This is a genomic window from Mesorhizobium sp. M2E.F.Ca.ET.219.01.1.1 (assembly GCF_004016445.2).
Lineage (GTDB): Bacteria > Pseudomonadota > Alphaproteobacteria > Rhizobiales > Rhizobiaceae > Mesorhizobium.
This window is the reverse complement of sequence record NZ_SADT02000005.1, coordinates 1-57,366: the sequence shown is the minus strand read 5'-3', so window position 1 is coordinate 57,366 and position 57,366 is coordinate 1. Positions and strand designations below refer to the sequence as shown.

Below are 57,366 nucleotides of genomic sequence, written 5' to 3'. Positions count from 1 at the left end.
GCCTGTTTTAACGGGAAAATTTTGAAGGACGGCGCAGAAATCCATAGACAGTTAAGCAACCGTGCGCACAATTCGACGTTGGGAGGAAGGAGAATCAACCAAGGAAACGCAATGCGCGACAATTCCGAAATGGACCTGATGCTCAGGGGATATGGGCTGACCACGGCCAAGATCCTTTACCACTACCCGGACCACCCGCACCTGCTGCAAAGCTTCGTCTGGCAGGATTACGACATAGCTCCGAAATTCCCGGTGCTGATCCGCTTCATCGAGTTCTGGAAGACCAAGCTCGACGGGCCGCTGCATTCGGTGACTTACACGCACCAGACTCTGATCGCGCCGAATGAGTGGCGGAAAGTGGATGGGGAGTTTGTCTTGCACTGAGTGGCGGTACAGCTGATCTCCCCCGCAAGGGGGGAGATTGGCAGCTTCAACGCTGGCACTCACACCGCCGGCGGGTTCAGCCGGGCGAAACCTTCCTGGCGGCGATAGGGGAAATACGGATAAGGCGCCGTCACCGCGCTCGCTTCGTCGAGCGCCTTGATTTGCTCGGGCGTCAATGCCCAGCCGACGGCGCCGAGGTTCTGGCGGAGCTGCTCTTCGTTGCGCGCGCCGATGATCACCGATGACACGGTCGGCCGCTGCAAGAGCCAGTTGATGGCGACCTGCGGTACGGTCTTGCCGGTCTCGGCCGCGACCGCCTCCAGCGCGTCGACCACCTTGAAAAGATGCTCGTCCTCGACCGGCGGCCCGAAATCGGCGGTGCCGTGCAGCCGGCTTTTTTCCGGCAAGGGCTGGCCGCGGCGGATCTTGCCGGTCAGTCGGCCCCAGCCGAGCGGGCTCCACACCAGGGCGCCGACGCCCTGGTCGAGGCCGAGCGGCATCAATTCCCACTCATAGTCGCGGCCGACCAGCGAGTAATAGACCTGATGCGCGACATAGCGCGGGTAGCCATGCTTGTCGGCCAGACCGAGCGATTTCATCACCTGCCAGCCGGAGAAATTGGAGACGCCGACATAGCGCAGCTTGCCCGAGCGCACGAGGTCGTCGAGCGTCGACAGCACCTCCTCGACCGGCGTCGAGGCATCGAAGGCGTGAAGCTGCAGCAGGTCGATGTAGTCGGTGCCGAGGCGCTTCAGCGCCGCGTCGACGGAGCGGATCAGGCGCGAGCGCGACGAGCCCCAGTCGGCCGGACTGTCGCCCATCGGCAGCGACGTCTTGGTCGAGATCAGCACCGCGTCGCGGCGGCCCTTGATCGCCTGGCCAAGCACCTCCTCCGACGCGCCGGCCGAATAGACATCGGCCGTGTCGAAAAGATTGACGCCAGCCTCCACGCAGATGTCGACCAGGCGGCGCGCTTCCTGGGCGTCGCTGTTGCCCCAATGGCCGAAGAGCGGGCCGGAGCCGCCAAAAGTTCCGGCGCCGAAGGAAAGCGCCGGCACCTTCAGGCCGGAGGCGCCGAGAGATCGATAGTCCATCTTTTTTCTCCTGATTGGATGTCGAAGGGATCAGCGATCAGCACTGCGCCGTGACGGGCTCGCCGATCGCTTGGCCGCGTTCGAGACGCAGCGCCATGAGCACCACGCCGAGCGCGGCGATCGGCACCAGGCCGGCGACGAGGGGGACGGCGCCGAGGCCGGGGCCGTGGTCGATGACGAAGCCGCCGAGCCAGGCGCCGATGGCGTTGCCGAGATTGAAGGCGGCGATGTTGAAGGAGGAGGCCAGGCCCTGGCCGGCGCCCTTGGCCTTCTCCAGCACCCACATCTGCAGCGGCGCGACAGTGGCGAAGGCGGCAGCACCAAGCAGGCCCACGGCAATGATCGCCGCGATCGGCTGATGGATCGCCGCGGTCATGACGAACAGCACCGCCGACAGCGCGACCAGCGTGCCGACGACCGTCGGCACCAGATGACGGTCGGCGAGGCGCCCGCCAAGCAGGTTGCCGACGACCAGCCCGCCGCCGAAGACGAGCAGGATCGGCGAGACGGCTCCCTCGGAAAAGCCGGCGACGCGGGTCAGGATCGGCGCCAGATAGGTGAAGGCGGCAAAGACGCCGACCCAGCTCAGCACCGTGGTCAGAAGGCCGAGCAGCACCGCCCGGCGGCCGAGCACGGCGAGCGTGCCTTCGGAGCTTTCCTCGTCGTCCGCTGCGGCCGGTTCGTCGCGCGGCACGAGAAGCGCGATCACCGCAAAGGCGATGACGCCGACCAGCGTGACGGCCAGAAAGGTCGAGCGCCAGCCATAGGCCTGGCCGAGCCAGGTGCCGAAGGGCACGCCGAGGATGTTGGCGACGGTGAGGCCGGTGAACATCAGCGCGATGGCCGAGGCCTTCCGGTTGGGCGCGACCAGGCTGGTGGCGACGACGGAGCCGACGCCGAAGAAGGAGGCGTGGGCGAAGGCGGTGAGCACACGCGCCGCCATCAGCGTCCAGTAGTCGGGCGCCAGCGCGCAGGCCAGGTTGCCCACGGTGAAGACCACCATGAGCGCAAGCAGCAAGGTCTTGCGCGGCAGGCGGCCGGTCAAGGCGCCAAGCAGCGGCGCGCCGACGACGACACCCAGCGCGTAGCCGGAAATGAGCAGGCCCGCGGCCGAGATCGAGACGCCGAGATCGGCGCTGACATCGAGCAGCAGGCCCATGATGACGAATTCGGTGACACCGATGCCGAAGGCGCCGGCGGTGAGGGCATAGAGAGCAAGGGGCATGGCTGCGGTCCGGTTGATCAGGAAAGGGACGCTTAATCCCGCGCCCCTGGACCGGAAGATCGTGATCCGTCGAGCTGTGAACCAGCCTTGCATAAGGCATATTTTCTGTGAAATAGATTCACGAATGGCGAGACCCGAAATCAACCGCTCCGGCGAAATCGAAGTGTTCGTCCGCGTCGCCGAGGCAGGCAGCTTCTCAGCGGCAGCGCGGGCCTTGCGCATGACGCCCTCGGCGGTGAGCAAGCTGATCGCGCGGCTGGAGGCACGGCTCGGCGCGCGGCTGGTCAGCCGCTCGACACGCAAGCTGCAGCTGACGCCCGAGGGTGCGGCTTTTCATGACAGCGGCTTGCGTATCCTTGCCGATCTCGATGCGGCGGAACGCGAGGCGGCAGCAGGCGCCACGCCTCGCGGCAGGCTGAGGGTCAACTCCTATGTGCCGTTCGGCCAGCACCGGCTGATGCCGCTGTTGCCGCGTTTCCTCGAGCGCTACCCGGAAATCTCGGTCGAGGCGGTGCTGACAGACAGCGTCATCAACCTGATGGAGGAGCGCGCCGACATTGCGATCCGCGCCGGGCCGCTGCGCGAATCACGGCTGGTGGCGCGCAAGCTCGGCCAGAGCCCGATGGTGGTGGTCGCGGCGCCCGCCTATCTGGAAGCGCGCGGCACGCCCCAGACACCGGCCGAATTGGCCCGCCACAATCTGCTGGCGTTCGGCTTCGTGCGTCATATCGACGGCATGCCGTTCGTGGATGCGAAAGGCACACCAGTCGTGGTTCCGATCGTTGGCAATTCGACGGTGAGCGACGGCGAGGCGATGCGGCTGACGACATTGGCCGGAGCAGGCATCGCAAGACTGGCGCGCTGGCATGTCGAGCCCGACATCGCCGCCGGGCGGCTCGTACCGTTGCTGGAGGCGTTCAATCCTGGCGACGAGGAGCCGACGCACGCCGTCTATGTCGGCCAGGGCAAGCACCTGCCGGCCCGGGTGCGGGCCTTTCTCGACTTTCTTGCGGAGAACGTGCGTCTCTGAAACGGAAAGCCGCGCGTTCAGGGACGCGCGGCTCCGAAAAGCCAGCCCATTTGAAGGCGGATCACGCTTTCGGCACGAAAGGCGCCGGGCGCCGGCCGGCACTCTGCCGCTCCAGCATCCAGCCGGGATATTCGGCGGGCAGCGCGCTCACCTCATCCAGCTTGGCGAGGTCATCAGCATCAAACTTCAGACCGGTCGCGGCTAGGTTCTGCTCGAGCTGATCCATGCGGCTGGCGCCGATGATGACGCTCATGACGAAAGGTTTTGCCAGCACATAGCCCAGCGCCACCGTGGCGACGCTGACATTATGTTTGTTCGCCACCTCGCGCATGATGGCGACCGCCGCCCAGGCACGATCCTCGTTGACCGGCGGGAAATTGAAGGAAGCGCGGCGGCCTTCGCCGTTACCCGGCGCGCCGGGACCGTATTTGCCGGAAAGCAGCCCACCGGCCATCGGCGACCAGACCATCAGGCCGAGCTTCTCTTCATTGATCAAAGGCACGATCTCGCGCTCGAGATCGCGGCCGGCGATCGAGTAGTAGGACTGGATGGTCTCGAAGCGGGCAAAACCCTTGCGCTCGGCAATGCCCAGCGCCTTGGCGATGCGCCAGGCCTGCCAGTTGGAGACGCCGACATAGCGCACCTTGCCGCCGGCGACGAGATCGTCGAGCGCGCGCAGCGTCTCGTCGATCGGCGTCACCGTATCGGTGCCGTGCAACTGATAGAGATCGATATGATCGAGCTGCAGCCGCTTCAGGCTGGCGTCGACCGAATCCATGATGTGGCCGCGCGAGGAGCCGCGTTCGTTTGGCCCGTTGCCCATGGCGCCATGCACCTTGGTGGCGATGATGACGTCCGAACGTTTTACACCGAGGTCCTTGAGCGACTGTCCCAGCAGCTGCTCGGACTGGCCGAAGGAATAGACATCCGCCGTGTCGAAGAAATTGACGCCGGCGGCGATCGAGCGGGCGACGATCTCGTTGACGCCCTTCTGGTCGAGGCTGGCGATCAGCCCCCATTGAGCATTCTCGCCGGCGGCGCCGAAGGTCATGGTGCCGAGGCAGAGTTCGGAAACGAACAGGCCGGTGTTGCCGAGCTGGTTGTAGCGCATGGTGAGATTTCCCGAGAGAAGGATTGAATGACAACAGGCAAATAGGAACGGACCGTTTCGTTTCAAGCGCTGGCACAACCACGGTGGTCAACTTGGCGTGAAGTTGCCCGCCGGCGGATCCCAGAACGGTCAGACTTCCCAGGGATTGAGGACTGTGACACCGACGCCCTCGAAGTCGGCGACGTTTCGCGTGACCAGGATCAGGTCGTGCACGAGGGCGGTCGCCGCAATAAGCGAGTCGGCGCTCCCCCGTGTGCGTCCCGCCGTTATGCGACCCCAGGCAAGGGCGACCTCCTCCGTGATCGCGAGAATGCGGTCCGTATTGTCTCTTCGAAGTTCTCGCAGCCAGATATCGAGCCGAGCCGCCCTTTCAGGGTCGATCTTGCGCTGTTTGACGATTCCTCGCTCGATCTCACCCAGTGTAATGACACTAAGGTTGATCGACGCCGGATCGATCGAAGCTATCCAGGCGGTCGGCTTTGGCAGCCGCCTTTGCGCGTCTGAAACAATGTTCGTATCGAGCAGATACATCAGAGGTCGACGTCCCGGATCATCGTATCCGAGCGCCGGGTGATTTCCTTATCAAACTCATCGTCCCATCCGGGACCGGTAAGAAGATATTCAGCGAGCGATTTCTTGTTCCCGGCCAGGCGGTCGTAATCCTCCACGGACAGCACGACTGCAGCCCGTTCGCCCCGAAGCGTCACGGTCTGCGGCCCCTCGGTTCGCGCGCGCTGGACCACTTTGGAAAAATTGTTCTTCGCGTCCTGAAGATGCCAGTTCATACGCAGCTCCTAGCTAGCTTGGCTAGATATAACGCGGCAGCAGCGGATTATCAATCAACTCCAGCGAAAGGCAGCGGGTGACGGCGTCACCGGCTGCCGAAGATCGCCGATCCGACCCTGACGCTGGTCGCGCCAAAGGCGATCGCGGTCTCGTAGTCGCCGGACATGCCCATCGAGAGCTTTTCGACGCCGGCCTCGCGGGCAAGCTTTTCCAGCAGCGCGAAATGCGGGCCGGGATTCTCATCGGCCGGCGGTATGCACATCAGACCTTCGATGGCGAGACCATGCGCCTCGCGGCAGCGCTCGACGAAGGCGACCGCCTCGCGCGGCTCGATGCCTGCCTTTTGCGGCTCGGAGCCGGTGTTGACCTGGACATAGAGTTTTGGCGCCCGGCCCTGCCGAGTCATTTCCTTTGAAAGCTCCGCGGCGATCTTCTCGCGGTCGACGGTCTCGATGACGTCGAACAGCGCCACCGCTTCCTTGGCCTTGTTGGACTGCAGCGGGCCGATCAGATGTAGCTCCAGATCGGGGAATGCCTCTCTCAGCGCCGGCCATTTTCCCTGGGCTTCCTGCACGCGGTTCTCGCCGAAGACGCGCTGGCCCGCTTCGATGACGGGACGGACATCCTCGGCCGCGAAGGTCTTCGACACCGCAACCAGCATCACAGTGCCGGGCTCGCGCCTTGCCTCGCGTTCGGCGCTTGCGATCCTCGCCTTGACCGCTTGAAGCTGCTCCACGGCGCTCGTCATGCCACTATCCTGCCTATAGTTTTCATGGCCGGGCCGGATCGCCACAGTTGACGGGTCCGGCAATCCATGGTGAACACCGCGACGACATTGTCTCGGCTGCCGGCCTGGGCGTGTCGATATTCAGGTGATGCCGGCCTGCAAATGCCGGTTTCCTGCGCTTCCGGTGCTCACGTACTTTAAGTACGCTCCGCTCCGGTTCTCGGAACCCGCCATTTTCGGCTCGGCCTGACCTGAATATCAACACGCCCTGATCCAGCACCGCGCACCTGCTTTTAAGTGAAAAACATCCGATGGCAACTGAACGATACAATCCGCGCACGTCAGAGCCCAAATGGCAGAAGGCCTGGGCCGAAAAGAAGCTATTCGAGGCTCGCAACGACGATCCGAAGCCGAAATACTACGTGCTCGAGATGTTCCCCTATCCGTCGGGCAAGATCCATATCGGCCATACCCGCAACTACACGATGGGCGACGTGGTGGCGCGCTACAAGCGCGCCAAGGGTTTTAACGTGCTGCATCCGATGGGCTGGGACGCCTTCGGCATGCCGGCCGAAAACGCCGCCATGCAAAACAAGGTCCATCCCAAGGACTGGACCTACGAAAACATCGCGGTGATGCGCGAGCAGCTGAAGATGATGGGCCTGTCGCTCGACTGGGCGCGCGAATTCGCGACCTGCGACGTCGACTACTATCACCGCCAGCAGATGCTGTTCCTCGACTTTGTCGAGAAGGGGCTGGTGACGCGCAAATCCTCCAAGGTCAACTGGGATCCGGAGGACATGACCGTGCTCGCCAACGAGCAGGTCATCGACGGCCGAGGCTGGCGCTCGGGCGCGCTGGTCGAACAGCGCGAGCTGACGCAGTGGTTCTTCAAGATCACCGACTTCGCGCAGGATCTGCTGGATTCGCTCAACCTGCTCGAAGAGTGGCCGGAGAAGGTCAAGCTGATGCAGCACAACTGGATCGGCCGCTCCGAAGGCCTGCTGATCCGCTGGCCGCTGGCAAAACCGGTTGGCGATGCGCATGAGCTGGAAGTCTACACGACCCGGCCCGACACCATCTTCGGCGCTTCCTTCATGGCGGTCGCCGCCGACCATCCGCTGGCCAGGAAGGCCGCCGAAAGCAATGTTGAGCTGGCCAAGTTCATCGAGGAGGTCCGCCATATGGGCACCTCGGTGGCGGCGCTGGAGACGGCCGAGAAGAAGGGTTTCGACACTGGCATCCGCGTCGTCCACCCGTTCGACGAGAATTGGACGCTGCCGGTCTATGTCGCCAATTTCGTGCTGATGGAATACGGCACCGGCGCCATTTTCGGCTGCCCGTCGGGCGACCAGCGCGACCTCGACTTCGCCAACAAATACGGCCTGCCGGTGATCCCGGTGGTGATGCCGGAAGACGGCGACGCCAAGACCTTCCAGGTCATCGAGGAGGCCTATGTCGACGATGGCGTGATGATCAATTCGCGCTTCCTCGACGGCATGAAGCCCGAAAAGGCCTTCAGCGAAGTGGCGAGGCTGCTGGAGCAGAAGACGATCGGCGGCCGGCCGATGGCGGAGCGCAAAGTGAATTTCCGCCTGCGCGACTGGGGCATTTCGCGCCAGCGCTACTGGGGCTGCCCGATCCCGATGATCCATTGCGAAGCCTGCGGCGTCGTGCCGGTGCCGAAAGCCGATCTGCCGGTGAGGCTGCCCGACGACATCGAGTTCGATCGTCCGGGCAATCCGCTCGACCGTCACCCGACCTGGCGGCATGTGAAGTGCCCGCAATGCGGCCGCGACGCGCGGCGCGAGACCGACACGATGGACACTTTCGTTGATTCGTCGTGGTATTTCGCGCGCTTCACCGCGCCCTGGGCGAATGAGCCGACCGAGCCGAAAGCGGCCGACGAATGGCTGGCCGTCGACCAGTATATCGGCGGCATCGAGCACGCGATCCTGCACCTGCTCTATTCGCGCTTCTTCACCCGCGCCATGCGCGAGACCGGGCACCTGAACCTCGCCGAGCCGTTCAAGGGCCTGTTCACGCAAGGCATGGTGGTGCACGAAACCTACCGTGTCGGCGGCCCGTCGAACAACGGACGCTGGCTGTCGCCGAGCGAGGTCAGGCTCGAGGACGTCAACGGCAAGCGCCGCGCCGTCGAGATCGCCACCGGCGAGGAGGCGACGGTCGGCGCGCTGGAGAAGATGTCGAAGTCGAAGAAGAACACGGTGAGCCCCGAAGAGATCACCGACGGTTACGGCGCCGACACGGCGCGCTGGTTCATGCTGTCGGACTCGCCGCCGGAACGCGACGTCGAATGGACCGACGATGGCGCCGCCGGCGCGCACCGTTTCGTCCAGCGCATCTGGCGCCTGGTGCAGATCGCCGCCGAATCTCTGCCCGGCGTGAAGCCGGCGGCGGCGAAGGACGGCGAGGCGGGTGCCATTTCCAAGGCGGCGCACAAGATCCTGAAGGCGGTCGGCGAGGACATCGAGAAGCTCGGCTTCAATCGTGCGATCGCCCGCATCTACGAGCTCGCCAATGCGCTAGCGACGCCGCTCAACGACGTTGCCGAGGGCAAGGCCGACGCGGCGCTGAAGGGCGCCTGCCGCGAGGCGGTGGAGATCCTGGTGCACATCATCGCGCCGGTCATGCCGCATCTGGCGGAGGAATGCTGGGAGGCGCTGGGCGGCACGGAGATGGTCGCCGAGCGGCCCTGGCCGGTCTACGATCCGGCGCTGGTCGTCGACAACGAGATCGTGCTGCCGGTGCAGGTGAACGGCAAGAAGCGCGGGGATTTGACAATTGCCCGCGACGCGGATCAAGGTGCCGTCGAAAAAGCGGTGCTGGCTCTCGACTTCGTGCAAAAAGCACTGGAAGGTAAGGCTCCGCGCAAGGTGATCATCGTCCCGCAGAGGATCGTCAATGTCGTTGCCTGATCCGGTGAAGTCACAAGCGCCCCGCCGGCGCGGCCGCTTGGCGATTTGCGGCATGGTCGCCGCTCTGGCGCTGGTCTCGGCCTGCACCGTGCGGCCGCTCTATTCCAACCAGCCGCTCTCGCCCGGATCGCAGCTCAGCGCGTCCGCCGAGCTGGCCTCGATCTCGATCAAGCCGGTCAAGACGCGCTACGCGCAGCAGGTGCGCAACAATCTGATCTTCGCTTTCGGGCAAGGCTCGGGCGAGCCGGCCTCGCCGTCCTACTCGCTCGACCTCGGCGTCACCGAGCTGGTCGAATCGGCGGCCATCGTGCAGGTGCAGACGCAGGAAGACGAGCCGACGGCGGGCACGGTCACGCTGACGGCCAATTACGTGCTGCGCGATACCGCGACCAACACGGTGATCGCCGTCGGCAAGCGCTCGATTCCCTCATCCTTCGACCGGCCGCGCCAGGAATTCGCGGCCTACCGGGCACAGATCGACGCCGAGAACCGCGCGGCGCGCGAGCTTGCCGACCTGCTGCGGCTGTCGATCGCGCAGGATCTGACCAGGCACGGCAAGAAAGCCTAGAGCCGTACCGATATTCAGGTGAGGCCGGCCTGCGAACGGCGGTTTTCTCCGCTTCCGGTGCTCAGGTACTTCAGTACGCTCCGCTCCGGTTCTCGAAAACCACCGTTCTCGGCTCGGCCTGACCTGAATCTCGGCACGCCTTCGCGCGCCGTTTGAAACAAAAAAGGCCGGTCGCCCGGCCTTTTTTGTTTCTGCTGAGAGTGTCGGCGTCAGCCGATCTTCTGGCCGGTCTTGGCCCAGTCGGCGAGGAAGGCGGCGAGGCCTTTGTCGGTCAGCGGATGGTTGACAAGCGCCTTCAGCGTCGCTGGCGGCGCGGTCACGACGTCGGCGCCGATCAACGCCGCCTGCTTGACGTGGTTCACCGTGCGCACCGAGGCGGTCAGGATCTCGGTCTTGAAATCGTAATTGTCGTAGATGGTGCGGATTTCCGAGATCAGCTCCATGCCGTCCGACCCGGTGTCGTCGATACGGCCGACGAAGGGCGAGATGAAGGAGGCGCCAGCTTTGGCGGCAAGCAGCGCCTGGTTGGCCGAGAAGCAGAGCGTGACGTTGACCATGCGCTTCATCTCGGTGCGGATCGTCTTGCAGGCCTTCAGGCCGTCCAGCGTCAGCGGCACCTTGATGCAGACATTCGGCGCGATCTTGGCCAGCACCTCGGCCTCGGCCATCATCTGATTGAATTCGGTCGCCACGACCTCGGCCGAGACCGGGCCTTCGACAATGTCGCAGATCTGCTTGGTGACTTCGGCGATCTTGCCGCCCGATTTCAGAATCAGCGACGGGTTGGTGGTGACGCCGTCGAGAAGCCCCAGATCGTGCAGCTCCTTAATTTCCTTGATGTCAGCGGTGTCGACAAAAAACTTCATGGCTGTCTCCTTGGGGATCCGCCCGGCGTCGGCCAGGCACATAAGAGGGTCCCCTTTGATCTAGAGCAAAGTCGGGGCAAGGTCACGCCTCATGATGGAAGATTCGCCCTTTGTCGCAGCCGCGCCCGTGCTGGTGCCGATGCCGGCCGAACGGCCCTACACCTATGCCGTGCCGCCCGGCATGCGCGTGGTGCCGGGCTCGATCGTGCGCGTGCCGCTCGGGCCGCGCCAGGTCGCGGGCATCGTCTGGGACGGCGCGGTCGAGACGGTCGATGCGAAGAAATTGCGGCCGATCGAGGAGGTGTTCGATTGTCCGCCGATCGACAAGGCAATGCGCCGCTTCGTCGACTGGATCGCGCAATACACACTGTCTGCCCCCGGCATGGTGGCCCGCATGCTGCTGCGCGCCCCGGAGGCTTTCGACCCGGAGCCTTGGATCGAGGGATTGCAGCGCACGCTGGCCGAGCCGGACCGGTTGACGGACGCGCGGCGGCGCGTGCTGGAGACGGCCGAAGGCGGGCTGGCCTGGACACGCTCGGGGCTGGCGCACGCGGCGGGCGTCTCCTCGACCGTGATCGATGGCCTGCGGGCGCAGGGCGTGTTCGAGACGGTGATGATCCCGCCGCGCCCGGTGGTGGCGGCGCCCGACCCCTCTCACGCATTGCCGGAATTGATGCCAGACCAGGAAGCTGCGGCGGAGAAGCTGCGCGCGGCAATCGCTGCCGAAGCCTTCAACGTCACCCTGCTCGACGGCGTCACCGGGTCGGGCAAGACGGAAGTCTATTTCGAAGCGGTTGCGGCGGCCCTCGACAAGGGCAAGCAAGTGCTGATCCTGCTACCGGAAATCGCGTTGACCCATGCCTTCCTCGAACGCTTCCAGGACCGGTTCGGCGCCAAGCCGGCGGAGTGGCATTCCGACCTGCCGCCGCGGATGCGCGAACGCGTCTGGCGGCAGGTGGCCGAAGGCGGCGTGCGCGTCGTCGCCGGCGCGCGTTCGGCGCTGTTCCTGCCGTTCAAGGAACTCGGCCTGATCGTCGTCGACGAGGAGCACGATCCCGCCTACAAGCAGGAGGATCGCGTCTTTTATAATGCGCGCGACATGGCGGTGGTGCGCGGCCTTATCGGCGGCTTTCCCGTCGTGCTCGCCTCGGCCACGCCGTCCGTGGAAAGCCGGGTCAACGCCAGCCAAGGCCGCTACGACCGGGCCGTGCTGTCGTCGCGCTTCGCGGAAGCCGCACTTCCCGGCCTGAAGTCGATCGACATGCGGCGTTCGCCGCCGGCTCGCGGCGGCTTCCTGTCGCCGCTCCTGCTTGAACAGATGCAGCGCACGCTGGAAAGACAAGAGCAGTCGCTGCTCTTCCTCAACCGGCGCGGCTACGCGCCGCTGACGCTCTGCCGGGTGTGCGGCCATCGCTTCGGCTGCCCGGTCTGTTCGGCCTGGCTGGTCGAGCATCGCTTTCGCGGCCAACTCGTCTGCCATCATTGCGGTCACAATGAGCGGCGGCCGGAGGCCTGTCCCGAATGCGGCACGCTCGACCACCTCGTGGCCTGCGGGCCGGGTGTCGAGCGCATTGCCGAGGAAGTGGTGGGGCATTTCCCGGATGCGCGCACCATCGTTTTGTCGTCGGATCTACTGGGTGGCGTGCGCCGGCTGCGGCTCGAACTCGAGGCCGTCGCCAATGGCGAGGCCGATATCGTCATCGGCACGCAGCTTGTCGCCAAGGGACATAATTTCCCGGGCATGACGCTGGTCGGCGTGGTCGACGCCGATCTCGGGCTTGCCAATGGCGATCCGCGCGCCGCCGAGCGCACCTTCCAGCTGCTCAGCCAGGTGACGGGCCGCGCCGGCCGCACCGGCAAGAAAAGCCTTGGCCTGCTCCAGACCTACCAGCCCGACCATCCGGTGATGCGGGCCATCGTCTCCGGCGATTCGGAAGCCTTTTACGAGCGCGAGATCGCCGAACGCGAGCGGGCAGGACTGCCGCCGTTCGGTAGGCTCGCCGGCATCATCGTGAGCGCCGCGACGCGAGGCGAAGCCGAGGGCCATGCGCGCGGCCTGCGGCGCGCAGCGCCCCAGGCTTCGGACTTGTTCGTGCTCGGCCCAGCCGAGGCGCCATTGTCGCTGATCGGCGGACGGCATCGCTTCCGCCTCCTGGTGCAGGGCGAGCGGCGCGCCGACATGCAGGGTTTTATCCGGGCCATGTTGGCCGAAGGGCCGAAGTTGCGCGGCTCGGTTCGCGTCCAGGTCGACATTGATCCACAGAGCTTTTTGTGAGGTGTGCTCTCGATTGCGGGTGAGGCGCGTCTAGCGCAGCTTAAAATTCGACATCTCGCGACGGCGCTTCATTTCGCTCAAATTCGATTCCGCCGGGATATTTAAGCAAAAGGTCCGCGAAGTTTTTCTGGCCGCCTTGCGGATAAAGCTTTCGCCCTTCATCAACCGGGACAACCATGGCAGTCGGCTTGCCGCGTCTTGTGATAATGGTTGGCTCGCCGTTTCCCGCGGCCTCGACGATTGCCGAGAGCCCTGCCTTGGCCAACCCAAGCTGAATGGTTCTCACGACGACCTCCTTGTGGTCTCATGTGCTCATAGTATCGGGAATCGCCCAGGAAAGGGAACAGTCGCTCATGAAAACCCTTGGCCTCATCGGCGGCATGAGCTGGGAATCGACGGCGATCTATTATCGCCTGCTCAACGAGATCGTGCGCGAGCGGCTGAGCGGGCTGCATTCTGCGAAGCTGTTGTTGTGGTCGTTCGATTTCGCCGAGATCGCCGAACGGCAGCATGCGGGCGACTGGGAGGGCGCCGGCGCGCTTCTGGTGGAAGCCGCGCGCAAGCTGGAGGCTGGAGGCGCCGAGGGCTTGGTGATTTGCACCAACACCATGCACAAGCTGGCCGACGCGGTGCAGGCTGCGGTATCGGTCCCGCTCATCCATATCGCCGACGCTACCGGGCGCGTCGTGGTTGAAGCCGGTGTGAAGCGGCCGGCGCTGCTCGCGACGCGCTTCACCATGGAGCAGGATTTCTATAAGGGGCGGCTTACTGACAAATATGGCCTGCAGCCGATCGTGCCCGATCAGGCCGGCCGCGATATGGTGCACAAGGTGATCTATGACGAGCTCTGCCAGGGCATCGTCAAACCCGATTCGAAATCCGCCTATCTCGACGAGGTCGGCCGGATGCGGCGCGCCGACCAGGTGGACGGTGTCATCATGGGCTGCACCGAGATCACCATGCTGATCGGCCAGGGCGATTTCGACATTCCGGTCTTCGACACGACGCGCATCCATGCCGAGGCCGCCATCGACTTCGCGCTGTCGTGACCGGCCGCTCGTCTGATGCTTCTTTTCTAATGTGCCGGCGGCCATCTGGCGTGCCCATTTTCCTCCGCTAGAATGCCGGCAATTTCAGAACAAGACTTTACGAGGGGGACCTTATGGACTTTGCGTTTCCGTGGCCCGCGAGCCAGGGCGAATGGCTGGCCTGGTCGAGCGCCGTCGTGACACTGGTCCTCGGCCTCTTCCTGTTCCTGGCGCCGGGGCTTGCGTTTCGCGTGCTGCGCCTGCAGCCAAGGCCGGAGAAAGCGGCGGCCATCGCCGAAGGGCGCGGCCGCATGTCGGGCTTCTATCTCGGCGTCAGCCTGTGCTGCATCCTGCTCGCGCAGCCGCTGCTCTACATGGCGCTGGGCTTCTCCTGGCTGTTCACCGCCTTCGGCCGGCTGCTGTCGATGATGTCGGACGGCGCCAACACCCCTTTCAACTGGGTTTCGATCGTGGTTGAATTGGCGCTGGCGGCGCTGCCGCTGGCCTTTGCCTTCGGCTTCGTGCCGTGAATTCGGCGCTTGAGCTTGGCCTTCACCGCCTGATGCGACAAAAGTGCCTGAAAACCATGCCGGACGATGCATTGCGGTCTTAAAAAGCCTGTGCTAGACGGCAATCGACTTTCGACCGGGGATAGCGGAAGCCGCGCCTCCGTGCTCGGAAAAATGCAGTAAGGTCAAAGATTTAGCCAGAGTTCTCGCTCGCGCCAACAATCTGCGGCCTGTCAGACAAGAGAAAAGACGGTCCGTGGCCCAATCGTCATCGCCAATCTCAGCTGTCGCAGAACGCTACGCAGGCTCGCTGTTCGAGCTTGCTCTGCAGGAAAATTCAGTCGCCAAGGTCGAGGCCGACCTCGCCGGCTTCGAGGCGATGCTCAACGACAGCGACGATCTCAAGCGGCTGATCAACAGCCCGGTGTTCTCCAGCGAGGACCAGGCCAAGGCCATCGCAGCCATCGTTGGCAAGGCAGGTATTACCGGTCTCGTCGGCAATTTCCTGCGCGTCGTCGCCAGGAACCGTCGCCTGTTCGCGGTGCCCGGCATGATCAAGGCATTTCGCCAGATCGCCGCCGACCATCGCGGCGAGGCGTCCGCCGAGGTCACCTCGGCGCATGCGCTGACGGCCGCGCAGCAGACTGAACTGAAGGCGACGCTGAAGAGCATCGCCGGCAAGGACGTGGCCATCGCCATGACCGTCGATCCGTCGCTGCTCGGCGGCCTGATCGTCAAGATGGGCTCGCGCCAGATCGATACGTCGCTCAAAACCAAACTCAATTCGCTCAAGCTTGCACTGAAAGAGGTCGGCTGATGGACATCCGCGCCGCGGAAATTTCCGCAATTCTGAAAGACCAGATCAAGAATTTCGGCAAGGAGGCCGAGGTCTCCGAAGTCGGTCAGGTTCTGTCCGTCGGTGACGGCATCGCCCGCGTCTACGGCCTCGACAATGTCCAGGCCGGCGAGATGGTCGAGTTCCCGGGCGGCATCCGCGGCATGGCGCTGAACCTCGAAGCCGACAATGTCGGCGTCGTCATCTTCGGCAACGACCGCGACATCAAGGAAGGCGACACCGTCAAGCGCACCGGCGCCATCGTCGACGTTCCGGTCGGCCCCGGCCTGCTTGGCCGCGTCGTCGACGCGCTCGGCAACCCGATCGACGGCAAGGGCCCGATCAAGGCGACTGAGCGCAAGCGCGTCGACGTCAAGGCGCCCGGCATCATTCCGCGCAAGTCGGTGCATGAGCCAATGTCGACCGGCCTCAAGGCCATCGACGCGTTGATCCCGGTCGGCCGCGGCCAGCGCGAGCTGGTCATCGGCGACCGCCAGACCGGCAAGACCGCCATCATCCTCGACACGATGCTGAACCAGAAGTCGGTGCACGACAACGGTCCGGAAAAGGAAAAGCTCTACTGCGTCTACGTCGCCGTCGGCCAGAAGCGCTCGACCGTCGCGCAGTTCGTGAAGGTGCTGGAAGAGCGCGGCGCGCTCGACTACTCCATCATCATTGCCGCCACCGCTTCCGATCCGGCGCCGATGCAGTTCCTGGCGCCGTTCGCCGGCTGCACCATGGGCGAGTATTTCCGCGACAACGGCATGCATGCGCTGATCAGCTATGACGACCTGTCGAAGCAGGCCGTCGCCTATCGCCAGATGTCGCTCTTGCTGCGCCGCCCGCCGGGCCGCGAAGCCTATCCGGGCGACGTCTTCTACCTGCACTCGCGCTTGCTGGAGCGCGCCGCCAAGCTCAATGACGACAACGGCGCCGGTTCGCTGACCGCGCTGCCGGTCATCGAGACGCAGGCCAACGACGTGTCGGCCTACATCCCGACCAACGTGATCTCGATCACCGACGGCCAGATCTTCCTCGAGACCAACCTGTTCTTCCAAGGCATCCGCCCGGCGGTGAATGTCGGCCTGTCGGTGTCGCGCGTCGGCTCGTCGGCGCAGGTCAAGGCGATGAAACAGGTCGCAGGCTCGATCAAGGGCGAGCTCGCGCAGTACCGCGAAATGGCGGCCTTCGCGCAGTTCGGCTCCGACCTCGACGCCGCCACGCAGCGCCTGCTCAACCGCGGTTCGCGCCTGACGGAGCTGCTCAAGCAGCCGCAGTTCTCGCCGCTCAAGACGGAAGAGCAGGTCGCGGTGATCTTCGCCGGCGTCAATGGCTATCTCGACAAGCTGCCGCTCAACCAGGTCGGCAAGTTCGAGCATGGCCTGCTCAGCCACATGCGCTCGGCCGGCAAGGACGTGCTCGACGGCATCCGCAAGGAGAAGGCGCTGTCGGACGATCTGCGCGCCAAGCTGAAGGCGGAAATCGACGCTTTCGCCAAGACCTTCGCCTAAGAAGAAGCCGGACGCACGGGATCAGGTTTGAAGCATGGCTTCGTTAAAAGACCTTCGTAATCGCATCGCCTCGGTCAAGGCGACGCAGAAGATCACCAAGGCGATGCAGATGGTCGCCGCGGCGAAGCTGCGTCGCGCGCAGGAAGCGGCGGAAGCAGCCAGGCCCTATTCCGAGCGCATGGGCGCGGTTCTGGCCAACATCACCCAGGCGATCGGCGGTGGCGGCGATGCCCCGGCGCTGATGACCGGCACCGGCAGGGACGATGTGCATCTGCTCATCGTCTGCACCGCCGAGCGCGGCCTGTGCGGCGGCTTCAACTCGCAGATCGCGCGCCTTGCCCGCGACCACATCCGCCGGCTGCTCGCCGACGGCAAGCAGGTCAAGATCATCTGCGTCGGCAAGAAGGGTTTCGACATACTGCGTCGCGACTACGGCTCGCTGATCCTCGAGCGCGTCGACCTGCGCGAGGTCAAGACGCTCGGCTTCGTCAACGCCGATGCGATCGCGCGCAAGGTCATCCACCTCTTCAACGAGGGTGGCTTCGACATCTGCACGCTGTTCTATTCGCAGTTCAAGTCGGTGATCAGCCAGATCCCGACAGCACAGCAGGTCATCCCGGCGGCTCAGGCCTCGGCCACTGCCGATGCCGGCAACGGCGCCACCGCCGTCTACGAATACGAGCCGGAGCCGGGCGAGATCCTCTCCGACCTCATCCCGCGCAACATCGCCGTGCAGATCTTCCGCGCGCTCTTGGAAAACGCGGCCGGCGAGATGGGCGCCAAGATGAGCGCGATGGACAATGCGACGCGCAATGCCGGCGACATGATCAACAGGCTGTCGATCACCTACAACCGCCAGCGGCAGGCGCAGATCACCAAGGAACTGATCGAAATCATTTCGGGCGCCGAGGCGCTCTAGGCGCGCGCGTGGGGACAATGTCCCAGCGGGCAGCGTGAACAACGGATAGACGAAAAGGGCAAAGACGATGGCGAAAGCAGCTACCCCGAAGACCGCGGCCAAGGAGGCATCGGCCCCGAAGGCGGCAAAGGCCCCGGCAGCAGCCGCGAAGGCCGCCGCTCCGGCGAAGAAGGCGGCCGCTCCGGCCAAGGCCGCGGCTTCGGCGGCCAGCGTCGCGGCCAAGCGCGTCGGCGCCGCCGGCAAGGTCCGCCAGGTCATCGGCGCCGTCGTCGACGTGCAGTTCGAAGATCATCTGCCGGCCATTCTGAACGCGCTGGAAACCGACAATGTCGGCAACCGCCTGGTGCTCGAGGTCGCACAGCATCTCGGCGAGAACACCGTGCGCTGCATCGCCATGGACTCGACCGAAGGCCTGGTCCGCGGCCAGGACGTCTATGATACCGGCGCGCCGATCTCGGTTCCGGTGGGTCCAGGCATGCTCGGCCGCATCATCAACGTCATCGGCGAGCCGGTGGACGAGGCCGGTCCGGTCGACGGCGTCGAGCTGCGCGCCATCCACCAGCCGGCCCCAGCCTATGTCGACCAGTCGACGGAAGCGCAGATCCTGGTCACCGGTATCAAGGTTCTCGACCTGCTCGCGCCTTACGCCCGCGGCGGCAAGATCGGCCTGTTCGGCGGCGCCGGTGTCGGCAAGACCGTGCTGATCCAGGAGTTGATCAACAACGTCGCCAAGGCTCACGGCGGCTTCTCGGTGTTCGCCGGTGTCGGCGAGCGCACCCGCGAAGGTAACGACCTTTATCACGAGTTCATCGAATCGGGCGTCAACAAGAAGGGCGGCGGCCAGGGCTCCAAGGCCGCGCTGGTCTACGGCCAGATGAACGAGCCGCCGGGCGCGCGTGCCCGCGTCGGCCTGACCGGCCTCACCGTCGCCGAATATTTCCGCGACCAGGGCCAGGACGTGCTGTTCTTCGTCGACAACATCTTCCGCTTCACGCAGGCTGGCTCGGAAGTGTCGGCGCTGCTCGGCCGTATTCCTTCCGCCGTGGGTTACCAGCCGACGCTGGCCACCGACATGGGCGCGCTGCAGGAGCGCATCACGACGACGACCAAGGGCTCGATAACCTCGGTGCAGGCGATCTACGTGCCGGCCGACGACTTGACCGACCCGGCGCCGGCGACCTCCTTCGCTCACCTTGACGCGACGACCGTGCTCAACCGCGCGATCTCGGAAAAGGGCATCTACCCGGCCGTCGATCCGCTCGACTCGACCTCGCGCATGCTCGACCCGATGGTCGTCGGCGAAGAGCACTACCAGGTCGCCCGGCAGGTGCAGTCGATCCTTCAGCGCTACAAGTCGCTGCAGGACATCATCGCCATCCTGGGCATGGACGAGCTGTCTGAAGAAGACAAGCAGACGGTTGCCCGCGCCCGCAAGATCGAGCGCTTCCTGTCGCAGCCGTTCTTCGTCGCCGAAGTGTTCACTGGATCGCCGGGCAAGCTGGTCGACCTCGCCGACACCATCAAGGGCTTCAAGGGCCTTTGCGCCGGTGACTACGACCACCTGCCGGAAGCCGCCTTCTACATGGTCGGCGGCATCGACGAGGCGGTCGAGAAGGCACAGCGCCTCGCGGCTGAAGCGGCGTAATTCAAGCGAATAGGGAGTAGGGAGTAGTGAGTAGGGAATAGCAGATGTGACCTGGACCGTTTGGGTCCTTCACTACTCGCTACTCGCTATTCCCTACTCGCTAGATTGGCATGGCTGAAGCTTTCAAGTTCGAACTGGTCTCGCCGGAGCGGCTGCTCGTTTCCGAGCAGGTCGAGTCCGTGGTCATTCCGGGCGCCGAAGGCGAGATGACGGTGATGGCGCAGCACGCGCCGGTCATGACCACCATCAAGCCCGGCGTCGTCACGGTGAAGGCCGCGGGCGGCAAGGAAGACCGTTATGTCGTGTTCGGCGGTTTCGCCGACATCCTGCCGTCCGGCTGCACGCTGCTCGCCGAATCGGCCGTGCATGTGAACGACATCGACCGCGCCGACCTCGCGCGTCGCATCCAGGACGCCAAGGAAGACGCCGCCGACGCCAAGGACGACGTGGCGCGCAGCCGCGCCGAGCAGTTCCTCGCCCAGCTCACCACGCTGGAAGGCGCGTTGCTGCCGGCCTGATCGTTGTTGAAAATGTGAGATTGAAAAAGCGGGCTTGCCCCGCTTTTTTGTTTGGTGTTGCGAGACCAGTTTCGCACTGCTTGGGGCCCAATCCCCGGCGGCTCGGCGGGCGAGTAGCTAATCGGCCAGCCTGGGTGGCTCGTCGCCAATGCCGAGTGCGGCAAGGGCCAGCTTCGGACCGCCCTGCTCGAAATGGACCAGATGCGTGGCGACAAACTCGATCAACCTTTGGCGCTCCGTGTGGCCTATGGCGAAGCCGGCGAGGTCGAACACGGCTTCGGCCATTGTCGCCGTCGGCAGATTGCGGCCGAACAGCTCGCCGAGGGCGGCATCGAGCGGATCAGTGAAATGACCTTCCGGCAAGCTGCTGCCGCGCGCGGCGCAGGCGGCGATCCAGGCAGCGACGACCAGCGACAGATGCTCCGGCAGCAGACCCGCCTCCAGCCTCGCAAGGGCGGAGGCGACGATGCGTTGCGGCAGCTTCTGGCTGCCGTCATTGGCGATCTGCGCGGTACGGTGGGCGAGCGCGGTGTTGGAGAACCGATCTGCGAGCTCGGCCGTGTAGGGGATCGGGTCGAGCCCCGCATCCTGCGGCAGCGTCGGAATGGCCTCGGCCCAAAGCCGGTCGACGAACTGCCTTATTGCCGGATCGGCAAAGGCACGATCGACGGTGGCATGGCCGCTGAGCAGGCCGAGATAGGCGATACCTGAATGGGCCCCGTTGAGCAGCCTCAGCTTCATATCCTCGAAGGGGCCGACATCCTCGACCATGGTGACGCCGAATCTCTCCCAGGCCGGTCGGCCCGCCGGGAAACGGTCCTCGACGACCCATTGCCGGAACGGCTCGGTCATCACCGGCCAGGCGTCCTCGACGCCGAGCTGTTGACCGATGCGCGCCCGGTCGGTATCCGTCGTCGCCGGCACGATGCGGTCGACCATGGAAGACGGGAAGGCGACGTCGTCGGCGACATGGCGGCCGAGATCGGCATCGCGCAGCTTCGCGAATTCGATGAGCAGCTGGTGCAGGGTGGCGCCGTTGGCCGGAAGGTTGTCGCAGCAGAGCACCGTGAAGGGCGGAGTCCCGGCGGCGCGACGACGCGCAAGCGATTCGGCGAGAAACCCATGCGCCGTTTTCGGCGATCCGGGATTGGCGAGGTCGTGGACGATATCGGGGTGCCCGCCGTCGAGATTGCCATCGGCTGCCCTGAGATAGGCCTTTTCGGTGATGGTGAGCGTCACGATACGGATGCGCGGGTCGGTCAGCGCGGCGAGCACCGCTCCAGGGTCTTCCGGGGCGACGAGCAAGGACTGGATCGAGCCGATCACCTGCAGCTGTTCGCCGGCGCTGTCCCTGATCGCCAGCGTATAGAGCCCATCCTGTGGCTTGAGCGCGTCGCGCGTGTCGGGGCTGCGCAGCGAGACGCCGACGATGCCCCAATTGCTCTCGCCATCCGCCAGGCAGGCGTCGACATAGGCCGCCTGGTGGGCGCGGTGGAAGGCGCCGACGCCAAGATGGACGATGCCGGGCGTGACAGAAATGGGGGCGTAGCGAGGAACCAGGACTTCGGCCGGCAGCTTCGCGATGGCGACGTTGGACAGGCGACCGTTCATGGGAAGCGAAGTCTCCGATCGGGTTGCCCGCCTGATGGTCGGGCGAAAAACGATGGCAGCGACGTAACATCCGAGGTCGGCGCGCACAATGGCTGCGTTGCTTTCGAGAGCCGCCATGCTACCGATCGTTTTTTATGTTGACATCGCTCTGACAGGTCAGAATGACGTCTCGTTGAATCGCCATTGCGATCTAACTCTTTGTCGGAGCATGATCTTTTCCGAAAACCGGTTCCCGCTTTTTGCGTTCGCCGACCTTCGGTTCGAGATCATGGTCCAACGCAATCCGGGAGGAGCCAAGTGGCCCCATTGACCGATCCCGATCTGCTGCTTGCGCCCGAGGCGAATTCGCGCGCGCTGGGCCGCGCCCTTTACACCGGCGTGAAAGACCTGCCCATCGTCAGCCCGCACGGTCATACCGACCCGCGCTGGTATGCGCTCAACGAGCCGTTTCCGGACCCCGCACAGCTGCTCATCGTGCCCGATCATTACATCCTTCGCATGTTGTTCAGCCAGAGCGTGCGGCTGGAAGAACTCGGCGTGCCGACGCTCGATGGCGCGCCGGTCGAGACTGACGGGCGGACGATCTGGCGGCGCTTCGCCGAGCATTACTATCTCTTCCGCGGCACGCCGACCCGGCTCTGGCTGGACCATGTGTTCGCGCATCTGTTCGGCATCGAGGAGCCACTCACGGCAGCCAGCGCCGACCGCACCTACGATAGGATCGCCGCGTTGCTTGAGCGCGACGACTATCGTCCGCGCGCGCTGTTCGAGCGCTTCAACATCGAGGTGATCGCCACGACCGAGGGCGCTCTCGACGATCTCAAATGGCACCGGATGATCCGCGACAGCGGCTGGAGCGGCCGCGTCGTCACGGCCTACCGGCCGGACGCGGTGGTCGATCCCGATTTCGAAGGGTTTTCGGCCAATCTCAATCGCCTCGGCGACATCACCGGCTGCGATACCGGCAGCTGGACCGGCTATCTCGATGCGCATCGGAAGCGCCGCGCTTATTTCAAGGAGTTCGGCGCTACCTCGTCCGACCATGGCCATCCGACCGCCGAGACCGCCAATCTCTCCGACGCGGCGGCCGAGGAGCTGTTCAACCGTATCCGCCGCGGCTCCGACGACGAGCGCGAGCGGCGGCTGTTCAGGGCGCAGATGCTGACCGAAATGGCCAAGATGAGCCGTGACGACGGCCTGGTGATGCAGATCCACCCCGGGTCATGGCGCAATCATTCACCTTCCGTCTTCCAGAAATTCGGCCGCGACAAGGGCTTCGATATCCCGACCCGCACGGATTATGTGACGGCGCTGAAGCCGCTGCTCGACTGCGTCGGGCTGGAACGCGACCTCACGGTCATCCTGTTCACGCTCGACGAGTCGAGCTATGCGCGCGAGCTGGCGCCGCTCGCCGGCGTCTATCCGGCGCTGAAGCTGGGGCCGGCCTGGTGGTTCCACGACAGCCCGGAAGGGATGCGACGCTTTCGCGAGATGACCACGGAGACGGCAGGCTTCTACAACACCGTCGGCTTCAACGACGACACGCGCGCCTTTCCGTCGATCCCAGCCAGGCACGACGTTGCCCGCCGCGTCGATTGCGCCTTCCTGGCGCGGCTGGTGGCCGAGCATCGGCTGCGCGAGGACGAGGCGCATGAGCTCGCCGCGGAGTTGGCCTATACACTTGCCAAGAAGGCGTATCGCCTGTGAAGGGGGCGAGCCACGGAACGACCAATCCTTCGAGCGGCGCGAAAGGCAGAACGAGCTTGAGCGATCTTTCCCCCTTCAGCCTCACGGGCAAGCGCATCCTCGTCACCGGCGCCAACACCGGCATCGGGCAAGGCATCGCCATGTCGGTCGCGCGCGCCGGCGGCCTGGTCGTCGGCGTCGGCCGCTCGGCGATGGACGACACGGCCGGCAAGGTCGCGGCCGCGGGCGGCAGCTTCGAAGCGGTGCAGGCCGATCTCGGCGATCCGGCCGGGGCCGCCGCGATGCTCGACCGGGTCTGGGACGGGAGCGGCCCGCTCGATGGGCTAGTCAACAATGCCGGCATCATCCGGCGTGCCGACGCGGTCGACCTGAGCGAGGCCGATTGGGACGAGGTGATGGACGTCAACCTGAAGACGGTCTTTCGGCTCAGCCAAGGTTTTGCGAGGCGCGTGCTTGCTGAACCGGGCCGGCGCGGCAAGATCGTCAACATAGCCTCGGTGCTGAGCTTCCAGGGCGGCATCCGCGTCGCCTCCTACACAGCCTCGAAGCACGGGGTGCTTGGCCTCACAAGGCTGCTCGCCTGCGAGTGGGCGGCGAAAGGCATCAACGTCAACGGCATCGCGCCGGGCTATATCGAGACCAACAACACCGAGGCGCTGCGCGCCGATCCCGAGCGAAGCGCGGCCATCCTCGGACGTATCCCCGCCGGACGCTGGGGACGGCCCGACGACATCGGCGACGCGGCCGTTTTCCTGCTGGCGCGGGCGTCGGACTATATGCATGGCGCGGTGGTACCGGTCGATGGCGGCTGGCTGGCGCGGTAATTTGTTTCCTGTCCGCTTAAAATTGGGCAAAAACAAAGATCTGGCCGGCTACTCAAAACGAAAAGCCCGCGCCGTGAAGCGCGGGCTTGTTGCCTGGGCGCTTGTGGCGCCGCCGCGGTACTCGAAACATCGCCGCAGGAGTGCAACCGTGCCGCCACAGGGTGAAGATTGGCTTAACGAAGAGGACTGGAACTTTGCCGGCATATCGGCCAAAGAGACGGCGGATCGGCGATGATCATTCGACCTCGCATGCCGGCGCCGGCAGCGGAAACATAGCCGGCGAGAGAGAGTCGGGAATGGACCTTGCACGCAAGTCAGAAGCGCTTTTGCGCGAGGCCGCCAGGCGACCGATCAGGGAGATACGGCGACTGGCGCTGGACTTGAAGCGGCTGTGGCGGCTGTGGGTGAAATCGGACACGGCGCGCTACAACAAGATATTCATCGCCGGCTGCGCGCGCAGCGGAACGACGCTTACACAGCGCCTGATGGGATGTTTCGAAGACACTTTCGTCCATCAAGCCGAAGCGAGATATGCCCAACTGGATATGCTGGACCGCCCGGAAGCCAACCTTGTGGTCAAGCGCTCCGAGCGGACTCATGCGCATCTGGCGAGATTGCCACGCGCGATAGGCCTGATCTATTGCGTCCGCCACCCTTTCGACGTGCTAACGAGTTCGCACCCCGAGAGTAGGGGGCAGCGCCGGTTCCACGTCACGCCCGAACGCTGGCTGGCGGAATATGACGCTTTCTTGCGGCTGAGGAAGGCACAGCCCAGCCGTGCGATCGTCTATGCCCGCTATGAAGACATGATCGCCCGGCCAGATGCGGTGCAGGAGCGGATCGCGCAGGCATTCGACCTCAAATCGCGTATCCGCTTCAGCGAGGATCCAAGCAATCCCATACGCGCGACCTCCCTGAAGAAATGGGAACGGAATGAAGAGTTCCGAACCTATCTGCACAGGCTGCCGCCAATATTTCTCGCACGCCTCAAAGGGTTCTGCGACGAGTTCGGCTATGATATGCCGGACTGGGCTCGCGGATGACGCCGGCTTTTGGCCTTTTGGCCAGACGACATGGGCCTTTGATCACGCCCGGCATGCTGCCTGGCGATGACGGCGCCAACATAAACGGGCCGTCGCTGGTCAGGATGCCCGATTGGGCGAAGGGTAGGCTCGGGGCCTACCATCTCTATTTCGCGCATCACAACGGCACCTACATCCGGCTTGCCTATTCCGATGCGATAGATGGTCCCTGGCGGATCCATCCAGGCGGCGCGCTTTCGCTTGCCGCGTGTCCGTTCCTCACGGGGCATATTGCGTCACCCGACGTGCATGTGGATGCGCAAAACCAGCGGATCGTCATGTATTTCCACGGTCCGGCCTCGAACGGCCAGGGGCAGACGACCTTCGCGGCCACGTCCGCCGACGGTCTGCGTTTCACAGCCAATCCCGAACCGCTTGGACCATTCTACGCGCGGATGTTTCGGCATGATGGCTGGTGGTATGGGCTCTTCGGCACGGCCAACGTGCAGCTCCGCCGGTCAAACGACGGCCTCTTCGGGTTCGAGGAGGGACCGGTCGTGCTGCCCGGCTCATGGCGGGTTCGGCCCAGGCATGTCGCGGTGCAGAAAAACGGCAGCTCATTGATCGTCTATTACACACGCAAGGGCGACGCGCCCGAACGTGTGCTTTACGGCAGTATCGATCTGTCCGACGACTGGCTGCGCTGGACGGTACGCGGCAGGACCGAGCTGCTTAGGCCCGGCACCGATTTCGAGGGCGCCGATCTGCCCCTCAGGCGTGGCCGGATGGGCGCTGCAAAGGGCAGGGAGAATGCGCTGCGCGATCCAGCCATTTTCGAGGAAGATGGGCGGACCTGGCTGCTTTATGCCGTAGCCGGCGAAAGCGGCATAGCGCTGGCCGAACTCTGCCCGGTTGAACCGAGGACGACGGGCCTGCGGAAACTAATCGCGGCGCTGTTGGGCCGTATCGGAGGCGATGCGACCTTGCTGGCGTAAGCCGCTCGTTCAGCGCTGCTGCAGCGCGAGCCGTATGCCGAGCGCGCAATAGATGCCGCCGACCACCTTGCCCTGCCATTTCAGCACCGCCGGATTGCGGCGCAGGAAGGAACCCAGGCCGCCGGCGCTGACGGCGAAGACGACCGTGCTGAAGAGGCCGAGCAGGACAAAGATGATGCCCAGCACCATCAGCTGCAGCACCACGAAACCGCTTTGCGGGTGGACGAATTGCGGCAGGAAGGCGAGGAAGAACAGAGCCGTCTTCGGGTTGAGCACTTCGGTCAGGATCGCCTACCGGAAGGCTCGGCCCGCTGAGATTGGCAGCGACCTGCCCGCCAGATCGGCCGGCGCCTTTTCGATAATGGCGAGGATACCGAGATAAACGAGATAGGCCGCGCCGATATATTTGATGATGCTGAACAGCACCGCCGAGGCGGCGATGATGGCCGAGATGCCGACAATGGCCATGATGGTGTGGATGACATCGCCCGCCGCGACACCGGCGCCGGTGGCGATGCCGACCTTCGTGCCCGAGCTCGTCGCGCGCGCAAAGGTGAGCAGCGTCGCCGGTCCCGGAATGAAGACGAAGCCGAACACGACCGCGATATAGGTGATGAGCGTGGCTTGGTCGATCATGCGAAGGCTCCTTTGCTTCGGTCGCCCCGACGGCGGACCTGACAGGACCATAGCATTGACGGAGTTCCGGATCCGATGTGACGGTTGATCCAGACAGCGGCGCCGGTCGAAGCTGGTTGCTGTCCCCAGTTGAACGCCTCCAGCCATTGGCGCGAATCCGGAAATGGACTTATCTGGCGGCTGTTCGTTTTCGGGAAACAGAGCTTGAACGACATCCAGCGGCACAAACGTCCCGGCGGCATCACGGCAAGGCGGCTCGGCGCGCTGATCACGCCGGACATGCTGCCCGGCGACGACGGCGCCAACATAAACGGTCCGTCGCTGATCAAGATGCCGGACTGGGTGCCCGGCAGGCTTGGCGCCTACTACCTCTATTTCGCGCATCACAACGGCACCTATATCCGGCTTGCCTATGCCGACGCTTTGGAAGGTCCTTGGCATATCCACCCGCGCGGCGTCCTGTCGCTTGCCGAATGTCCTTTTCTTAAAGAGCACATCGCTTCCCCCGACCTGCATGTCGACGAACAGAACCGACGCATCGTCCTCTATTTCCATGGTCCGACCGGGAATGGCGGCCGTGCGCAGACGACCTTCGTCGCCACATCCGCCGACGGGCTGCATTTCAGTCCCCGTGCAAACGCGCTTGGACCATCCTATGCGCGGATTTTCCGGCATGGCCATTGGTGGTACGGCCTCTTTGGTACGGACCTCGTCACGCTTTGCCGGTCGAGCGATGGCCTCTCCGGTTTCGAGACAGGGCCTGTCCTGCTGAAAGCTTCGCGGGGGCGATTGCCGCCAAGGCATGTCGCCGTTCAGCAACAAGGCCGCTGGCTGCGGGTCTTTTATACGCGCAAGGGCGACCAGCCGGAGCGGATCTTTTATGGGACGGTCGATCTCTCGCGCGGCTGGCGGCGCTGGACCGTGCGCGAAAGGATCGAGCTGCTGAGACCAGGGACTTACTTCGAAGGGGCGGATCTGCCGCTGCGCAGAAGCCGGACGGGTCCCGCCGAAGGCAGGGAGAACGCGCTGCGCGATCCCGCGATCTTCGAGGAAGACGGGCGGGTTTGGCTTCTCTACGCAGCCGCCGGCGAGAGCGGCATAGCGCTGGCCGAAATTTGCCCGCAGACAGCGCGACCGATGTCGGCATCGCGCGCCGTCGCCGCTCTCGAAGGCCAGACCGTTCGCCTGGCGCAGGCGATCGGCCGGGTTTTCGACCGAAAGAGGCCGAAGCAGCCAAACAGGATCTTCATCGCCGGCTGCGCGCGCAGCGGCACCACGCTGACCCGCGACCTGATGGCGTGCTTCGACGACACCTATGTCCTCGGCGGCGAAGCCCCGTTTCCGGTGCTGATCGACATGAAGCGCCGGGAAGCCAATGTCGTGGTCAAGCGCACCGCCGAAAGTCATGAACTGCTCAGCCATTTGCCGGCTGAAATCGGCCTGATCTACTGCGTGCGCCATCCTTTCGATGTGCTGACGAGCCAGCATCCCGAGACGATGCATGTGCGCCGCTTCCACGTCACGACCGGGCGCTGGGAAGCTGAGTATGACGGGCTGCTGCGACTGAGGCGGGCCCAGCCACGGCGCGCCATCCACTATCTGCGTTATGAGGACCTGATTGCCGGACCCGATGCGGCGCAGCAGGCAATTGCCGATGCATTCGGCCTTGCGGCAAGGCTTCGCTTCAGCTCCGATCCAAACAATCCGATTCGACGGAGCTCGCTGCGGAAATGGGAACGCAATGAGGAATTCCGCACCTATCTCCACACCTTGCCGAGGTCGTTTCTCGACCGCATCGAGGCTTTCTGCCGAGAATTCGGCTACGACCTTCCCCAAGCCTCATAACGCAAGAGATTGCCGTGACGCCGGTTTTGAAAACCCTGTTTGAAGATCCAAAGCGTCGCGTCCTGAAGGATGTCTTCGGCTACGACGATTTCCGTCCCGGACAGGCGACCGTGATCGAGGCGCTGCTGGCCGGGCGCCACGTGCTGGCGGTCATGCCGACGGGCGCCGGCAAGTCGCTCTGCTATCAGGTTCCGGCGCTGGTCAAGGGCGGGCTCACCATCGTGGTGTCGCCGCTGGTGGCGCTGATGCAGGATCAGGTCGCCGCCTTGCGTCTCGCCGGTGTGGCCGCCGACACGATCAACTCCTCGCTCGACCGCGACGCCAATGTCGCGGCGTGGCGCCGCGTGGCGTCGGGGCAGACGCGGCTGCTCTATCTGGCGCCGGAGCGGCTGATGACGGAGCGGATGCTGGACGCGCTGTCGCGGCTCGATGTCAGCCTGATCGCCATCGACGAGGCGCACTGCATCTCGCAATGGGGCCCGGCCTTCCGGCGCGAATATGAGGACCTGTCGCAACTGCGCGGCGTGTTTCCGCACGTGCCGATCATCGCGCTGACGGCGACCGCCGACGAGGCCACGCGCGGCGATATCGAGGCGCGGCTGTTTGCCGGGCGGGCCGAAACCCTGGTGCTGGGTTTCGACCGTCCCAACATCAAATTGGCGATGGAGACCAAGCAGGACAGCAAGCGCCAGCTGCTGCGCTTCGTCGAGCGGCACCAGGGCAAGAGCGGCATCATCTACTGCCTGTCGCGGCGCAAGACGGAGGAGATGGCGGCCTTCCTTGAGAAGAACGGCGTGCGCGCGCTTGCCTACCATGCCGGCATGAGCAAGGAGGCGCGGGAGGCGAACCAGAACGCCTTCATGAGCCTGTCGGGCGTCGTCATGGTGGCGACGATCGCCTTCGGCATGGGCATCGACAAGCCCGACGTCGCCTATGTCTTCCACACCGACCTGCCGGGCAGCCTGGAGGCCTATTACCAGGAGATCGGCCGCGCCGGGCGCGACGGCCGACCGGCGGAAGCGCATATGCTCTACGGCGCCGGTGACATCCGCACGCGCCGGATGTTCATCGACGAGGAGGATACCTCGCCCGAGCACAAAAGACGGGCGCATCGCCGGCTCGACACGCTGATCGGCTATTGCGAGACGGCGCAGTGCCGGCGCCAGGTGCTGCTCGGCTATTTCGGCGAGGAGGCGAAGGCCTGCGGCAATTGCGATAATTGTCTCAACCAGGCGCCGCGCGCCGACGGCAGCGCCGAGGCGCGCGTCATCCTTGCGGCCGTGGCGCAGAGCGGCGAGCGCTTCGGCGCCGCCCATGTCATCGACATCCTGCTCGGCCACGAGACCGAGAAGGTGCTGGCGAGAAGCCATCAGAAGCTCGCCAGCTTCAGGACCGGCATCATGCACAGAAAGCCGGTGTGGCTGTCGCTGATCCGGCAACTGGTCGCCGGCGGCTTCCTGGTGCCGGATCCGGACGGCCATGGCGGTCTTGTCATCTCGGAAAGCGGCCGCGCCCTTGGCCGCAGCGAGGTTGCCTTCGAGTATCGCGTCGAGGGGCGGGACCGCCTCGCGCGCGGCAGGAAGCGCGCCGCGCAAGGCGCCGGCACGGATGGTCAGAGCGTCGATGCGTCGCTTCTGGCGACGCTTAAGACGCTGCGGCTGAGGCTCGCCAAGGAACGCCAGGTACCGGCCTATGTGGTGTTCTCCGACCGCACGCTGATCGACATGGCCGAGCGCCGCCCGCAAGACCTCGACGAGTTCGCCGAGGTGAACGGCGTAGGCGCCGCCAAGCTTAAGGAGTTCGGCGAGGTTTTCCTGAGCGCGATCGCCGCGCATCAGGCGACCTAGGTCTCCCGCTGCCGCCAGTATCGAGAGACAACTACGGGGCCGCAAACGCCGGAAGCTGATCGGGACCAGCCGAGTTGCGCTAATATTTTCAAATTTGCCCGCCGCCACGGCGAAATTCCGACAAAGGCCGTGTTCGAGAAGCTTTAGGTACCACCCTGCCGCTGGGGACTTGTCGCAGGGCGCAAACTTTTTGACGGCTATCAGCCTGGGTGGGTTCGCAATGACAGTAATCATCGACAATGCCGCAAGCTGGCGCGACATCGCGCGTGTCGGCGACGGCGAAATGCTGGCCTTGGCGCCGGCCGGCTGGGATCGCATCGCGCTTGCCAACAAGATCGTCGCAAGCCTCGTCGAGAAGGGCATTCGCGCCTATGGCGTGAACACCGGGGTCGGGGCGCTGGCTAGCCAGGTCGTGGCGCCGGCCTTGCAGGAGAAGCTGTCGCGCAACATCATTCTCAGCCACGCTTGCGGCGTCGGTGAACTGGTGCCCGAGCGCAGCATCCGCGCCGTCATTGCCGCGCAGGTGGCGAATTTCGCGCATGGCCATTCGGGCGTGCGGCCGCAGATCGTGCGCAACCTGCTCACCTTGCTCGAGCGCGGCTGCGTTCCGGACGTTCCGTCGCGAGGATCGGCCGGATATCTCACGCACAACGCCCATATCGCGCTGGTGCTGATCGGCGAGGGCAGGGCGACGGTCGCCGGACGCAAGATGAGCGGCCGCGAGGCGCTGGCCGAGATCGGGCTGGAGCCGCTGGTGCTTGGCGCCAAGGAGGGCCTGAGCCTCGTCAACGGCACGGCATGCGCGACCGGCCTCACGAGCATCGCGCTGGTTCGCGCCGAGCGTCTGCTGTCCTGGGCCGATGCGGCGGCGGCACTGACGCTGGAGGCCGCCGGCGGGCAGATGGCTGCCTTCGACGAAACCGTGCTGGCCATGCGGCCGTCGCCAGGCATCGAGGCGGTGGGTGCGGCGTTGCGGCGCCTGCTCGACGGCAGCGGGCTGATCGCCGCAGCGCAAGGCAGCCGCACGCAGGACGCGCTCAGCCTTCGCGCCGTGCCGCATGTGCATGGCGCGGCGCGTGAGGTGCTGGAACGCTCGGCACTGCTGGTCGACCGTGAACTGGCCTCGGTGACCGACAATCCCGCCGTGGCCGGCACGCCCGACGAACCGAAAGTGTTTTCGCAGGCGCATCCGGTGGCGCCCGCGCTCGGGCAGACGGCCGACGGTCTGACGATCGCGCTGGCGCAGGTCGCGGCGATGAGCGAGCGCCGCATCGATCGCCTCGTCAATCCGCTGGTCAACAATCTGCCGGCCTTCCTCGCCGCCGAAGGCGGCTGCAACTCGGGCTTCATGATCGCCCAGTACACCGCCGCGTCGCTCAGCAACGTCAATCGGCGCCTCGCCGCGCCAGCGGCGACGGATGGTGGCGTCACGTCCGGCCTGCAGGAGGATTTCCTCGCCCATCCGACAGTGGCGGCCAACAAGCTCCTGGCCGTCATCGACAACGCCGAATACATCCTGGCGATCGAGCTGATGGCCGCCGCGCAGGCGCATGATTTCCTGTCCGGCAAGGCCGCGCGGGCACCTGGCACCGATGCGATCTACCAAGCCGTGCGCCGACGCATCCCGCACTACAGCGACGACCGGCCGCTGTCCTGGGACATGGAAATGCTGCGGGACTTTATACGCGGGGCGGATGTGGAGTCCGGCGAAGCCTGAGCGCGTCCGCGGCACAAGAATCGGGCGACTGACGCCGACGGGATCACTGAAGGCCCGAGACCTTTTCAGTGGTTGGCGTAGCCGCTCAAAGGACATCTCTGCGCTGCGGGGATTTCGAAGGTGCCGTCAATCCCGTTGCACATGTGGTATGCGGATTTCCGCGCTGGTGTTGCCTTCGGCCTCGGCGCCGGTCCTGGATTGGCAGCCTCGCGCTGCTCCTGGCGCCTCGGCCTGGCGCGGACGACCGGTTGCGGTTTCTGCGGCCTTTGCGGCACGACGCTTTCCTGTTTCTTTGCTTGCGCTTCGGACGCCCGCTCGGCGCGGTACGTCTTCAGCGCGTCGTCCGTGTCGAGCTTCAGGCGGGCATATTGCTTCGGGGTGAGGAAGGTGGTCGGGGGCAAGCCATTCGCCTCCTGCCACTGGCCGATTGCGCGGCGGGTCTTGGCGCCGAAGTCGCCGTCGGCCGCGTCCAGGTCGTAGCCGATCGCCAGAAGCCGTTCCTGCAAGTCGGCCTTGCCCTGGCGATCAAGCCCGATCGCGCTTTCCGTCAGTTCGGTCCCGGCGTCGGCTTCCGGCTTGGGCGCGGCGGCCGGAGATTCCACGGCGGTTGCCGACCGCGACGTCTCGCTTTGTGCATTCGCGACCACGGTGGTTGGCTGCTTCTTGAGCTGGTCGATGTTGAGACGCGCCAGATCGGCGAACGCCCCGTTGGGGAATTGCTGCAGATAGGCTTCATAATGCGCCAGCGTGTTGCGCTTCGAAGCCTCGTCCCACACCCGCTGCTCGATTTCCCATCCGCGCCCGTCGCTGCTGGCGGACTCCGCCGGCGTAGCGGTCGCAGATGGCTGCGGAGCCGGCTGGACCGGTGCCGGCGGCTGCGGCGTCTGCGGACCGATGAAGACCTCGCGGCCGAGCGATGCATTGTGCCAGGGCCGCTGCTTGCCGTTCGTCTCGGCCGTCACCTCGCCCCGCACGCGGGTCAGGGCGCTCTGGAGTTCCACGCCGGGCTCGGCGAGATGCTTGGCAAGGGATGCCGTATAGGGACTGTTGGCGCCGCCGCCGTCATAGGATATGGCGCCGGGGTCGGTGGCAAAGGCGATCAGCACGCCGCCGGTGCCGACGTCCGACCCGCTGACATCAATGGGCGCCAGGCCCGGAGCCGTGGTCGAGCGGCTTTTCGGCAAGGAGGCCGCCAAGGTCCTCGCCAGCGGATTGTCGCGGCAGGCGTCGAGAATGACGATGCCGACCGCCGGGTCCGGCGGGAGAGCGGCCAGCAACTCGTCCATCTGGACGGTGCGGGTCTTGAGATGCGCCGGCGCGGTAAGCTCGGCATCGACCGGGATGAGATAATTCTTGCCGTTCACCTGCATGCCGTGGCCGGCATAATAGATCAGCGCCGTATCCGCGTCGTAGGATGCCTCGGTAAACTTGTTCAGCCGATCCCGCATTCCGGCATAGTCGAGATCGACGCCTTCGATGACGTTGAACCCCACCTTGCGCAGCACGTCGGCCATCAGGCGGGCATCGCTCGCGGGATTGGGGAGAGCGGGCGCATAGACATATTTGCTGTTGCCGATGACCAGCGCGACCCGGTTGCCCTGGGCGGCAAGGGCGCCGGGCTGCAGCAGCAGATCTGCCGCGGTCAGGAGGAAGAAACCAACGATGGCGGCCCAGACCCTCATGGCGCGCACCCTCAACTCAAGTCGCGGCTCTGCTGCTAGTCCCCTTGGCAATTTCATTCAAAGACGTTCGCGTCTGTGAAATATAGCACATCCGCGGGCAGTAAGCGTGTGCCTTCTCACGGTCAAAAGCCTCGCCGTCGGGCCTCGGCGATACACCGCCGCGCATTCCATGATTTGAAGGATGGCGGCGACCGGCTTACTCGCCACCAATTCGATCTGCTTGGACTCACCCCCGCAATCGCCTTGAGCCGGTTAACGCCAAAGGCAGACCTTGACGTCCTTTCCGATATAGCAGGCGCCTTCGCGGCGAAGCTCTCCCCAATCGCCCACCTCGCCATGCGTCTCGCGAATGTCCCCGTTGGCATAGCCTGCCCAAGAATCTCCGTCCTTGTAGACGACGGCCCAGTAATCCTTCGACATTTCACCGGCCCCGCTATGCGTGTCGGGATAGTCGATACCTGCGAAAACCTGGTTGGGCCCCTGGATGTTGAAATCGCCGCCCTGCTCGATCTGATAGGAGCATTTTCCGGAGATGCGGGTCTCGCCGTGAACGACAAGCAGGCAGCGGCCCCATTTGTAACCGCTCGGCAGACGATGCTGTGCCGCGTGCGAAGGCGAGACGGAAAACGCAATTGCCAGGGCAGCCGCGATGGTTCGCGCCGTCAACAGTCGATCCGAAAGGCGACCGGACACCGTTGGATTCCGCCCAAAGCGCATGTCAAACGATCCTCCGCAGGATGATCCCTTGAGATCATACCATTATCGACGATGGTCGGATTTCTGTCACGCGTATGTGTGCCGCTTCACGACTTTCCAGAGCCTTGAGCCCTTTGATCTGGAACAAAACCCGGCTCACGTCTCTGGGATATGATTAACCCCAAGATGGCGTTCGCCGCCACTTGGAGGTTTAATTGTGGATTGGAAAGGCATCCGGACAAGGCTGGGCGTTCAAATGAAGCGCTGGTCAGGATTCGACGGTTCGCGTTGGCTCGCCGTCTGCTTCGCCTTGCTGATGGCGTTCACCACCGTCCTTTCCAGCCATGCCAATTCGGCCGCGGCTCCGCTTGGCGCCCAGTGGGCCGCAGAGCATAATCATGGCTCCGCAGCGATCCGACATAGTGGTTCCGCCCCGTGCAAGGATTTCGGCCATGCGCGCCATCAAGGCACATGCTGCATCGCGGCTTCAAGCTGCTCATTCTGCGTCCCGGTTGACGTCCATCTCTTCGTCGCGATTTCGGGAAGCCATCCCGTCGCGACGGCGCCGCCTTTCGTATCCTCCCCAAGTGACGTGCCTGTCGGGCTGCGCCCTCCAAAGCTCGTCGTGACCGCCTGAGCGCACGCGCGCCCTCGCGTTCGTGCGCTTCGCCGCCGGTCAATCCGGCCCTCGAGTCACGAACATGAGAGCTTTGCAATGCAATCCATATCCCGTCGCCAGGTCCTGGCATCCACGGTGGCTGCCGGCGCCGCGGGCGTCGTCCTGCCGCTGATCTATCCCCGCGCTGTACAGGCGGCCTCCGCGAGCGTCATCCGGGCAGATACCCGCGTCATCGAGGTGGCCGGCCGTGCCGCCAATGTTTTCGGTCTCGTCCAGCCCGACGGCACCCATGGGCTTGTCACCTCGGCCGCCAATGACTTCCAGGTCCGGCTCGAAAATGCGCTGAAAGCACCAACCTTGATCCATTGGCACGGCCTGACGCCGCCGCTCGGACAGGACGGCGTGCCCGACCTGCCGCAACCGTTGCTGCAGCCGGGCCAGTCCTATGACTACAACTTCCCCATCGCGACCCCGGGCACGCATTGGATGCATGCTCACACGCTGCAGGAACAGCAGTTGCTTGCCGCGCCGCTGGTCGTCACGGATCCTGCGGAGGCAAGCGCGGACGAGCAGCCCCTGGTGGTGCTGTTCCACGACTTCAGCTTCAAGACGCCTGAGGAACTGCTGGCGGGGCTGACCGGATCGGCGCCCGCATCGGCAAACGGTGGCATGGCCGGACACTCGATGTCGGGCATGTCAGGCATGGACATGCAAGGCATGTCCAGCGGGCAAGGCATGGCCATGCCGATGGACGTCAACGACATCCAATACGACGCCTATCTGGCGAACGACCGGACGCTCGACGATCCACAGCTGTTTGCTGTGGAACGCAACGGCGCGGTCCGGCTGCGCCTCATCAACGGCGCGACCGCCACGGCATTCTGGATCGACACCGGGTCGATCGAGGGCGAAGCGATCGCTGTCGATGGGAATCCCGTCACGCCAGTGCGCGGTCGCCGCTTTCCGCTCGCCATGGGCCAGCGCCTCGACATCCGGCTGCGTATTCCGGACGAGGCGGGAGCCTGGCCGATCCTGGCGCTGCGGGAGGGCAGTGTCGAGCGCACTGGTTTCGTGCTGGCGACCAGGGGCGGCGCGGTAAAGCGCATCGCGCCGGCTGGCGACCAGGTGACAGCCGCGTTCGACCTTGCATTCGAGTCCAGCCTCGTCGCCGCCAAGCCCCTGGCCCTGGCGTCCGCGGACCGGAACCAGGCCATCGAGATTGGCGGCACCATGCAGGGCTACTCCTGGACGCTCAACGGCAGGACATGGGGCGACCATAAGCCGATCGCCGTTCGAAAGGGTGAGCGCATCGAACTCGTCCTGCGCAACGCCAGCATGATGGGCCATCCCATGCACCTGCACGGCCATCATTTCCAGGTTGTCGCCATCGACGGCCGCCGCTTCGCGGGAGCCGTGCGCGACACCGTCTGGCTGCCGCCGATGCGCGAGGTGACGGTGGCGTTCGACGCCGCCAACCCAGGGACATGGGCGTTCCACTGCCATCACCTCTATCACATGGCGACTGGCATGATGACGGTCGTCGACTACGCCGCCTAACCGATTTCAAGGACAGGACCATGAGACAGAATGATATGAATACCCTCTTCGGGACCTTGGCGGTCGGAGCAGTCCTCGCTCTCTCGGCGCCCGTTCTCGCGAACGATGCCCATCATCCAGTCGGCAGCGGAGACGCCTCGCCGCTCCCTGCCAAGCGCCGGCTCGGCGACGCGCATGATGATGGGCGGTTCGATGTCTAACACCATGATGTCGAACGGCATGATGAAGCCCCCACGAGGGAGTCGATTGAATTGACGCACATCAAAGCGCATTTGGGCTGAAGGGGCGATCATGCACAAGGTGAACGGCTTGGAAGCCTTGCTGTGCTTGGACGATCTTGTCACATTTGGCAGCGAAACCATCGGACCGCAAGCGGTACCTTCGGTGCGATCATGGTTGCGTTCGGGCTTGCTCTTTTCCTCTTTCTGACGGGGTCGGCGCAAGCGCACGAGTTCGGCGCATCGCCAGACTTTTTGTCAGCCAAGGTCGTCCAGTCAATTGCTGATGGCAAGGCGGGCCGGCTGGCCTCGGCGGCCGTTCTGCCGGCATCAAATCCGGACGAGTCAGGTTGCCATGACGGCCACGCCAATTGCGGCCAGTGCAGGGGTGGACATTGCTTCGGTTGTTCGGCAGTTGCTCTAGCAGCCTCCCCTGTTGTCGCCTCCGCAGCTAGGCCCGGCGCCCCAGCTTTCTTCGATCAATCCGGTTTCGCGCTGACCAGGCCTGACGAAGCCTTTCGGCCTCCTCGTTCCGTTCTCTGAAGGCCTGCGCCGTGAGCGAGCCAGGAAACGATCCTGGCAAACGGCGGCTACTCGCCCGAAGAAACGCCGATCTTCCGACCGGTGAAACCGTCGCCGTCGAGTTGATCCCCAAGGAACAAGGCGAGTTCGGATTCGCATGCTCCAGAGGCATGTTCCGCGGCGGCCGCCTCATCGTCGAATAGGAGACCTAGATGTCAATGCATGACCATTCGGACCATGACCAGCCGCAAGGCTCCTTTCTGACGTCCCGGGCAGGCCTTGTCCTGCTTGGCTTCCTTGCGATCGGCGGGTTCCTGCTCTTCACCGAGCACCGCGCCCATGTGCTTGGCGCGCTGTTCTACCTGCTGCCGCTCGGCTGCGTCTTCATGCACTTCCTCATGCATGGAGGACACGGTCATGGAGGCCATGGGCATGGAGGACATGGGCATGGAGGCGGCCACCGCAACCGGTCAGACGAAAGGAATTCGTCATGAGCACCGACATGCAGGCCTACGGCCTCTGGAGCCTGGTGATTGTCAACTCCGCCGTCTTCATCCTGTTCGCCTACAGCTTCTTCAAGCCACAGACCGGGCGAGACTGGCGTTCGTTCAGTGCGTTCAGCGCCTTCCTGGTTGCGCTGTTTGCGGAGATGTACGGCTTTCCGCTCACCATCTACTTGCTCTCCGGCTGGCTGCAGTCCCGCTATCCGGGGATCGACTGGTTCTCGCACGATGCCGGGCACCTTCTGGAAATGATGTTCGGCTGGCGGATCAATCCGCATTTCGGCCCCTTCCATCTGCTGAGTTTTGTCCTGATCGGCGGTGGGTTCTGGCTGATCGCGGCCGCATGGAGGGTTCTCTACGACGCGCAGCAGCACCGCTCTCTCGCGGTAAGCGGACCGTACAGCTACGTGCGCCACCCGCAATATGCCGGCTTCATCCTGGTGATGCTGGGTTTCCTCGTTCAGTGGCCGACGCTGCTGACGCTGGCGATGTTCCCGGTGCTGGTCGTTATGTATGTGAGGCTGGCACGAGCCGAGGAGCGTGAAGCGATTGCCGAATTCGGCGACGTCTACCGCAAATACGTGACACAGGTTCCGGGGTTCATTCCAAGTTGGAACCGGTTGTCCGGCGGGTCGGTCGGCGGCCCTGGACGAGGCCTGGCGCCATGACGCAGCACCGCCGATCCTGGCCGTTCTCGGCGATCCTGCTCGTCGTCTTCGGTGTGGCGCTCGTCTGCATCGGCGCCTTCTTCATGTTCCTTCGGCCGCCGCTCCTGCCGGAGGACATGCGGTTCGTCGGCCTGTCGCTGCAACAGCTTCAGGCCGAACAGCCACGCATGGCATCATGGCTCGAACGCGTGTTTCAGGTGCTTGGCGGGTATGCCGTCGCCTCGGGCATTCTGACCGTCACGATCGCCGCGACGTCGTTCCGGCGGCATGAGCGGTGGGCTCTTCTGGGCGTGCTCGCCGCCGGCGTCGCCTCAATCGGATGGATGGTCGTTGTCAACTTCGTCATAGGATCCGATTTCCGGTGGGCCTTGCTGGCTATCGCGATCCTATGGGCCGCGGGCGTGGGTATGTTCCTGGTCGAGCTCAGGCAAGCTGCCATGCGGGCAGGCAGGGCGGAGTGATCGCATGTCCGACCTTGTCTTCACCGCGAAGGACCTCGCCAAGACCTACGTCTCGGGCGAGACGCAAGTGCACGCGTTGCGCGGCGTGAGCCTGGAGATTTCGGCAGGGGAAGTGGTCGTCCTGCTCGGGCCCTCGGGCAGCGGAAAATCGACCTTGCTCAACATCATGGGCGGGCTCGATCACGCGAGCAGCGGCGAGCTGTTCTTCAAGGATTTGCGGCTGACCGACCTCGACGACCGGGGGCTGACATCCTATCGCCGCCGCCACGTCGGCTTCGTGTTCCAGTTCTACAATCTGATCCCGAGCCTGACGGCTTACGAGAACGTCGCGCTGGTGACGGAGATTGCCGACGATCCGATGCGCCCCGAGGAAGCGCTCGCTCTCGTCGGGTTGGAGTCGCGCATGCATCATTTCCCGGCGCAGCTGTCGGGCGGCGAGCAGCAGCGCGTCGCCATCGCCCGCGCGATCGCGAAGCGTCCGGAGGTGCTGCTGTGCGACGAGCCGACAGGCGCGCTCGATTCCAGGACAGGCGTTCGGGTGATCGATGCGCTGATGAAGGTCAATGCCGAGCTCGGCACGACCACCGTCATCATCACCCACAACGCCATCATTCAGGAGGTCGCGCACCGGGTCCTGTTCTTCAGCGACGGCCAGATATCGAAGGCCGTCACCAACGAGGCCCGGCGCGCTGTCGCCGAGCTGCAGTGGTGACGCCATGCGCGCCCTGGACATAAAGCTGTTTCGCGATCTCGTTCGCCTTTGGGCGCAGGCAATGGCCATCGCGCTGGTGGTCGGCGGCGGCGTGGCAACGCTGCTGCTCGCCGTCGGCTCCTACCGTTCTCTCGATGAGACGAGGACGGCCTATTACGAGCGCTACCGCTTCGCCGATGTCTTCGCCACGGTGCGGCGGGCGCCGAAAGCTCTCCTCGGCCGGATCGCCGAGATTCCAGGTGTGGCGACCGTCGATGCACGCATCGCGCAGTTCGCACTGCTCGAAACACCGGGTCTGACGGCTCCGGCCACCGGCGTGGTCATCTCGCTGCCCGAGGTCGGCGAGGCGAAGCTCAATCGCCTCTATATGCGTGCGGGCCGCACACCAGATCCGAGCCGGGACGATGAGGTCGTCGTCAACGAGACCTTCGCCGAAGCGCATCGGTTCACCCTGGGCTCGGGCTTCGCGGCGACCCTCAACGGTCGCAGGCGCGATCTGACGATCGTCGGCATCGCGCTTTCTCCCGAGTACATCTATGCCGTCGGCCCCGGCGACATCATGCCCGACGGCCACCGCTTCGGCGTCATCTGGATGTCCGAACGGGCTCTGGCCAGCGCCTATGATCTGGAAGACGCTTTTTCGTCGGTGTCGCTGAAGCTGCTGCCGGGAACGTTGGAGCGCGAGGTGATGACGCGTCTCGACAGCCTGCTCGATCGCTATGGCGGGCACGCTGCCTACGGGCGCAAGGACCAGACGTCGCATGCCTGGCTCGACCACGAGCTCGACATGCTCAACAACATGAGCCGCACGCTGCCGCCGATCTTCCTGCTGGTTTCGGCGTTTCTTGTGAACCTCACCCTCAGCCGCCTCGTTTCGCTTGAGCGCGAACAGATCGGACTCCTGAAAGCGCTCGGCTACCGCAATGCCGGCATCGTCCTGCACTACCTGAAATTTGTAGGCGTCATCACGGCGGCCGGCATCGTCATCGGCAGCCTGATCGGCACCTGGCTCGGCAGCTATGTGACCGGAGTGTTCGCGGACTTTTTCCGCTTCCCGTTTCTCCTGTTCACCAAGAGCCCCGATCTCTACGTCGCGGCGGCGGGACTGAGCGCGCTTGCCGCGGCAATCGGCGCGCTGCGAGGCTTGCGCGAAGTCGTCAATCTGGCTCCCGCGGTTGCCATGCAGCCGCCGGCTCCGCCGGTTTTCCGGCGAACGCTGCCATTGAGCCTCAGCGCGGCCGGCCTTGTCTCGCAGCCGATGAGAATGATGCTGCGCAACATCGCGCATCATCCAGTTCGATCTTTTCTCACCGCATTTGGCATGTCGCTGGCGACGGCGATCCTGATCGTGTCGCTCTTCACGAAGGGCACGATGGAGCAGCTCGTCGACGTTACCTACTTCCTTGCGGATCGACAGGACGCCACTGTCAGCTTTTTCGAGAAGCGCCCTCGGGAAGTGGCCTTCCAGATTGCGAGGCTTCCCGGAGTGCTGAATGCGGAATCCTATCGAGAAGTCCAGGTCCGCATCCGGAATGGCCATGTCGAGCGCCGCATCATGATCCGCGCCAGGCCGCGCGGGGCGGAGCTCAACCGTATCATCGATGCGGACCTGCGGCCGGTGGTCTTGCCGGAATCGGGCCTCGCGATCTCGGCCATGCTGGCCAAGATACTGAAGGTGCGGGTTGGCGACACCGTCGAGGTCGATCTGCTCGACAGCGAGCGCCGGACGGTCTCGCTTCCGGTGGCGGCGCTGGTCGAGGACTATCTCGGCATGCGCGGGATGATGGATGAGGAAGCGCTCGCCAGGCTGCTGCGTGAAGCGCCGATGGCGAACGGGGTGAGCGTCAGCCTGGACAAGACCAGACAGGATGAGTTCTACGCGGCGGTCAAGGCCATGCCGGTGGTGAGCAGCCTAGCTCTGCAGACGGCGTCCCTCGCCACGTTCCGCGACGCCGTGGCACTTCTGGTCACGACGATGTCCAGCATCTACACGGGGCTCGCGGCCGTGATCGCGTTCGGCGTGGTGTACAACAACGCGCGTGTCTCCCTGTCCGAGCGAGCCAGGGAACTGGCAAGCCTGCGCGTGCTTGGCTTCACCCGCGGCGAAGTGCTCGGCATCCTTCTGCTTGAACTCGCGCTGTTGACCCTGATCGCGCAGCCGCCGGGCTGGGCCCTCGGCTATGGTCTTGCCTGGATCATGAAGACGAACCTGGCCGGCGAACTGATGCGTGTACGCCTGGTTGTCGAGCCTGCCACTTATGATTTCGCCAGCGCGATCGTCGTTACGGCGGCTGTGCTCTCCGCCCTGATCGTCCGCAGGCGGGTTAATCAACTCGACCTCGTTGCTGTTCTCAAGACGCGGGATTGAAGACCATGCGCACCAAATCGGTGACCAACTGGATGAAGAGAATCGGTGGCATTGCGGCCTTCGGCCTGATCGCGGCGGCCGCGGTCTGGTTCGCATGGCCGCAGCCGATTCCCGTCGACCTGGCGACGGTAACCAAGGGTCCGATGGAGGTGACCGTCGACGATGAAGCCAAGACCGAGGTGCGGCACGTCTATACGATGTCGGCGCCGATCGCCGGCAAGGTGCTCAGGATTTCGCCGCCGCATCATGTCGGAGACGAGGTGGCCAAGGACGAGACGGTGGTGGCGGTCATGCAGCCGACCATCCCCGGCCTTCACGATGTTCGCACGCACGAAGAGCTGCTGGCGGCGCTTGGCGCGGCAGAAGCGGCCGTGACGTTCGCGGAAGCGGAGCTGAAACGCCTCGAGGCGGCGCTTGCATATTCGCGCACCGAACTCGATCGCGCGGAAAGGTTGGCCAAGTCCGGAGCGATTTCGCAGAACGCCCTCGACAAGGCGAGGTTCGAAGTCGACACCAACGAGGCAGCCTCGGCGAGCGCGAAGGCGCAGGTCGAAGTCCGGCGCAATGAACAGGCGATGATGCAGGCGCGGCTCGGCCAGCCTGCCGGAGATGTTGCACAATCGGATCCGGCCTGCTGCATCCAACTTCGTGCGCCGGTGAGCGGCCGCATCCTGAAGATCGTTCAGGAGAGCGAGGGCATGGTCCAACCGGGCGCGCCGCTTGTCGAGATCGGCGATCCGCGCGATCTGCAGGTGGCGGCGGACCTGCTGTCGACCGATGCGGTCCAGATCAGGCCCGGTGCCTTCGTTCGTATCGATGGCTGGGGTGGGCCCTCGCTTCATGGCAGGGTGACGCGGATCGACCCGGCCGGGTTTCTCAAGGTCTCGGCGCTAGGGATCGAGGAGCAGCGCGTCCACACCGAGATCGATATCGTCGAACCCGCCGAAATGTGGTCGCAGCTTGGGCACGACTATCGCGTGATCGTGCACGTGACGAGCTGGCGCGGCGCCAATGTCCTTGGCGTCCCGGTAGCGGCGCTGTTCCGGCAGGGCGATGACTGGGCCGTGTATCTCGCCGAGGCCGGACGGGCGCGCACGGCCGTGGTCAGGATCGGCCACCGGGACAACAGGATGGCCGAGGTCGAATCCGGTCTGTCGGAAGGCGATCGGGTCGTGCTGCACCCGAGCGACCGGGTGGGCGACGGCGTGACCGTAAGCGAGCGGAGCGTTCAATAGCTCGGTTGGCCTGCAAGCTGTCCGGAGGACGTCCCGCTTCGCGTTGAGAAGAATTCGCGGACTTGTCCTGCGAAGCTCGGAGAGCGAAGCAGGATGGCGGAGAGGGAGGGATTCGGTTTCACGCCTATCCTGCTGAAAATGCTAATCTTTTCGCGCTTTTTGTTACGCAGTTTGTTACACTGCTACAACTGCGATTTACAATCGCTCTTTTGAGCTCGCCTGCCCAATCCATCTTATCTGTCGAAACCGACGCAATGGCGCGGCGGTGGATTGGGTCACTCTGTCATAGTATCCGCGCTTCATTAAGTTGACGATGCCGTTTAGACTCGGAGCTGATCCTTTCCGGTCGATCACCAGGATTTGGCGCGCGACCCGGCACCGGCGGTTCGTCTTTGTACGTTTGTGTCATCCAGGCCGGATCAACTCGGCCATCAGGCTTCTCACGACTTATGCATGCGTTTCCCACTTTTATTAGCATTCGGTGCGAACCCGCACCCTGCACCAAACCTGCGACGCCTAAGCTATCGTCCTCGACTTGAGCGTTCCCTGCTTCTCGTGGAAGACGCTAAATTCGCTCGTGCGTTATTGCCGGCCAGCAAAGGCTGCGGGTCGGCGGTGAGGGTGTCGAGGAGCGGCGGCCGTTCCCTTTCACTCAATAGTGCCGCCGGCGCCTGGATGGTTTCCACGACGCCGCCCCCGCAATCGTAGCCGTTGTGATGATCATCGTGCATGCGCTGAGCTGTTGGGGACATGCTGATGGCGGTGCCGGAAGCACCGGAGACATGTGATATCTCGGCAGCGGGCAGAGCGGCTTCTCTGTCGCTGCACAGGAAAGCGTAGAGTTCCTTCACGCAAATGCGGGCGTCCTTCTTGTCTTTTTGAAAGGGCGGGACGAGGGGCAACCTGATATCGGCCTTTTGGTAGAACGGACTGCGCTCTTCGTACAGCTGGTCAACCTTCTGCTCGATGTCGGCGCCTTGCAGCAGCGGCCGGCTGGTGTCCCTCTCGAGGCGCCTGCGGAGCTCTTTCAGCTCGGGTGTCGAGCCAGATCGACCTCGCCTTATTAAGAATCAGGGCTTGATTGGACTCCTTGCCAAAGCAGCCGCCGCCGGTTGCGATGACGATGGGGCCTCTCTCCAGCTGCTTGGCGAGCTCTTTGGTCTCCAGGTCCCTGAAGTGCGCCTCGCCACGGCCAGGGTCGGCGAACATCTCCATCAGATTGCCGTGATCGGCGACGATATGCTTATCGATGTCGACAAACTCCACCCCCAACTCCTTGGCAAGCTGGGCGCCGATGGTCGACTTGCCGCTCGCCGGCATGCCGACGAGCACGACCGGCCGCGTACCGAGGGCCGCGAGGATCTCGCCGGCTTGCGGCGAGCGAGCGACCGCAATCTGTTGTCTTGCGACGATGGGCGACCTGGAGGTCCCTGCCGCCCTCGACCTGCTTTCTCCTGACGAGTCCCAGTGTAATATCTCCCAGGCACCACGGGGAATGGGGACTAGCTGTGAGCTCTGCGCGCGGTGCGCGAGCTCGGCCCGATAACTGGCCGGTGTAGGGAACTCGACCTCGAAGCGATAGTTCTGCGCGGTTCTGAACGCCGTGTGAACGCCGCGTAACCGCGGCCTGTCCATCCTGATGACCCAGTTGGTGGTCTCGACCTCGCTGCAGTCCCGCTCCTCGAAGGCCAGTGCCGCCTTCCTGAAGGCGCGCGTAAAAGCCTCGTCCGGGATCTCGAAGACATGGCGCACGGCATTGGTGACCAGTTGGGCCTCCGGCGCCGTGCTCACGCTCTGGCCGGTCAACTCGTCGGCTATCCAGACCTGCCCGCCCGACCGTTGGTCAAGATGCGGCACCTTCACCTCGATGCCGTCCTGCCGCAAAAGCTCGGCAACCGCATGCACAATTTTTGGTAATCGCGCTTTCTTGCGCTTCGGCGGGGGCGGCTTCGAGCCTGGCCCGCTCAAGGGCCTGTTCGCTGCTCAGCGTTATCGTGCTGGCGCGGTCGTCTTCGGCCGAGATTGCTAAGGCGCTGAGCAGAATGCGCTTTTCGACGGCGAGTCTGATCGAGGCCTCCATGACCGATGCCGCCAGCGTGGGGTTGTCCTTCAGATCCGCCAGGCTGCCATCGACGTCGAACCGGCCCTGGTGGAGCTTTGCCGCCTGCGCCTTGACATATGGCGCCGACTTGAAGCCCGGCCTCTGCTCCAAGAGCCGCTGCAATTCGGTGGTTTTTTGCATGAACACCCGCGCACCGGTATCGGACTTGTAGGCGTCAGTGCCGACCTTGATGCCGACGCTCAACAGATTGATGGCGCTTTCATGCAGCTTGACTTCCGACTGCTCATGAGCCGGCTCGCTATTGAGCTGCAGGTTCCAGTCCTGGAGCTCGGCCACTAACAACGCGGCCAGTTCGCAGGCCACCGGATGCCTGGCGGCCTTGCTGTCTTCCCTCGCCCTGGCGATGAGCTCATGGAGGGCCTGGCCATCCGGCCGATCTTCCTGCAACAGTGCGCGGATGTCGGCCTTGAGCTCATTATGAATGCCCTCGTAGGTGCCGAAGATGGCACGCTCGGCAAACCAGCGTTGCGCCTCCAGCGGCTGCGCCAGCACGTTGCGCTGCAGGCAGCTGTAGGTCTCCAGCACCAGCCCGGTGGCCGACAGGATCTGCTTGGACCGGGTGAACTGGTAGCCGCTTTTCTCAATGGCCGGCGTGTGCGACTTCGGCGGCTTCATCGAGGCGATGCCGCGCGCCTGCAGCTGCGCGTCGAACTGGCGCACATGCTCGTAAAGGCGAGGCTGGTCGCCAATGATGACGACGGTGTCGCCATCAAAATCGCCGTCGAGCATTTTTTGTTCGACGCTTGGAACCGCAACCAAAGAGCCGGGCGCGAACACCTCCGTCGCCTGCAGGATGCCGACGCACTCGAGCGCGGTGTCGGCCTTGACCCGGTCCTTTTCCTCCAGCCAGTACGAATGGCACTTTACGTCCTCGGCAGACATCACGACCCCGCGCTCGGCGAAGTCCGCCGGCCACATTTCGTCGGGCACAACGATCAAGATGCCTTTGGCAAAGAAGGTCGGATCGTCGGCGGCAAGCCCAGCCCCCGACCTGTGCGCGAAGTTGAAGCTATATTGGAAGGCCACGCACCGATCCAGGAACGCCGCGGTCCGGTCGCCATCGCGCGCCGACCTGACCCGGTCGGCGGCGAACGGGCGCAGGTTGGGCTTGTCATAGGGGGAGCGTCCGACAAGCACGCCAGCGTCACGGGTCAAGGTCTTGCTCTTGCCCGTCGGCACATGCAGGCATTCGTCGCTGGACGGCACGGCGATAGCGCTCGAACCCTCGATATGCCCGCCCGTGACCGTCCGGAACAGCTCCTCGGCGGTGAGGCTTTGATGGGTTTCGAGCCAAGCCTGAGCCTTCTCGCGGGTCTCCTGTGCTACCTCGACGCTACGCGGATAATGTTGCAGCGCCGAGGGCGGTACCGCCGATTGCCTTTTATCGGCATAGGCAGGCATCCGCTCGGGAGCGTCGTGGCGAGCCCGGGCAATGGACGGCATGCGCTCGGCCAGTGAGGCCCTAATGAAGCCGCAGCCGTCATGCGGCCGCAAGGCGATCTCGCCGTCTCGCCCCTCGAACCGGAAGGGATGCACTGCGCCTGCGGGATGGTCGGGCAGAAGGGACAGCTTGAAGCACCCTTCCAGCGCATAATCATGGGGGCCAATGTCGGGGATGCCCGGCGGCGCGGCAAATCCGCGGCGCTGGGTATAGTAATAGGCTTCCTTGAACGGCGCCCAGGCCCGCGACAGCTGCTCAAAGGCCGTACCCGGAGCCGTCTCGGCATAGGGGATCGCCAAAAGCTTGCCGCTTGGGGCCTCTGCGGCCGTGAAAGGCAGGTGAGAGGCAAGCTGGTTCAGGCTCTTTTGCGGCGGCTTCAGTTTGCTGCCGCCGAACAGGTCCATGCGGTAGGGCACGCCCTCCACGGTGAACGTGCGTGTCAGCATGGCTCCAGTCGGAGTTCCCTTTAGCTGCACCGCCACCACCTTCACCGCGCCCGAGGTCAAGCGGTGGAAAATGGAATAGCGCAACTCGGCTTCGCTGGCCAGCGGCCGGCCTTGCATGTCGACCACCGGCAGCCGCATCAGTCCGGCATCGCCTTGCGGCGGTCTCGGCTCGTGGTCCATGGCCTGAAGGACCCGATGGACATCGAAGCTGGAGGCTGCATGCTGGGCCTGGATCATCGATGCGTTCTGCGCCATGAAGGTGTCGAGCGCTTCGAGCGGCTCCTTCGCCTCGATCTCGGCGATCACGCTCGAGTTCGCGCACCGCCTCGGCGCGCGCCGCGGCGCTCCTTCCTCGGCTGATGAACACTGCCGATCATAGATTCGACTGCCAGCCTCAAAGCCCCATCGTCGTGCATAATATGGGCTGGCCTCGCTACATTCGAAGGGGATCGAAGGCCGATCCCACGGTGCGGTGAAAGAAGCTGCAAGCGGCTTCCAAGACTAGGTGCGAGCACCTCGATCTCATTGTAGGCCCGTCATCGGATCATATGGAAATCGGTGAGCTTCATCCGCCGGCCTTTTACAACGTGGTTTGGTCGATCCTCTAGGGGATTACGCAGTCTTAAGCCAGCATTAATACCTTAGACGCGACACTAGGAATACTTTTACTATTCGCTAAAGCTCGATGCTATTTGACGAGGACTGGTCTTGCGTTTGCAGTTTTCTAGATGAGAGGGCTAAAGGACATTAGCGTCGGGACCAAGCTCTCGTTGGGCTTTGGGCTGGCGCTGCTGTGCGTCGTGGCCGTGGGAGTATTTGGGGTCGCGCAACTGCGATCACTCAACAAGGTCACGAGCGAGATCACCAGCGTTTGGTTGCCCCAGGTCCAGATCGTCGGCGAGATGAAGCGCAACCTCGCGGAACACCAGCTCTATGCGACGTTGCGCGTGCGCACTGCCGAGGCTGCGCAGATAGCCGGCATTGAGAAGGAGATGGCGAGGGAAAGCGACGAAATACTGCAAGGTCGGCGCGCCTATCGCCGGAGTGCCGGATCGCTGGCCGAGCAGCAGCTGTTCGACCAGTTCGTCAACCTATGGACGGCCTACGAAGATTCCCTGACATCGATTTTCCCGCTCCTCGAAACAGGAGGGCGAACAATGGCTGTCAAGGAGTTCGAGACGGTATCGCTCCCGACCGTTGCCGCCGCCACGCAGCGATTGGACGACCTGCTGGCCCTCACCAACGAGCGCAGCACGGCCGCGGCGGTGATGGCGGACAGGACCTACACCGTTGCGCAAAGATTGACTTGGCTGGCAGTTCTTTTTGCCGCCGGGTGTCTTGGTGGGCTTGTCGCCTGGATACGCCACAATGTCAGCAAGCCGATCCTCGCCGTGACCGAGGCGATGCGTTGCTTGGCGCAGGGCGAGCGCCGTTCGAGTCTCATTGCGCTGAAAAGGGATCGGCAGGACGAGGTTGGAGTGCTGTTCTCGGCCTTTGCCGGCTACCGGGCCAGCCTGGAGCGCAGCGATGCCTTGGCCCGAGAAGCCGAGCTGGAGCGGCAGCAATTGGCCGCGGCCGCCGCCAATATGCCCGTAGGGCTTTGCATGTTCGATGCGGAGAGGCGGCTGGTTCTGTGCAACCAAAGCTACGCCGATCTCTACCATGTGCCGGAGCCCCTGACTCGTCCCGGCACGCCGTGGATCGATTTGATGCGGTTCCGGATCGCGGCGGGCCTCTATGCCGGCCATGACCCGGAAAAGTATGTGCAGCAGCTGACGGAGACCATCGATCGCGCAGAGCGGACGGTGAGCCTGGTGGAACTCAGGGACGGACGCACCATCGACCTCATCCATCAGCCACTGCCGGGCGGCGGGTGGCTTGCCACTCACCATGACGTGACCGACTTGCGGCGGAGCGAAGCCAAGATTTCATACATGGCGCGCCACGACGGACTTACCGAGCTTCCAAATCGCATATTGTTCCGCGAACGCGCCGAGGAGGCTTTGGTCGAGATGCGGCGTGATGGTAGCAAGATTGCTTTCCACTGCCTCGATCTCGATCATTTCAAGATGGTCAACGACACGCTGGGGCACCCGGTTGGCGACGCCTTGCTGAAGGAGGTCGCCGCCAGACTGAAACAGGTGGCCCGTGAAGGCGACACCGTGGCAAGGCTCGGCGGCGATGAGTTCGTGATCATTCAAACCGCGGTTGATCAGCCGGTCGAGGCGACAGCTCTTGCCCAACGGGTCATTGATGGGCTGAGCGCACCTTATGTCGTCGATGGCCACGGGGTTATGATCAGCGCCAGCATCGGCATCTCGATCGCGCCGGACGATGGCATTGACGCCGACCAACTTCTCAAGACCGGCGACATGGCGCTCTACCGGGCGAAGGCGGAAGGCCGCGGAACCTACAGGTTCTTCGAACCGGAAATGGATGCGCGCATGCAGGCGCGGCGGTTTCTCGAACTCGACCTGCGCGAAGCGGTGGTGCGGCAGCAGTTCGAAATCTACTACCAACCGCTCCTCAATCTCGACCGCGGCGAGGTCAGCTGCTTCGAGGCGCTGCTGCGCTGGCATCACCCGACGCGCGGCATCGTATCCCCGGGAGAATTCATCCCGCTGGCCGAGGACATCGGCCTCATCGTCCCGATCGGTGAATGGGTTATCAAGCAAGCCTGTCTCGACGCGGCAAGCTGGCCCGGTAGCATCAAGGTCGCCGTCAATCTGTGCCCGGCGCAATTTCGCAACGCGCGCTTGCTCTCCACCATCGTCGAGGCATTGGATATCTCGGGACTGCCCCCCAGCCGGCTTGAGCTTGAGATCACCGAGACAGTGCTGCTGGCCAACAGCCAGGCGACTCTCTCGATGCTGCAACATATCCACATGCTCGGCGTTCATATCGCGATGGACGACTTCGGAACCGGATATTCGAGCTTGAGCTATCTGCGCTCGTTCCCATTCGACAAGATCAAGATCGATCAATCCTTCATCACGGACGCCGGAGATATCGACAGTTCCGTCGCCATCATTCGAGCGGTCACGAGCCTCGGCAACAGCCTCGGGATGCAGACCACCGCCGAGGGCGTCGAGACCGTGGAGCAGCTGGAACGGGTCCGAAGAGAAGGCTGCACCGAGGCGCAGGGCTTCCTGCTCAGCCGCCCGCTGCCCGCGCGGGACATCCCCGCGATGCTGGAGCGGACCCGCGCCGTGGTGGCGGGCGAGATCATTGAGACCGAACCCGAAACGTCAGGCGAGCGAGACACGGACAAGCCGGGCAGGCGTCGCAGTAGGGCGTCTGTCCCCGCCTAACCGGGATGCAAGCGAAAAACAGTGCCAACGAACATGAGTTTGCCGGCCTAGTTCAGGCCGCCACTCGGATCATGTCGATAGCGGGTGTGTAGGTCGGCGCGGCTCGAAATTAGGTGTGCTGAGCGCCGGTCAAAGTGGGATTAGCTTGTCATATCGATTATGGGATCCAGGTTGAACCCGACTTGCAGGACTCTGCTCGTAACCGAGCAGATCAACCTCACATTCGGTCGCTGCTCTTCACGGCTGCACCAACATCCCGCCTACGGCCGCTGGGCTCGGGCGACGAGACCATTCTGAGTGAGCGGCGTTTTATATACCCGTTCGGTCGTCAGTACCTTGCGTTCACGACAGATACGCCGGCGATCCTCCTGCTCCGGTGTTGGCTCTTTGACCATTGCACATATGCGCGGTTCGCCTCGCTTGAAGGCAAGGAGAGACGAGCGTTTCACCATCGATCTTATCGGTTTTGGCTCGGCGACTGCGACGAGACACTGCGATAGAAGCGGGATCAACGACGTAGCTCTCGATCCCCGCCTTGCTCAGAACCCGATGGATCCAGGAGCCATCGAGCCCGGCTTCCTGGATAGCGACGACGGGGAAGTCTGGCCCCATGCGTGCTCTTGCCTTCTCTCGCACGCTATCGAAGCGACGGAACAAGGCGGATAAATCACCACTGGGGACACTGTGTTTCGACAACTTCTCGCCGCCACCTGGCGACAACGACGAGATCAGCCAGGTTGAACGGCTGAGCTCCAGCGATACGAAGATTGCGCCCAGACCAGTCCGGATAGCAGTCAGAGTTTCGGATCGGTCGGCCACTACATGCATGGTGTTCCTCCGCGGGGTGTTTGTTAGCAGCGTCACTCTGCCAGAGCACGCGCCGCTATCCATCCGTCGCCATGGGATCTGGTGATTGTTCATGTCGCCGATTCCCGCGAAGGAACGCCACCATGACCAAGATTGAAAGTAAGACCGCCAGCGCTGCCGTCAAAGACATTCTGCTTTCAGACCCGGACGGACTTCACGAAATGATCCGTGCGGTGATGCAGGAGGTGCTCGAGGCCGAGATGGACGACGGTGGAGGAGACCATCGAGCGCACGCTGACCTTCTTTTGCCTGCCGCGCCAGCATCACAAGCATCTCAAGAGCACCAACATGCTTGAACGGCTCAATGAGGAAATCCGCCGGCGCACCTATGTCGTGCGCATCTTCCCCAACGCCGAAAGCTGCCTGCGCCTCGTCAGGGCGCCGGCTGTCGAAACCAACGAAAACTGGATGGAGGCCCTACATCAACATTGACGACCTGCGCGAGCACAAGAAGCTCGCTCTACGCCAAGCCGCATGACCAGCATCGTGGCCGCCCCATTTTGCAGAACTTGACGCACACAACCGCCACTTCGAGTTTACCGACCGCACCGAGTCATCCACGCAAAGACCTGCGCAGCGTCAGCTTCAGAGCTTGGTCCCACCGGCTGAACGCCAAAAAAGCGGATCTTGGCCATCGGAAGCGCCCTCAACCGACTGAGAGGTTTCGGCTTATGCGATGCGACTGGCAGTCCTGCGCTCCGGGGACAAGGCCGTGGCGGCAGAAGATCCCCTGGACATCAGGCGATGTCCGGAAGGCAGCATCGTAGTAACGGTTTTTACGCCGCTCGCGGCACGCGCGAGGTGAACGTCGCCCGGGTGACCGACACGCTGGTGCCGTCAATATCGCTGATAATCTCCACCCTGGCCTCCAGTTGTTTCACCAGTGCTTCGACGATGGCTGTTCCAAGTCCGGTAGCCGGTACGTCGTTGGCGATCTTGCCGACGCCATTGTCCGAAACCGTCAGTTTCCAGTCACTGCCCGCGGTCTCGTAGCTCACCTGGATGCGAGCGCCGGTTCTCTTCTTGGGGAAAGCATATTTGATGGCGTTGAGCACGAGTTCGGTGACAATTAGTCCCAGACTGACTGCCCTTTGCGAATCTATCCTGCCGCCTTCGGCCATTACGGTGACCGTGATCGGCTGGGCTTCGCCGACCATCGACGAGGCGAGGCTGCTGCACAATTTCGGTAGGTAAGAGCCGACATCGATCTCGTCGACGCCGGCGGAGGTGTGGAGATGGCGTTGCACCTCGGCCACGGACAGAACGCGCTGATGGGCGTCCTTGAGATGCTGGCGCGTCTCTTCCGACGTCACCGAGCGTGCCTTCAGCAACAGGATCGAGGCAATGATCTGCAGGCTGTTGGCAACCCGATGCTCCATCTCGCGCAGCAGGACGTCTTTCTGCCGAAGCAGGTCTTCGGTGCGACCGAGCAGTTCTTCCTTCTCCCGCTCGATGATACGACGGGCCGTTATGTCATTGAAGGCGAGAAGGATGGTGATGGCCGAACTATGGTCGTAAAGCACCTTGCGGGCATTGAGCAGCATGGTGCGACGGCCGATCCGCGTTCCTGAGCCATGCTTGCCTCCCTCTATCCCTTGATCTGGATCTTCTTCGGCCGATCCGCCTCCGGCCGGTGCAACTCGACTTCGAGCAGCCCGTTGGCGAAACGCGCCTCGACCCGTTCCGGGTCGACGCGGAATGGCAATTGCACTGTCCGGGAGAAGGTCCCATAGGCGCGCTCACGGCGGTGCCAGACGGATTTCTCGTCCTCCGTTCGAGGCTCGCGCGTTCCCTTCAATGTCAGAATGTTCTCGCGCACCGTGAGGCCGATTTCGTCAGGTGATATCCCCGGCAGTTCCGCGGCCACCGCCACGCTGTCCTCGCCAGTCCAAAGATTGATCGGCGGAAACTCCTGAGCGGCGCTGGCGGTCAGCCCGGCCAAACGCTGGTTTACTTCCTGTTGCATGCGCCGCATTTCCACAAACGGATCGAACCCGATGCGGCCGAAATCCGACAAAAGCATGTACATCCTCCTATGATTCACGACCTTGCATGATTGCCACGCGCGACACGTGCGTGCGCACCGGAAGCGGAATCGATCGATGGCAACAGGAGGGGCGATCAGCACAGAGACCGAGCGGCCCGATCGCGCAACCTCGCAGAATGCGAGAAAGAGGGGTTCGGGCAGACGCCGGAACACATCCTCCTTGCGAAGCGACATGAACCGAACTCGATCCACCGTAGGGCCGGACCGTCATTCCCGTGCCAGGACCCGATAGCGGCATCCGGCTTTATCATTAGGTGGCCCCAAATGGCCTTTCACGAGGTGATCTTTGACATTCCACCAGTCACCTCTTCGGCAACAGCGGGGTCCCTTCGAATCCGTAGCCACGTTGCCTCTAGTCGCTGATTTGGCTTCCCTTTGCGCAACTGTCGGGATCGACGAAGCGTCCCGAATTGCACCGCGGTTCGATCAACTGATCGCAGGCGACGCGCCGCATCGTCATGGTAGCTGACGAATGAATCGGCATGACACGTCGCAGTGACCGAGACATCAAGCCAGCACCTATGTCGGCTTGCCGCAAGTCAAAAGAATCCAGCCCTGCGTGCCGCGTTCGCTGACCTTCGCCAGTGACGCCATTTGCATTTCGGCCGGACAGATGGGCACAGACATGTGCAATTCCCGCATCGCCCATTATTGGAACTCACAAGGCGGCGTTCTTTCCGTCTTGGCGAGCAGCGGGCCAACGCGTTACCGGCGGTGATCTTCCTGCAGCTTTAAATCAGTCGCCACCAACGACGAAATCAGATTTGGCCAGCACGCCGGCAATCCTGGCAAATCCCACAATGCTTGCCGCGCCTGCTCGGGTGTCATCTGTCCGGCGATCGCTGCGTTGCTGCTTCTCACCGCGCAACTGAATACCGGTCCCCGACGCGCTTTTGGCCACTGATTCAGGAATACGAGCGCTTCGCGCACTGTGTTGATGTCGTGACGACGTCGTTGGTCTTAACCTGGACCGGCGATAGGAAAGCCAGACCGGTTATTCTTACCTCCCTGCGATCGCACGCTGGATCTTTCATTCGGTGGTTGGTTGCGTGACAGGTTTCGAACGTTAGGTCTTGTTTTCTCTGGAAGATCGGGCTGTACGACATAATCCAAATGTTGCGACGCAGCGAAGGCTTCTGCTGGTTCCCGAGTTGAAAAAGCCAGTTGCACCTGGATGAGTGTGTCGCCGCCACCCAATAGCCCATCAGATGTTCAATGGCAGGCGGCGTCCGACGCTCGAACAGCAAGCGCCACGGCCGGCGGGTAGCCGATGCCACAGCTTTGGAGCTGCCCCGGATACTATTATAAGACCGATTGACGCGGGGCTCGACGCGTTTGCGGCAAATAAGCTCGAGTGTGGACAGAGATGTGACGTTCTATTGAGTCGCTGACCCAATCGGTAGCGACCTGGTGATCCACGCAACCAATTCCGGTCGTTTCTGTCACTAAGAACTCGATATTCGCTATTTGCACCTCGAAAGTCGCATAATTGGCAGTGAGAAACTCAACGCGTTGTGAGGATGGCATAGAGAAGCAGTAGCCCCTTCTCTAGTCTCGCTACGGGAAAAATTCTGGAAAATGGGTCTGCTTGGCTGGACGCAGAACGCTGTGGTTATTCAGCCGGCATTTCTGAAGCCTCTCCAAGACAAACAGCTTGCCTTCGCGCACGCTGTCTTCGAGCGGCTTCGGCTTCGCCAGATGCGCCGCAATCGCGCTGGCCAGCATGCAACCTGTCCCGCGCATCGATGTGGCAAGGCGCGGTGCATCGAAGCGGATGGGTTCGTGCCCGGAGCGTAACAGAATATCGGTCGACCGGGTTCCCGACGCATGCCCACCCTTGATCAGCAGGGCTTGAGGGCCGGCGGCCAGCAGTCTTTTTCCTTGTTGGAGCGCTCCGTCCTCATCCACTGCCAGTTCGGAGCCACTAAGGAGCGCCAGTTCAGGGAGGTTGGGCGTGACAATGCAGCAAAGCGGCATAAGATCGCGCTTCATGGCAGCGATAGCGCCTGCTTGCAGAAGTGCGCGGCCTGAGGTGGAGGCCAGCACAGGGTCGAGTACTGCGGGGACATGCGGAAATTTGCGCAGCACTGCGGCAACGGCAACAATGATCTTGGCAGTCGCCAGCATGCCGATCTTGATTGTGGCCACGTCGTTGGCCTGCAGCGCGGCGCACATCTGATTGGCCACCAGGCTAGGTGGCGAATAATAGATTTCGATCACGGCGTCATGCGTTTGCACCGTTAGCGCTGTGACGGCGAGACAGGTGCGCACGCCAATGGCAGAGATCGTCTCGATATCGCGTGCAATTCCAGCACCGCCACTGGAGTCCGATCCACCGACGACAAGCACATGTGGTTCTCGCCTCAGCGCCATTGGTCCGTCTTTTCGATCCATTCTCGCGTGCGCGCCTCGGGGTCGTCGTTGAGCGTGATGTCGGTCACCACCGCCGCGCTGTCCGCGCCAGCCGCAAAGACACCGTCGAGCCGCTCAGGGTTGAGGCCACCAATGGCGACCAATTGAAACGGCGCGACCTGGCGCTTCCATTCGCTGATCCGTTCGACCCCTTGCGGCGCCCATTTCATCTTCTTCAGGATGGTCGGATAGATGGGTCCAAGCGCTATGTAGTCAGGCTCGGCGGCCATCGCCGTTTCCAGCTCCTGATGATCATGTGTGCTCAGTCCGAGCCTTACGCCGGCTGCCCGTATCGCCAAGAGGTCAGCGGTCTGCAAATCCTCCTGGCCGAGATGTATGAAGTCGCAGCCTTCCTCGATTGCCAGGCGCCAGTGGTCGTTGACGATGAGTTGGCACTGGTATCGAGCACACAAGGCCTTCGCGGTGCGGATCTCCGCGCGCAACCCAGCCTCATCCACGGTCTTGATGCGCAGTTGCAGAAGCCGGACTCCGAGTGGGACCAGCCGTTCGATCCAGGCAGCGCTGTCGACGATCAGATAAAAGGGATCGAGCTTCATGAAAAAACGGCCCTGCCGACCATCGGTGTCGATGGCACGGCGACGTCGCGCGGTTCGAGCATTCCCGAACTTAACGCCTCACGACCGGCGTCGACCGCCTTACCGAAAGCACGCGCCATGCCGACCGGATATGCCGCCTTGGCGACCGCTGTGTTCAGGAGCACGGCGTCAAAGCCGAGTTCCATGACGGTGGCCGCGTGCGACGGCCGTCCGAGCCCCGCATCCACAATCAGCGGGACGCCAGGGAAATATCCGCGCATCGAGCGCAGCGCCGTCATGTTGACCGGTCCCAAGGCGGAACCGATCGGTGCGCACCACGGCATCAGGACCTTGCAGCCCGTTTCCAGCAGCCGCTCGGCGACAACGAGATCGTCGGTGGTATAGGGGAATACCGCAAAGCCGTCCTCGCACAGGATGCGGGCGGCTTCAACCAGACCGAACACATCCGGCTGTAGCGTGTCGTGATTGCCGATCACTTCGAGCTTGATCCAGTTGGTGCCGAAGACCTCGCGCGCCATTTTCGCGGTGGTGACGGCTTCCTTGACGGAGAGGCAGCCGGCGGTATTGGGCAGGATTCTGGCGCCCAGCGAGCGGATCAACGACCAGAATTGTTCGCCGGCTCTACCGCCCGCCATCTCACGCCGCAACGAGACGGTCACCACCGACGTGCCCGACGCCTTGACTGCATCGGCAAGGATGGCCGGCGAAGGATATTGAGCGGTGCCGAGAAGCAGGCGCGACGAAAGCT

The 57,366-nt window shown here is 63.7% G+C and carries 51 protein-coding genes and 4 pseudogenes; 31 read left to right on the top strand and 24 right to left on the bottom strand.

Annotated features, from left to right (window positions below):
• Positions 1 to 111 precede the first annotated feature (111 nt).
• Positions 112 to 384 (top strand): usg protein, encoded by a 273-nt coding sequence (locus tag EN862_RS23230; RefSeq protein ID WP_127865893.1) that lies wholly within the window; start codon positions 112 to 114, stop codon positions 382 to 384.
• 59 nt (positions 385 to 443) lie between these two features.
• Here the strand turns inward: EN862_RS23230 and EN862_RS23225 are convergent, their stop codons facing one another.
• Both EN862_RS23225 and EN862_RS23220 read right to left on the bottom strand, forming a co-directional pair.
• Positions 444 to 1,478 carry an aldo/keto reductase gene (locus EN862_RS23225; RefSeq protein WP_127865892.1) on the bottom strand — a complete coding sequence of 345 codons (1,035 nt, stop codon included), beginning with the start codon at positions 1,476 to 1,478 and terminating at the stop codon, positions 444 to 446.
• A gap of 37 nt (positions 1,479 to 1,515) precedes the next feature.
• Entirely contained in the window at positions 1,516 to 2,703 is a 1,188-nt protein-coding gene (locus tag EN862_RS23220; RefSeq protein WP_127865891.1) for an MFS transporter, read from the bottom strand.
• 124 nt (positions 2,704 to 2,827) lie between these two features.
• Here EN862_RS23220 and EN862_RS23215 point away from each other — a divergent pair, with 124 nt between their 5' ends.
• Positions 2,828 to 3,733, top strand: a complete 906-nt coding sequence (locus EN862_RS23215; protein WP_127865890.1) for a LysR family transcriptional regulator — start codon at positions 2,828 to 2,830, stop codon at positions 3,731 to 3,733.
• A gap of 61 nt (positions 3,734 to 3,794) precedes the next feature.
• Here the strand turns inward: EN862_RS23215 and EN862_RS23210 are convergent, their stop codons facing one another.
• From EN862_RS23210 to EN862_RS23195, 4 genes are all read right to left on the bottom strand, one after another.
• Positions 3,795 to 4,844 carry an aldo/keto reductase gene (locus EN862_RS23210; RefSeq protein WP_127865889.1) on the bottom strand — a complete coding sequence of 350 codons (1,050 nt, stop codon included), beginning with the start codon at positions 4,842 to 4,844 and terminating at the stop codon, positions 3,795 to 3,797.
• Positions 4,845 to 4,973: 129 nt separating this feature from the next.
• On the bottom strand, positions 4,974 to 5,375 hold the full coding sequence (locus tag EN862_RS23205; RefSeq protein ID WP_127865888.1) for a type II toxin-antitoxin system VapC family toxin: 402 nt from the start codon (positions 5,373 to 5,375) through the stop codon (positions 4,974 to 4,976).
• On the bottom strand, positions 5,375 to 5,629 hold the full coding sequence (locus EN862_RS23200) for a type II toxin-antitoxin system Phd/YefM family antitoxin (RefSeq protein ID WP_127865887.1): 255 nt from the start codon (positions 5,627 to 5,629) through the stop codon (positions 5,375 to 5,377). Before EN862_RS23200 ends, EN862_RS23205 begins: the two co-directional genes overlap by 1 nt.
• Before the next feature lie 86 nt (positions 5,630 to 5,715).
• Positions 5,716 to 6,378, bottom strand: a complete 663-nt coding sequence (locus tag EN862_RS23195; RefSeq protein ID WP_127865886.1) for a YggS family pyridoxal phosphate-dependent enzyme — start codon at positions 6,376 to 6,378, stop codon at positions 5,716 to 5,718.
• Between the two features lie 290 nt (positions 6,379 to 6,668).
• Here EN862_RS23195 and leuS point away from each other — a divergent pair, with 290 nt between their 5' ends.
• Both leuS and lptE read left to right on the top strand, forming a co-directional pair.
• On the top strand, positions 6,669 to 9,296 hold the full coding sequence (leuS, locus tag EN862_RS23190; protein ID WP_127865885.1) for a leucine--tRNA ligase: 2,628 nt from the start codon (positions 6,669 to 6,671) through the stop codon (positions 9,294 to 9,296).
• Positions 9,283 to 9,864 carry an LPS assembly lipoprotein LptE gene (gene lptE, locus EN862_RS23185; protein WP_127865884.1) on the top strand — a complete coding sequence of 194 codons (582 nt, stop codon included), beginning with the start codon at positions 9,283 to 9,285 and terminating at the stop codon, positions 9,862 to 9,864. The genes leuS and lptE overlap by 14 nt, the downstream gene beginning before the upstream one ends.
• Before the next feature lie 209 nt (positions 9,865 to 10,073).
• Here the strand turns inward: lptE and fsa are convergent, their stop codons facing one another.
• Complete coding sequence (fsa, locus tag EN862_RS23180; protein WP_112128566.1) at positions 10,074 to 10,730, bottom strand: fructose-6-phosphate aldolase; 657 nt, start codon at positions 10,728 to 10,730, stop codon at positions 10,074 to 10,076.
• A 91-nt stretch (positions 10,731 to 10,821) separates the two neighbouring features.
• On the opposite strand from fsa, the gene EN862_RS23175 reads away from it, so the two are divergent.
• Positions 10,822 to 13,005 (top strand): primosomal protein N', encoded by a 2,184-nt coding sequence (locus EN862_RS23175; RefSeq protein WP_127865883.1) that lies wholly within the window; start codon positions 10,822 to 10,824, stop codon positions 13,003 to 13,005.
• 40 nt (positions 13,006 to 13,045) lie between these two features.
• On the opposite strand, the gene EN862_RS23170 is transcribed toward EN862_RS23175, so the two are convergent.
• Positions 13,046 to 13,291: a type II toxin-antitoxin system Phd/YefM family antitoxin gene (locus EN862_RS23170; RefSeq protein ID WP_127865882.1), complete on the bottom strand. Its 246-nt coding sequence runs from the start codon at positions 13,289 to 13,291 to the stop codon at positions 13,046 to 13,048.
• Positions 13,292 to 13,358: 67 nt separating this feature from the next.
• Between EN862_RS23170 and EN862_RS23165 the strand changes: the two genes are divergently transcribed.
• From EN862_RS23165 to EN862_RS23135, 7 genes are all read left to right on the top strand, one after another.
• A complete protein-coding gene (locus EN862_RS23165) occupies positions 13,359 to 14,054 on the top strand; it encodes an aspartate/glutamate racemase family protein (RefSeq protein ID WP_127865881.1) in 696 nt (231 codons plus the stop codon).
• Between the two features lie 113 nt (positions 14,055 to 14,167).
• Positions 14,168 to 14,563: a DUF4345 family protein gene (locus tag EN862_RS23160; protein WP_095816594.1), complete on the top strand. Its 396-nt coding sequence runs from the start codon at positions 14,168 to 14,170 to the stop codon at positions 14,561 to 14,563.
• A 235-nt stretch (positions 14,564 to 14,798) separates the two neighbouring features.
• Positions 14,799 to 15,359 (top strand): F0F1 ATP synthase subunit delta, encoded by a 561-nt coding sequence (locus tag EN862_RS23155; protein ID WP_127865880.1) that lies wholly within the window; start codon positions 14,799 to 14,801, stop codon positions 15,357 to 15,359.
• A complete protein-coding gene (gene atpA, locus EN862_RS23150) occupies positions 15,359 to 16,888 on the top strand; it encodes a F0F1 ATP synthase subunit alpha (protein WP_127865879.1) in 1,530 nt (509 codons plus the stop codon). Before EN862_RS23155 ends, atpA begins: the two co-directional genes overlap by 1 nt.
• A 34-nt stretch (positions 16,889 to 16,922) precedes the next feature.
• Positions 16,923 to 17,807 carry a F0F1 ATP synthase subunit gamma gene (locus EN862_RS23145; RefSeq protein ID WP_127865878.1) on the top strand — a complete coding sequence of 295 codons (885 nt, stop codon included), beginning with the start codon at positions 16,923 to 16,925 and terminating at the stop codon, positions 17,805 to 17,807.
• A gap of 67 nt (positions 17,808 to 17,874) precedes the next feature.
• On the top strand, positions 17,875 to 19,452 hold the full coding sequence (atpD, locus tag EN862_RS23140) for a F0F1 ATP synthase subunit beta (RefSeq protein ID WP_127865877.1): 1,578 nt from the start codon (positions 17,875 to 17,877) through the stop codon (positions 19,450 to 19,452).
• Between the two features lie 110 nt (positions 19,453 to 19,562).
• Positions 19,563 to 19,970 (top strand): F0F1 ATP synthase subunit epsilon, encoded by a 408-nt coding sequence (locus EN862_RS23135; RefSeq protein ID WP_112128560.1) that lies wholly within the window; start codon positions 19,563 to 19,565, stop codon positions 19,968 to 19,970.
• 117 nt (positions 19,971 to 20,087) lie between these two features.
• Here the strand turns inward: EN862_RS23135 and EN862_RS23130 are convergent, their stop codons facing one another.
• Positions 20,088 to 21,581, bottom strand: coding sequence for a mannitol dehydrogenase family protein (locus EN862_RS23130; RefSeq protein WP_127865876.1), 1,494 nt, complete (start codon positions 21,579 to 21,581; stop codon positions 20,088 to 20,090).
• A 297-nt stretch (positions 21,582 to 21,878) separates the two neighbouring features.
• On the opposite strand from EN862_RS23130, the gene uxaC reads away from it, so the two are divergent.
• The 5 genes from uxaC (at position 21,879) to EN862_RS23105 (ending at position 26,129) form a co-directional block, all read left to right on the top strand.
• Complete coding sequence (uxaC, locus tag EN862_RS23125) at positions 21,879 to 23,288, top strand: glucuronate isomerase (protein ID WP_127865875.1); 1,410 nt, start codon at positions 21,879 to 21,881, stop codon at positions 23,286 to 23,288.
• Positions 23,289 to 23,344: 56 nt separating this feature from the next.
• Positions 23,345 to 24,112 (top strand): 2-dehydro-3-deoxy-D-gluconate 5-dehydrogenase KduD, encoded by a 768-nt coding sequence (gene kduD, locus EN862_RS23120; RefSeq protein WP_127865874.1) that lies wholly within the window; start codon positions 23,345 to 23,347, stop codon positions 24,110 to 24,112.
• A complete protein-coding gene (locus EN862_RS23115) occupies positions 24,090 to 24,347 on the top strand; it encodes a hypothetical protein (RefSeq protein ID WP_127865873.1) in 258 nt (85 codons plus the stop codon). The genes kduD and EN862_RS23115 overlap by 23 nt, the downstream gene beginning before the upstream one ends.
• A 61-nt stretch (positions 24,348 to 24,408) precedes the next feature.
• Positions 24,409 to 25,155, top strand: a complete 747-nt coding sequence (locus EN862_RS23110) for a sulfotransferase domain-containing protein (protein ID WP_127865872.1) — start codon at positions 24,409 to 24,411, stop codon at positions 25,153 to 25,155.
• Between the two features lie 38 nt (positions 25,156 to 25,193).
• The gene (locus tag EN862_RS23105) at positions 25,194 to 26,129 is read left to right on the top strand and encodes a hypothetical protein (RefSeq protein WP_127865871.1); all 936 of its coding nucleotides are present in this window, start codon (positions 25,194 to 25,196) and stop codon (positions 26,127 to 26,129) included.
• A 9-nt stretch (positions 26,130 to 26,138) separates the two neighbouring features.
• Here the strand turns inward: EN862_RS23105 and EN862_RS23100 are convergent.
• Positions 26,139 to 26,765 (bottom strand): annotated as a pseudogene (locus tag EN862_RS23100) (LysE family translocator).
• A 204-nt stretch (positions 26,766 to 26,969) separates the two neighbouring features.
• Between EN862_RS23100 and EN862_RS36975 the strand changes: the two are divergent.
• The 3 genes from EN862_RS36975 (at position 26,970) to hutH (ending at position 32,174) form a co-directional block, all read left to right on the top strand.
• Positions 26,970 to 28,610, top strand: coding sequence for a sulfotransferase (locus tag EN862_RS36975; RefSeq protein WP_245519677.1), 1,641 nt, complete (start codon positions 26,970 to 26,972; stop codon positions 28,608 to 28,610).
• A 14-nt stretch (positions 28,611 to 28,624) separates the two neighbouring features.
• Positions 28,625 to 30,457, top strand: a complete 1,833-nt coding sequence (gene recQ / locus EN862_RS23090; protein WP_189401496.1) for a DNA helicase RecQ — start codon at positions 28,625 to 28,627, stop codon at positions 30,455 to 30,457.
• Between the two features lie 220 nt (positions 30,458 to 30,677).
• Entirely contained in the window at positions 30,678 to 32,174 is a 1,497-nt protein-coding gene (gene hutH / locus EN862_RS23085) for a histidine ammonia-lyase (protein WP_127865869.1), read from the top strand.
• A gap of 65 nt (positions 32,175 to 32,239) precedes the next feature.
• Here the strand turns inward: hutH and EN862_RS23080 are convergent, their stop codons facing one another.
• The gene (locus EN862_RS23080; protein ID WP_127865868.1) at positions 32,240 to 33,856 is read right to left on the bottom strand and encodes a caspase family protein; all 1,617 of its coding nucleotides are present in this window, start codon (positions 33,854 to 33,856) and stop codon (positions 32,240 to 32,242) included.
• Positions 33,857 to 34,108: 252 nt separating this feature from the next.
• Positions 34,109 to 34,522, bottom strand: a complete 414-nt coding sequence (locus EN862_RS23075; RefSeq protein WP_127865867.1) for a hypothetical protein — start codon at positions 34,520 to 34,522, stop codon at positions 34,109 to 34,111.
• A 286-nt stretch (positions 34,523 to 34,808) separates the two neighbouring features.
• Between EN862_RS23075 and EN862_RS23070 the strand changes: the two genes are divergently transcribed.
• Both EN862_RS23070 and EN862_RS23065 read left to right on the top strand, forming a co-directional pair.
• Complete coding sequence (locus EN862_RS23070) at positions 34,809 to 35,189, top strand: hypothetical protein (protein WP_127865866.1); 381 nt, start codon at positions 34,809 to 34,811, stop codon at positions 35,187 to 35,189.
• Positions 35,190 to 35,267: 78 nt separating this feature from the next.
• Positions 35,268 to 36,728 carry a multicopper oxidase family protein gene (locus tag EN862_RS23065; protein ID WP_127865865.1) on the top strand — a complete coding sequence of 487 codons (1,461 nt, stop codon included), beginning with the start codon at positions 35,268 to 35,270 and terminating at the stop codon, positions 36,726 to 36,728.
• On the opposite strand, the gene EN862_RS23060 is transcribed toward EN862_RS23065, so the two are convergent.
• Both EN862_RS23060 and EN862_RS37555 read right to left on the bottom strand, forming a co-directional pair.
• Complete coding sequence (locus EN862_RS23060; protein WP_127865864.1) at positions 36,725 to 36,949, bottom strand: hypothetical protein; 225 nt, start codon at positions 36,947 to 36,949, stop codon at positions 36,725 to 36,727. The genes EN862_RS23065 and EN862_RS23060 overlap by 4 nt on opposite strands.
• A gap of 734 nt (positions 36,950 to 37,683) precedes the next feature.
• Entirely contained in the window at positions 37,684 to 37,872 is a 189-nt protein-coding gene (locus EN862_RS37555; protein WP_348632089.1) for a hypothetical protein, read from the bottom strand.
• Between EN862_RS37555 and EN862_RS37550 the strand changes: the two genes are divergently transcribed.
• Genes EN862_RS37550 through EN862_RS23030 form a run of 6 tightly spaced genes read left to right on the top strand, consistent with a single transcriptional unit; the run spans position 37,810 to position 43,415 of the window.
• On the top strand, positions 37,810 to 37,962 hold the full coding sequence (locus tag EN862_RS37550) for a hypothetical protein (RefSeq protein WP_348632088.1): 153 nt from the start codon (positions 37,810 to 37,812) through the stop codon (positions 37,960 to 37,962). The genes EN862_RS37555 and EN862_RS37550 overlap by 63 nt on opposite strands.
• Complete coding sequence (locus EN862_RS23050) at positions 37,959 to 38,639, top strand: isoprenylcysteine carboxylmethyltransferase family protein (protein ID WP_127865862.1); 681 nt, start codon at positions 37,959 to 37,961, stop codon at positions 38,637 to 38,639. Before EN862_RS37550 ends, EN862_RS23050 begins: the two co-directional genes overlap by 4 nt.
• Positions 38,636 to 39,100 (top strand): hypothetical protein, encoded by a 465-nt coding sequence (locus EN862_RS23045; RefSeq protein ID WP_127865861.1) that lies wholly within the window; start codon positions 38,636 to 38,638, stop codon positions 39,098 to 39,100. The genes EN862_RS23050 and EN862_RS23045 overlap by 4 nt, the downstream gene beginning before the upstream one ends.
• Positions 39,101 to 39,104: 4 nt before the next feature.
• Positions 39,105 to 39,812, top strand: a complete 708-nt coding sequence (locus EN862_RS23040) for an ABC transporter ATP-binding protein (protein WP_127865860.1) — start codon at positions 39,105 to 39,107, stop codon at positions 39,810 to 39,812.
• A gap of 4 nt (positions 39,813 to 39,816) precedes the next feature.
• A complete protein-coding gene (locus EN862_RS23035; RefSeq protein ID WP_127865859.1) occupies positions 39,817 to 42,180 on the top strand; it encodes an ABC transporter permease in 2,364 nt (787 codons plus the stop codon).
• Positions 42,181 to 42,185: 5 nt separating this feature from the next.
• A complete protein-coding gene (locus tag EN862_RS23030) occupies positions 42,186 to 43,415 on the top strand; it encodes an HlyD family efflux transporter periplasmic adaptor subunit (protein WP_127865858.1) in 1,230 nt (409 codons plus the stop codon).
• Positions 43,416 to 43,936: 521 nt separating this feature from the next.
• On the opposite strand, the gene EN862_RS36970 is transcribed toward EN862_RS23030, so the two are convergent.
• From EN862_RS36970 to EN862_RS23025, 3 genes are read right to left on the bottom strand one after another with little or no spacing between them, the layout of a single operon-like run.
• Positions 43,937 to 44,398 (bottom strand): hypothetical protein, encoded by a 462-nt coding sequence (locus tag EN862_RS36970; protein ID WP_245454879.1) that lies wholly within the window; start codon positions 44,396 to 44,398, stop codon positions 43,937 to 43,939.
• Complete coding sequence (locus EN862_RS37435) at positions 44,367 to 45,299, bottom strand: shikimate kinase (RefSeq protein ID WP_245455306.1); 933 nt, start codon at positions 45,297 to 45,299, stop codon at positions 44,367 to 44,369. Before EN862_RS37435 ends, EN862_RS36970 begins: the two co-directional genes overlap by 32 nt.
• Complete coding sequence (locus tag EN862_RS23025; RefSeq protein WP_245455307.1) at positions 45,259 to 47,730, bottom strand: hypothetical protein; 2,472 nt, start codon at positions 47,728 to 47,730, stop codon at positions 45,259 to 45,261. The genes EN862_RS37435 and EN862_RS23025 overlap by 41 nt, the downstream gene beginning before the upstream one ends.
• Before the next feature lie 422 nt (positions 47,731 to 48,152).
• Between EN862_RS23025 and EN862_RS23020 the strand changes: the two genes are divergently transcribed.
• Positions 48,153 to 50,735 (top strand): EAL domain-containing protein, encoded by a 2,583-nt coding sequence (locus EN862_RS23020; protein WP_126057614.1) that lies wholly within the window; start codon positions 48,153 to 48,155, stop codon positions 50,733 to 50,735.
• 314 nt (positions 50,736 to 51,049) lie between these two features.
• On the opposite strand, the pseudogene EN862_RS36305 reads toward EN862_RS23020, so the two are convergent.
• Positions 51,050 to 51,563, bottom strand: a pseudogene (locus tag EN862_RS36305) (transposase); the annotation flags it as partial.
• 122 nt (positions 51,564 to 51,685) lie between these two features.
• On the opposite strand from EN862_RS36305, the gene EN862_RS23010 reads away from it, so the two are divergent.
• Both EN862_RS23010 and EN862_RS23005 read left to right on the top strand, forming a co-directional pair.
• Entirely contained in the window at positions 51,686 to 51,898 is a 213-nt protein-coding gene (locus EN862_RS23010; protein ID WP_126057615.1) for a hypothetical protein, read from the top strand.
• A pseudogene (locus tag EN862_RS23005) lies at positions 51,798 to 52,080 on the top strand (transposase); the annotation flags it as partial. The gene EN862_RS23010 and the pseudogene EN862_RS23005, both read left to right, overlap by 101 nt.
• Positions 52,081 to 52,378: 298 nt before the next feature.
• Here the strand turns inward: EN862_RS23005 and EN862_RS23000 are convergent.
• The 6 genes and pseudogenes from EN862_RS23000 to EN862_RS22970 all read right to left on the bottom strand — a co-directional run.
• A pseudogene (locus EN862_RS23000) lies at positions 52,379 to 53,161 on the bottom strand (sensor histidine kinase); the annotation flags it as partial.
• Positions 53,162 to 53,190: 29 nt separating this feature from the next.
• Entirely contained in the window at positions 53,191 to 53,823 is a 633-nt protein-coding gene (locus tag EN862_RS22995; RefSeq protein ID WP_126057616.1) for an Hsp20/alpha crystallin family protein, read from the bottom strand.
• A 531-nt stretch (positions 53,824 to 54,354) separates the two neighbouring features.
• Positions 54,355 to 54,579, bottom strand: coding sequence for a DUF982 domain-containing protein (locus EN862_RS22990; protein WP_245454712.1), 225 nt, complete (start codon positions 54,577 to 54,579; stop codon positions 54,355 to 54,357).
• A 627-nt stretch (positions 54,580 to 55,206) separates the two neighbouring features.
• Positions 55,207 to 56,022, bottom strand: coding sequence for a hydroxymethylpyrimidine/phosphomethylpyrimidine kinase (locus EN862_RS22980; RefSeq protein WP_126057617.1), 816 nt, complete (start codon positions 56,020 to 56,022; stop codon positions 55,207 to 55,209).
• Entirely contained in the window at positions 56,013 to 56,618 is a 606-nt protein-coding gene (locus EN862_RS22975) for a thiamine phosphate synthase (protein ID WP_126057618.1), read from the bottom strand. Before EN862_RS22975 ends, EN862_RS22980 begins: the two co-directional genes overlap by 10 nt.
• Positions 56,615 to 57,366: thiazole synthase (locus EN862_RS22970; RefSeq protein WP_135913271.1), on the bottom strand; the 752-nt coding region annotated here is incomplete at its 5' end. The genes EN862_RS22970 and EN862_RS22975, both read right to left, overlap by 4 nt.

Coding starts and splice junctions, on each gene's coding strand:
- EN862_RS23230 (WP_127865893.1), top strand. CDS start 112: ATGCGCGACAATTCCGAAATGGACCTGATGCTCAGGGGATATGGGCTG.
- EN862_RS23225 (WP_127865892.1), bottom strand. CDS start 1,478: ATGGACTATCGATCTCTCGGCGCCTCCGGCCTGAAGGTGCCGGCGCTT.
- EN862_RS23220 (WP_127865891.1), bottom strand. CDS start 2,703: ATGCCCCTTGCTCTCTATGCCCTCACCGCCGGCGCCTTCGGCATCGGT.
- EN862_RS23215 (WP_127865890.1), top strand. CDS start 2,828: ATGGCGAGACCCGAAATCAACCGCTCCGGCGAAATCGAAGTGTTCGTC.
- EN862_RS23210 (WP_127865889.1), bottom strand. CDS start 4,844: ATGCGCTACAACCAGCTCGGCAACACCGGCCTGTTCGTTTCCGAACTC.
- EN862_RS23205 (WP_127865888.1), bottom strand. CDS start 5,375: ATGTATCTGCTCGATACGAACATTGTTTCAGACGCGCAAAGGCGGCTG.
- EN862_RS23200 (WP_127865887.1), bottom strand. CDS start 5,629: ATGAACTGGCATCTTCAGGACGCGAAGAACAATTTTTCCAAAGTGGTC.
- EN862_RS23195 (WP_127865886.1), bottom strand. CDS start 6,378: ATGACGAGCGCCGTGGAGCAGCTTCAAGCGGTCAAGGCGAGGATCGCA.
- leuS (WP_127865885.1), top strand. CDS start 6,669: ATGGCAACTGAACGATACAATCCGCGCACGTCAGAGCCCAAATGGCAG.
- lptE (WP_127865884.1), top strand. CDS start 9,283: ATGTCGTTGCCTGATCCGGTGAAGTCACAAGCGCCCCGCCGGCGCGGC.
- fsa (WP_112128566.1), bottom strand. CDS start 10,730: ATGAAGTTTTTTGTCGACACCGCTGACATCAAGGAAATTAAGGAGCTG.
- EN862_RS23175 (WP_127865883.1), top strand. CDS start 10,822: ATGATGGAAGATTCGCCCTTTGTCGCAGCCGCGCCCGTGCTGGTGCCG.
- EN862_RS23165 (WP_127865881.1), top strand. CDS start 13,359: ATGAAAACCCTTGGCCTCATCGGCGGCATGAGCTGGGAATCGACGGCG.
- EN862_RS23160 (WP_095816594.1), top strand. CDS start 14,168: ATGGACTTTGCGTTTCCGTGGCCCGCGAGCCAGGGCGAATGGCTGGCC.
- atpA (WP_127865879.1), top strand. CDS start 15,359: ATGGACATCCGCGCCGCGGAAATTTCCGCAATTCTGAAAGACCAGATC.
- EN862_RS23145 (WP_127865878.1), top strand. CDS start 16,923: ATGGCTTCGTTAAAAGACCTTCGTAATCGCATCGCCTCGGTCAAGGCG.
- atpD (WP_127865877.1), top strand. CDS start 17,875: ATGGCGAAAGCAGCTACCCCGAAGACCGCGGCCAAGGAGGCATCGGCC.
- EN862_RS23135 (WP_112128560.1), top strand. CDS start 19,563: ATGGCTGAAGCTTTCAAGTTCGAACTGGTCTCGCCGGAGCGGCTGCTC.
- EN862_RS23130 (WP_127865876.1), bottom strand. CDS start 21,581: ATGAACGGTCGCCTGTCCAACGTCGCCATCGCGAAGCTGCCGGCCGAA.
- EN862_RS23115 (WP_127865873.1), top strand. CDS start 24,090: ATGGCGGCTGGCTGGCGCGGTAATTTGTTTCCTGTCCGCTTAAAATTG.
- EN862_RS23110 (WP_127865872.1), top strand. CDS start 24,409: ATGGACCTTGCACGCAAGTCAGAAGCGCTTTTGCGCGAGGCCGCCAGG.
- hutH (WP_127865869.1), top strand. CDS start 30,678: ATGACAGTAATCATCGACAATGCCGCAAGCTGGCGCGACATCGCGCGT.
- EN862_RS23080 (WP_127865868.1), bottom strand. CDS start 33,856: ATGAGGGTCTGGGCCGCCATCGTTGGTTTCTTCCTCCTGACCGCGGCA.
- EN862_RS23070 (WP_127865866.1), top strand. CDS start 34,809: ATGAAGCGCTGGTCAGGATTCGACGGTTCGCGTTGGCTCGCCGTCTGC.
- EN862_RS23065 (WP_127865865.1), top strand. CDS start 35,268: ATGCAATCCATATCCCGTCGCCAGGTCCTGGCATCCACGGTGGCTGCC.
- EN862_RS23060 (WP_127865864.1), bottom strand. CDS start 36,949: ATGCCGTTCGACATCATGGTGTTAGACATCGAACCGCCCATCATCATG.
- EN862_RS37555 (WP_348632089.1), bottom strand. CDS start 37,872: ATGCATGAGGAAGTGCATGAAGACGCAGCCGAGCGGCAGCAGGTAGAA.
- EN862_RS23050 (WP_127865862.1), top strand. CDS start 37,959: ATGAGCACCGACATGCAGGCCTACGGCCTCTGGAGCCTGGTGATTGTC.
- EN862_RS23045 (WP_127865861.1), top strand. CDS start 38,636: ATGACGCAGCACCGCCGATCCTGGCCGTTCTCGGCGATCCTGCTCGTC.
- EN862_RS23040 (WP_127865860.1), top strand. CDS start 39,105: ATGTCCGACCTTGTCTTCACCGCGAAGGACCTCGCCAAGACCTACGTC.
- EN862_RS23035 (WP_127865859.1), top strand. CDS start 39,817: ATGCGCGCCCTGGACATAAAGCTGTTTCGCGATCTCGTTCGCCTTTGG.
- EN862_RS23030 (WP_127865858.1), top strand. CDS start 42,186: ATGCGCACCAAATCGGTGACCAACTGGATGAAGAGAATCGGTGGCATT.
- EN862_RS23020 (WP_126057614.1), top strand. CDS start 48,153: ATGAGAGGGCTAAAGGACATTAGCGTCGGGACCAAGCTCTCGTTGGGC.
- EN862_RS23010 (WP_126057615.1), top strand. CDS start 51,686: ATGACCAAGATTGAAAGTAAGACCGCCAGCGCTGCCGTCAAAGACATT.
- EN862_RS22995 (WP_126057616.1), bottom strand. CDS start 53,823: ATGTCGCTTCGCAAGGAGGATGTGTTCCGGCGTCTGCCCGAACCCCTC.
- EN862_RS22980 (WP_126057617.1), bottom strand. CDS start 56,022: ATGGCGCTGAGGCGAGAACCACATGTGCTTGTCGTCGGTGGATCGGAC.
- EN862_RS22975 (WP_126057618.1), bottom strand. CDS start 56,618: ATGAAGCTCGATCCCTTTTATCTGATCGTCGACAGCGCTGCCTGGATC.